Genomic DNA, 57,671 nt, shown 5'->3' with positions numbered 1-57,671 from the left:
CATCTACACGCTTTTTCTCCCCAAGAAGTGCAATTCATCGCAAGACAAGATGGACTTGAGTATGCTGATGTCATTATAGCTTTGCGAGATGCTGGTGTTGACTCTATGCCAGGAACAGCAGCTGAAGTGTTAGATGATGAAGTGCGGCGTATTCTTTGTCCTGAAAAAATCGACACAGCAACTTGGCTTTCAATTGTGAGTACAGCTCATAGACTAGGTTTGCACACTACTAGCACAATGCTATCAGGGCATATTGAAACGCCAGAACAACAAATAAACCATTTGGAAAAATTACGAAGTCTCCAACAAACTGCCACCCATCGGGAGTATCCTGCCCGTATAACTGAGTTTATTTTATTACCCTTTGTTGGCAAAGAAGCACCCAAACCTTTACGTCGTCGTGTGGGACACGACCAACCTATTTTGACAGACGCACTGCTACTAACCGCAGTAGCACGGATTTTCTTAGGAAATTGCATTCCTAACCATCAACCGAGTTGGGTAAAACTGGGCCTTTTGGGTGCAACAGAAGCTTTATTGTCGGGTTGTAACGATATCGGTGGCACATTAATGGAAGAACATATCACGACAATGGCAGGCGCTCAAGGTGGTACCAATATGTCAGTCGAAACTTTGCAGGCTGCTATCACCAACCTAGGACGTCCCTACCAACAACGTGATACTTTATATCGAAAAGTGGAACGTTAGGTTATAGGTTATGGGTTATGGGTTATGGGAGGGGCAATATTTCCCCGAACATAATTTTGAGGCTCCCTTACCATTACCCCAATCCCTAATCCCCAATCCCCAGTCCCCTTTACTTCTGCTGTATCTTATACCCTGTCCCCCTATAAGATGATCCCCATGATACCAATCCAAGATACGATGGACATTGATTTAGGTATTGTTTCACTTGATGCTTGTCAACAACCCAGGTCTGAAGACACGCTTGCTTAAGCGCCTAGGTTTACAGACCATAGTTGACCAGACGCGCGTACCTTGAGTGCTACGTTATTGGCAAGAGTTAAAGTCCTACCAAGCAAGGAGAGTGCTAGTTCCTTGCTCTAGAACCAAAGGATTAAACAGATTTATTGGGTTAAGTCAGTGTCTTTTGGAAAGTACCGACCAATAACATTGTCGTTGCAAGAGCGTCTCCCCTTGGGAGAAGCTAACTTTACTCCCGAAAGGGAAGGCTCGAATAAGCAAAACCGTTATGCGTACAGGGGAGCCAGTACTGCAGGAGGGTTTCCCGACTTAGGTATCTGGCGTTAAACGATTTGAAATGGTAACTGTCCCATTGAAAGTACATTACAAAAGTACACCGAATCGAGTAACCCCAAGGCGGTAATGGAACAAGGCGACTAAAGTCGCTTGAGTTGTATTTCCTCTCAGGTCTAAAGACACTGAGTTTCCATACTTCCCACGAGGTTTTATGAAGCGCTATTGGTCACGTCTGCTTCCCCTGGTTTTGGTTGTCGTTATTGGTTTGATGGGCTGTAACAGCAGTCCAGGTGCTTTAACAGGGGATTATCGTCAAGATACCTTAGCTATAGTTACGACTTTGAGGACTGCTTTAGAGTTACCAGAAGATTCATCAAATAAAGCAGCATTGCAAGCAGAAGCGCGTAAGAAAATCAATGACTTTGCAGCTCGCTACCAGCGGGATAGCTCTCTTTTTGGTCTAGCTTCCTTCACAACCATGCGAACTGCTCTTAACTCCCTAGCGGGACATTATAGTTCTTATCCAAATCGTCCTGTGCCAAAAAAACTTAAAGACCGTTTAGAGCAGGAGTTTGCGCAGGTAGAAGCAGCGTTAAAGCGTGGTGCTTAAATATCACTGCTACGCACAGTCTAGAGTCAAAGTCTTGAGTCCAAAGTTTTGACTGTTGAGCTTTAACTCTAGACTCAGCAATGTTTTTGTGACATCATCAAGTCAAAAAAGTCAGACGCACTCCACCTGCGGGATGCGGTTTTCTTACCCTATTAAATAAAAGCTAATAAAAGCTTATGGATACCACAAAAATATTTCTGGCATTATAGCAAACAATGGGCGCATCGCAACATTGCATAAGAATTTCCTGTCACTGCTCTTTTGCCAGTTAAATATTACCTATAAATGAACCGCAACAGGACGCTCTAGAAAGCTAAGGAGTGTCGTAAATGTGGACACAAACACAATCGACTGAAATTAAAAGACCGTGTGTTTAATTGCCCCCAATGTGGACACATAGAGGATAGAGACTTGCACGCGGCAATCAATAAGAGCGAATGCACCGGATAATAAATGCAGTAGGGTCGGTTCGCCCCGAACTTAACGCTTGTGGACTGGAAGGAGCCGACTCCCCAGGTTGAAGCAAGAAATGTTGACCGATGTCCAAAGATGTCCAGTAAATATAGAACAGGATACCAGTAAGCTGAATAACAAACAAAATTCGGCAACAGAAATAGGGGTTTAGGAGTCGATACAATGTAGGCTTCAAAGCCCCTATTTCTAAATCATAGAATTCGATACACGTCACCGTAAGTAATTAAATTTAGGGTTGATGGTTGTTTTGTCTTTGTACTTGTACGTATGTCCAACTGTCCTTTGAATGTTGCAAAATCAATGTTCTTTTGGCAACGCCTGCTTGCTGCTGCCATTTTTAGCAGTAGTTTGTTGATTCCCTTTTTGAGGAATCAGCCAGCAGCGGCGCAACTCACAGAGTATTGCCATTTATCACCTCCTCAAGCGCAAGAAAAAGAAAACTTACGTTTGTCAGCACTCAAAGGCAATCAAGAGCAAAAAGTTCGTTACCAGCAACTTTTGCAACAACACGCACAAGCTTTGCAGGAATGCCGCAATCGTAATTGGCCTAAGCTGCAAGCGATCTGGTTACGTTTGTATCCGTGTGATGTTCAGCCAGGACTGGTTGACCAAATTATGGATCGGATTGTCAACCGAGGTTATAACGAAGTTTACTTGGAAGTTTTTTATGATGGGCAAGTTCTACTACCGACAGGGGCTAACCCCACAGTTTGGCCTTCTGTAATTCGCACGCCAGGAACAGAAAAGACTGATTTGCTGGCTACAGCAATTCAAAAAGGGCGGGAACGGGGTTTGAAGGTATATGCTTGGATGTTCACAGCAAATTTTGGCTATACTTACGCCCAGCGTTCAGATCGAGAAGGGGCGATCGCCCGTAATGGTAAGGGTCAAACCAGCCTCTACGTCGTAGATAACGGTTCTCAGGTATTTATCGACCCGTACAACTTGCAAGCCAAACGAGATTACTACCAAATGTTACAGGAAGTGCTGCGTCGTCGCCCAGATGGGGTACTCTTCGACTACGTGCGCTATCCACGACAGGCTGGCAGTGATTCCATTGCCACGAAAATCACAGATTTATGGCTGTACAGTGACGCGACCCAACAGGCTTTATTTCGACGGGCGCTCAACTATAAAGGATTGGAATTCATTAGACGCTTTTTAAGTAAGGGATATATCACAGCAGGAGATGTAGGAGAGGTCGATAAACTCTATCCTCAAGAAGCAGAACCTTTGTGGCAAGGTCGCACTCTACCCGCAGAGCAAAAGTCAATCCTTCCCCCAACCCAAAGGCAACCGAAACTACAATTTGAGTTATGGCAGTTAGCAGTCGCCCACGCAATGCAAGGCATCCTCGATTTTGTTGCCCTAGCTGCTTATCCAGCACAGCAACAAGGCATTCCAGTAGGGGCAGTATTTTTTCCTGATGGCAACCAAATGGTCGGTCAAGGGTATGATTCCCGCTTGCAACCTTGGGATAAGTTCCCGAATACCCTAGAGTGGCATCCTATGGCTTATGCGAATTGTGCCGGTGCCGACTGTATAGTGGCGCAGGTACAGCGCGTTGTGAACATGGCAAAACCAGGTACCCAGGTGATTCCAGCTTTAGCTGGTAAATGGGGAGAATCAATAAGCAATCGTCCTCCGCTAGAAGTGCAAATGCAGGCGCTGCGCCAACTTGCACCTCAACTTGCAGGAGTCAGTCATTTTGCTTATTCTTGGCAAGACCCACAGCATGATAACCAGCGTAAGTTCTGTCGCGTGCAGTAATTGCAGGAGTTAGGAGTTAAGGATCAAAATTTATAACTCTTAACTCTTTTAAGCAAAGCCATTACATCAAAATGTCCATTCGTAGTCTGGGTTATCTAGTGCGGCGCGGACAGAACCTAAGTTAGCTAGTTCTTTGAATGGGCTGGCTTTAGCTATTTCTGTAATGGAATTCAAAGTAAGGGCTAGTTGTTGGTTATTATCAGATGCGATCGCACTATCAACTAGAGCAAATAAAGCGCGAAAATTTTCTGCACGTTCATCAAACGAGCGATCAAGATACGCCATCAACAGTTCTCGTTGGACGTTTATCTTGGCGATTGTTGCTTTCTCCCAAGCATCAATTTCGCGTCGCTTCGTTTTTTCCTGCTCTGCTATCTTCAGATAGTCGGTATATGCTGAAACCATTTGCTGCAGGCATTCAATAGGATTGATAAATTCGTTGAAAGCAACTTTCTTGAAAGACATCCCTAATTGCCTCCCAAAGTACGGTACTTAGCTTGGATCGTCGCAGTAGCTGGGTTTAGCTGCCCTTCACTATCTAAAACAGGGGTTTTCATGATTTCTGCAAGTGCTTTCACTAGAAGTGCTACCTGTTGAAACTTGTTGGCATCACGGTTACGCTCAAATGGTCGAGATTCCAAATCGTTGAGAGCTAAAACTGCACGAGTATTCAAATCTTCCACCAAACTGCTTAACTCAGTAATTCGCCGTCGAACCTGTCCCAGAAAATCTCTAGCTGCTTCAAGTTTGGCAACTTCGGTGTTGACCTTAGCTTCATATTCTCGTGCTTTTGTCAAAGCCTCTTCACCTTTACCAGCAAGCATAAAGCCACCAACTGCTAAGGCGGGTCCAACCGTAATACCTCCCAGAACAAGAGTACCAAGTGCCATTCCACCCCCACCAGCAGCTAGTGAGCCACCACCAAGCCATGCTAAAGTGGCATTCGTAGCTGCAGCTCCACTAAGTCCTGAGATAGCTGCTCCCGTACTTGCCACTCCCACAGATGTAGCAACACCTGTTGCAGTCTGACCAGCCGCCACTCCTGCAAAAACTGCCTTAACTCCACCTTTAAAAAATTGCTCAGCTTCTGTAGCCGCAGCTTTATACTCTTGTAGCTTTTGAACTGATATTTCCAATCCTTCTAAAAACTGCATATCACTTTGAGAGGCACGTTGACCAATGCGCTCAATGAACGCTACGAACCGACCAATGGTAAGCATTTTGACGTTCATCTGGAGTTGACCATAATCTTCTGCTAGCTTGTTGCTCGCTTCCCAGTCTGCTTGAAGCTTGCTGATAGCATTCTCGTGACGCTTTTGAGCACGCTTGCCAATTTCGTTTGCCTCATTCATATTGTTAACGCCTTCAGCACCTTTTAGCGCTCCATAGGCAGCACTCCCTAAAGCAACAGCACCCAAGATAAGTGGAATCATGAAATACTCCTGATTGTAATTAGCGGTGAAAGATAAGCTTCTACAGATTTTCCAAGCTACCGTTGAGTAGCCTTATACAAATAGTTCCCTAATGTACGAATTAATCACCATTTGTTAGGTACCAAAAATTAAAACTTATATGAATTTAGTTGCAGCTTTACTTAAGTATTTCAATTTTTGACTGTAATAATTATTGCTATTAATTTTGTTTGCATAGCCTGTGAAGGTGGGCTTTGTTTGTGTGCCCACCTTCGCGCCTTCCAGTCGTCGGGCTAAACGCCACAGCCCACCGGAACCTCTTGACCACACCATTTAGTACAATCAAACTAGGCATGAGTTAATCCGGAAATTCTAGTTCAATTTTTTTGAATGAGAACCACAGATGGACACAGATGGACACAGATAATTTATCTGTATTTATCTGAGTTCGTCTGCTACAGGCTGCGGTTCCAAATAGCCCGTGATATCAAGTCCGGTTAATCATTACCCGAATAACCCCACCCCGGTAAAGCTGCGCTTCACCTCCCCTCCCCTTAACAAGGGGAGGGGATTGAGGGGTGGGGTGCAGTTAACGCGGAAATCATAACTAATTAGCCGGGCATGATATGACCGGATTTTTGCAAGAAATTTCATCAAGAAACGCCGCCATAAAAAAGGGCAGGTATAAAACCCACCCTCAAAGTAATATCAATTAGAAATCAACTACCTAATTGCCAATCTCCGGCGCACTAAACGAAACCGCAGGCGCTTTTTGATCCGCCAAAGCGGGTACAGAATCTCGTAACCTCTCTGTTAGCTGTACAGTTGTCGCATCGTACACCTGAGTCAGCATCTTGGGATACAAACCAATACCAATGATTGGTATCAACAAGCAGGCGATGATAAAGATTTCGCGGGGTTCGGCATCTATTAAATTCTGGTGAGAAACTAATTCTTTGTTCTCTTCACCGTAGAAAATCTCCCGCAGCATTGATAGCAAATAAATCGGAGTTAGAATTATCCCAATTGCCATCAAGAACACCACAATAATTTTGAAGGTGGGGTTATAGGCATCGCTGCTAGAAAAGCCAACGAACACCATCAACTCGGCAACGAAACCGCTCATTCCTGGCAAGGCTAAGGATGCCATAGAACATGTTGTCCACATGGCAAACATCTTGCTCATTTTCTTACCAACACCCCCCATTTCATCCAGCATGAGGGTGTGAGTACGGTCATAAGTTGCCCCTACTAGGAAGAACAAACTTGCCCGAATCAAACCGTGGGAAACCATTTGCAGCATTGCCCCATTCAAGCCTAAGTCGGTGAAGGAAGCAATACCTATTGCCACAAAGCCCATGTGAGAAATTGAGGAGTAGGCAATTTTCCGCTTCAGGTTTCTCTGGGCAAAAGATGTGAGGGCAGCGTAGATGATATTCACGACCCCCAAAACCACCAGCACTGGGGCAAAATAAGCGTGGGCATCGGGAAGCATTTGGGCATTCATGCGAATAAGCGCGTAACCGCCCATTTTCAGGAGAACACCTGCCAGCAACATATGCACCGGGGCTGTGGCTTCACCGTGAGCATCTGGTAGCCAAGTATGCAATGGGAAGATGGGAAGTTTGACGGCGTAGGCAATCAAGAAGGCAGCGTACAGCCAAAGTTGGAGATTCAGGCTGAAGCCTTTGGCTGCAAGCGTTTGCATATCAAAAGTGACGGTATCACCATGAAACGCCATCGTTAAGCCAGCTAGCAAAATAAACAGCGAACCGCCAGCAGTATACAAAATAAACTTGGTTGCTGCGTATTGCCGCTTTTTGCCTCCCCAAATCGAAAGCAGAATGTATATCGGCACCAGTTCCAGTTCCCACACCAGGAAAAACAACAGCATATCCTGGACGGCGAAAACGGCAATCTGACCGCCATACATTGCCAGCATCAAAAAGTAAAACAGCCTGGGCTTGAGGGTTACGGGCCAAGCTGCTAACATCGCCAGCGTGGTAATGAATCCAGTCAAAATAATGAGGGGCATGGACAAGCCATCTGCCCCTACCGACCAATTCAAACCAATTTCTGGAAGCCAGCTATAACTCTCAAACAGTTGCAAATCCGGGTTAGAGAAATCGTACCCAGTATAAAAAGCAGTGACAATCAGTGCAAAATCTAACAGCCCTACGATCAGGGCATACCAGCGCACTGTTTTGCCATCTTTATCTGGAATGAAGGGAGTAAGCAGTGACGCCGCTATCGGAAACAGAATAATCGTCGTCAGCCACGGGAAATTTGCTGTATTCATCGGAATGTGTTAGTCAGCAATATATAGTGTTCGGCTATCAACTACTAGCTATTTACTAGCAGTTTTTGCAGGGCTTGGTCTTCATTCTTAGGTTTATTTAATAAAAGTAAAGAAAGATGAAGGCAGGTAAATTCATTCTCCTGCCTTCATGTTCTGGCATAATTAGCCAGAAAACTAAAAAACCATAGATGAACACTGATGTCTTTTTTTATCTGTGTGCATCTGTGGTTCCATTTTTATCAAGTCACACCGAAAACAATCACTAAGCCCAACACAGCCCCAAAGATAATCAAGGCATAAAATTGAGCGCGACCGTTTTCCAGGTATTTCAGACCTTCGCCACTAACAAGAGTGAAAAAGCCTGTGAGGTTTACAGCACCATCGACAACGCGGAAGTCAACTTCCATGACTTGTCTTGCTAGACGACGCAAGCCGAGGACAAAAACACGATGGTAAATGTCATCAAAGTACCATTTGTTCAGGGAAAGCTCATAAAGCGGCTGGATTTTTTGAGCGATCGCCACCGGGTTGATTTTACCCCAGACATACATTAAGGAAGCTATGGTAATCCCAATCAAGGAAATTCCAACTGAAGCGCCCGCCATGATGTAGAATTCTGTCGGGTCGAATTCTGCTGCTTTTTCCACGACTTCCGCTAAGGTTTCGTTGGGTGAGAAAATAAACTCCTCAAAGTAGTTGGCAAAAGGTGTCCCTACCAAACCAATCAGCATCGAAGGAATTGCCAAAAGCGCTAATGGTAGGGTCATTGTCCAAGGCGACTCGTGAGGATATTCGCTGTGACCGTGACCGTGACTGTGGTCATCATGGTGTTCCTCTGTTGCCTCCAGTTCTCCTTTGGTCATGGCACCAGGACCAAAAGCAGGGGCAGTATCAAAACCTGAGACAATTGCCATCCCTGCTGGAGACTTGAGTTTTTGCCACAATTGGCTTTGATTGCCCCGGAATTTTCCTTCAAAGGTGACGAAATACATCCGGAACATGTAGAAAGCGGTAATTCCAGCAGTTAACCAGCCGATACCCCAGAGAAATGGGTTCGCATTAAATGCCTTCCCTAGAATTTCATCTTTTGACCAGAAACCAGCAAAGGGCGGGATACCAGAAATTGCCACACAACCAATGAAGAAGGTAATTGCCGTCACTGGCATATACTTCCGCAGTCCACCCATCAACCGCATATCCTGCGCCAAATTAGGATCGTGACCGACAACTCCTTCCATGCCGTGAATCACAGAACCAGAACCAAGGAACAGCATCGCCTTAAAGTAGGCGTGGGTCATGAGGTGGAAAAGTCCTGCGCTGTATGCGCCGACTCCCATAGCCATCACCATGTAACCGAGTTGGGAAATGGTGGAGTAAGCTAAGCCCTTTTTGATGTCGTTTTGCGTAATCGCAATTGTCGCGCCCAAAAAGGCGGTGAATGCCCCAGTAAAGGCAATCGTGTTCATTGCTGCTGGGATGTGTTCAAAAACTGGGTACATCCGGGCAATCAGGAAAACTCCCGCTGCCACCATCGTTGCCGCGTGGATCAGGGCAGAGATGGGGGTGGGACCTTCCATTGCATCTGGTAGCCAGACGTGCAGGGGGAATTGGGCAGATTTGGCAACTGGACCGAGGAACACTAAAATCGCAAACAGAACGGCAAGGACATTGCTTATAGAACCTGTTTGCACGAGTTGTGTCAGGCGATCGCCCATGACATCAAAATCAAAGCTTCCCGTTGCCCAGAATAGCCCGAGAATGCCCAAAAGCAATCCAAAGTCGCCCACTCGGTTGGTGACAAATGCTTTTTGACAAGCATCTGCTGCTGCCTTGCGATCGTACCAGAAGCCGACCAGCAAGTACGAACACATCCCGACCAGCTCCCAAAAGATATAAACCTGTATTAAGTTGGGGCTAACCACCAGACCCAACATTGAGGAGCCGAACAAGCTGAGATAGGCGTAAAACCGGACATAGCCTGGATCGTGAGCCATGTAGCCATCCGTATAAACCATGACCAAGAAAGCTACTGTTGTCACAATCACCAGCATCAGGGCTGTCAGGTGGTCAATAGTGTAGCCCATGCTCAGGTGAAAATTTCCTGCCGCTGCCCATTCCAAGGTGCGGGTGTAAGTGGCGTGTCCTTGAATTTGACTCCACAGCAGTGCCCCCGACAACGCCATCGCGGCTCCCATTAAGGAGATAATCAATGCCGCGTTTAGCTGTCGCAGGCGGTTTGTCACCTGATTCAACGAGATTAACCCTAGACCGACCAGCATTGCCCCAAGAAGAGGTAATACCGGAATCAGCCAGGCATACTGATAGATTACTTCCATCACTGACGCCTACTTTTAGAATTATTGACTAATTTGTCGGAACTGTTAATAATTGTGACACAGACCCTTTAGGATAAAATACCCCACCCGACGGTAGTTGGGTGGGGTTGTTAAGTTTGGTTTTAGATTTAATCATTCAGTCATGAGTCGTTAGCGATTAGCCAAGATTATAGAGTTAGCTGTTGGGAGCAGAGCCATCCAGACTTAAAATCTTTAGTTTTGGGTGAAGTACCCACCACGCTCAACGGAGTAAGGTTTATAGTGGGGGCTAAACGCTAAGGCGCACGTGTTCGCGTCTCATTCGCCCTTAGGGTATGCCTGCGGCACGCCTGACGGCGTTAGCGAACGCGAGTGCGTGTGCATGATTGCACTCAGCTCCTCCGTTTGCCGTAGGCGTGGCGAAGCCATAGGAGGCACAGCAGTCGCCTGCACTGGCTTCTCCGTCTTCAGCGCTGCTTCACCGTTGCTGTGTTAGGAACATTGTTTGCTGAATGTTCGTCACCGAAGACGATCCAAGTCTTACACAGCGTCTGCGGGTCTTGCGATGAGTACTTTCTCGGTGATAATTTTTGAACGAAACTATCGTGAGTTAATGAGTTAATGACTGATAACTAATGACTCATGAATGAGCCTTCATGCAGAACGACAGCCTAAATCCGCTGTTTTTTGGCTATGGTAAGTTATGGGGCGGTCGGTGTAGCAGACTTTAATTTCTTCCAAAGCTAAGAGTAAATCTTCTCTTCCACGAAAACTTTCCAAACGCACCCGTACTATGCCATTTTCAATCAACAGTAAAGTTGGCAGTGACTTAAGCTTGTATTTTGTCGCTAGTTTAAAATTGTCATCGGCGTTCACTCCCACTAATTTAATTTGATCGCCGCATTGAGCTTTAAATTGCAACAACAAGGGGTGAATAATTCGACACAACCCACACCAAGGTGCTCCAAAATTTACTAAAACAGGAGTTGGAGATTCTAAAACTTCTTGAGAAAAAGTCCGCTCACTAACCGACAACACCATGACGCCTCTGAAATTATATGGTTTTGATATCAAAACTAACTGTCAGCAGAAGAAAGTGCGTTGTCAGAATGAATGCAAACATTTCAGTATTGGTTGCTACGCTGACAAACAAGCCAGTACGACATTCAAGACGGTAACTCTCTCAAACTTTTAGCTTTTCATAGCCGTTACTAAAGAGATATTTTTCACCAACCAATTTGGTAGCGACCTTTGCACAGAGCTTACCCACAGATGCCCATTCACATTTACAGGTATCCTTCTCCTGCTTCTGTCAAGGGATAAGGCTGTCTTTTATGAGGCAGTGCGCCCTTGGAGGTTACTCCGAGTGTGCGCTCCTGCCATCCCACAGGCACGCCTTGTGGGAGCTAGACGCTCTTACACTATTGAGTACTTTCTCAAGTATTGGTCGCAGTTGCTTAGCTTGCTTTTCGCCAATTTTAATCAACTACAGTTGATTATAGAAAAGGGAATGGCGAATGATCAAGTCTCTCCCTAGTCTGGCGGTTGACTAGCAACTACCAAATGTCAAATCTCAAAACGACTAAGCGCACCCCCACTGACAGCTACTTCCATTCATCCTACATTGATTTGGTAGCAGTTGATAAGATGAAACGAATATTTCATCCTATCAATCCCTGTTAATCATTGTGATTATGTTAAAATCATTATTATATCTTACTTGTGAATTCTAGCAATAGGGGGTGTGACCACCAAAGTAGTAGCACAAAAACGGCAACCCCCAAATAAGCAGGACGGAAAAATTCCTGCCATACGATACATTGACGACCGTCAAGAACAGCTGCAAAAGGCATGATAGAAGTGCGCTGTTTGACTTGAACAAAAGCTTCCCCATAGCGATCGCTCAAACGGCGATCGCCATGCCAAACGCCAAATAAATGGTGTAACACTAACCCGATTGAAGTGACAAGGGTAAAACTCGTACCCAGCCAAAGGGTATGAGCAATACACCAAATAATCTGTCCTACCATTTGTGGATGGCGGGTGATGCGAATAATTCCTGTTTCGTAGAGATGGACTTCGGGCTTTTGGATAGCAGCAATTTCTAGTAGATTGAAAGTAGCAGGATACAAAAACAAAAACGAAATAGCCGACAGCACCCAAACGAATTGCTGCACTCCCGGTACATTTTGGACATACCAAAGTTGCAAACCATCGTAGCGGTGGTTAAAAAAGTAAATAATTAAGTAAACAGCCACGGGCAGGCTGGTTAGTGCAAAGAAAATGCGGTAAAGCCTAGAACCAATATGTTTTTCTGCCCAAGGGCGCAGAAAAGCACCTCCACTATGGACAATTGCAAAACCAAATAGTAGTCCCAGCATGACAAAATGACTAAGGGTTAACCAAGCCGGCTGCATCATATACGCAAATGAAGTAATTTAAAGGAAACTTAATTTAGTACAACGAATACCACAAACTATGTAAAAAAATCTCTGGCAGGATATCCTGTTCCCAAGCAGTCTGTGCGTTAGATGAACACCAGTTGCTCATCTTTATCAGCATTATCAGCACCATAAAATAATATCACCTGATGAAAAAGCTACCGTCTGATGTGAAGCAAGTTCTCAGTGCTAAAGAGAAGTTGATTGCGACTTCAAAAAAGCAAAATTGGTTACAGGAAGTCCAGCGTGCTAACCAAATTTGTCTCAATGAGACTTCGTGGCTGGCATGTCAGAACAGTAAACTGTCCTGGGATATTAGGTTACAAAAATCCCTAGAACTTATCAAATAACAATTGGAGGTAAGTCAGTGGGTGAAATTAAACATAAAATGCGCTCTTGGTTTGTAGGTAGCGCTAAAGCGCTCAAGGCAATCATTTTAAGGGCTAAAGCCCTTACTACAAACTTTCGTTTATTTACACCTACCTACTTATCATACAAAACAAGCCGTGCTGCTAAAAAAACGCTGCAGCAAAAAGGGACTCCCTATGTTCAACTCAGATTAATGGCGCTTTCCCCAAGAGGTAAACAATTTACTGCTGATATCAATGACCATATCACGAAACAAATTGTAACTTTCAACAACCTGAACCAACTGGAATTGACTTTATATTTGCGTATTTTCCCTTATTATATCAGTCAAAAAATATATAATAACAGGGTGCAGAGGATAGGGAACAGGGGACAGCACTGTCATCTGTTCCCTGTTCTCTATCACCTGAAGCGGCGAAAAGCAAATGTCTCTCAGTCCAAATGGTCGTATGCTGAATTAGATGGCTTCATCCACTCTGTTGTCATGAATAATTCTTCAGTCATAAGAGTAGATGCTGACGCATTAGGCGAAGAAAAAAACAGCAAAGCTGAGGTGTTGATCGTCAAGCCCCCTCGTTTACACGTGGTAAAACGCTCGTGCTGTTTTTCTAAGCCGGAACCTCGTGACTATTGCAATCAGTTGCATCCCTGTTGCGGACATACAAATAAACACAACTGTCCAAACCAAGGATTGACGATTGGCTGTAGTAGAAGTCGTGGATTTGAGTTATATGCAGATTTGGTTGGAGGGCGAAATGTCGCAATGAGAACGTTGTTACTCCGGCAAGACGGTCGTAATACGGGGCTTCTTGTAACAGCCTACCCCCCTAAATCCCTAATTCAGGGGAACAACACCATTGTCTCTCCTTTTAGGGCAGACAAGAGCGGGGTGCGTCGGATGCGTGAAACCAGAACCCAAAAGCTTTCAAGCTTTTTAAAACCAAGGTGGAATTTAAACACAATTCCCCTCAAAATTCACTCACGATGGCTGGAAAGTAGAAAAGAAGACTTTAGTCAAGATGATATGCTAGTGTCTTTTTCGAGTAAAGCCTCCAAATTTAACAAGCAATAAATCACGATCTGCCAGAAGGCTCATTACGCTGGTTTGTTCAAGACTGCCGCTCCTCTCAAAGTTTGTGGGTTTAGCCTTATGTCTGACCTTCCTTTCACTTTAGATCAGTTACGTATTCTCAAAGCGATCGCCCAAGAAGGGAGCTTCAAGCGCGCCGCTGATAGCCTGTACGTTTCGCAACCTGCCGTTAGCTTGCAAGTGCAAAACCTAGAACGGCAACTAGATGTCCCGTTATTTGACCGAGGAGGACGTCGTGCCCAATTAACCGAAGCCGGACATCTACTTCTGAGCTACGGTGAAAAAATCCTCAGTCTGTGTCAGGAAACCTGTCGCGCGATTGAGGATCTACAAAATCTCCAAGGCGGGACTTTGATTGTTGGCGCTTCTCAAACCACCGGCACTTATCTTTTACCCCGGATGATTGGGATGTTCCGACAAAAATATCCAGATGTGGCGGTGCAATTGCACGTCCACTCTACCCGCAGAACCGCTTGGAGTGTCGCTAACGGACAGGTGGATTTGGCAATAATTGGCGGCGAAATTCCCGGTGATCTGGTGGAATCTTTGGAAATTGTTCCATACGCCGAGGATGAACTGGCACTGATTGTACCTGTAGCTCATCCCTTTGCCAAACTTGAAACGATTCACAGAGAAGACCTATATAAATTACAATTCATAGCTCTCGATTCTCAATCTACTATCCGCAAGGTCATTGACCAAGTGCTATCACGCTGTGACATTGATACGCGACGTTTTAAAATCGAAATGGAACTAAATTCCATAGAAGCCATTAAAAATGCCGTACAATCCGGTTTGGGGGCAGCCTTTGTCTCGACCTCGGCAATTGCTAAAGAGTTACAAATGGGGGTGCTGCACTGTTCTCCGATTGAAGGTGTCATAGTCAAGCGGATGCTGAGGCTGATTTTTAATCCTAATCGCTACAGATCCAAGGCAGCAGAAGCATTTAGTCGGGAAATTCTACCCCAGTTTGCTACACCTGGATGGAGTATAGAAGTGTTAAAAACGTCACACAAACCCATAGCGGTCAGTGCATTCGATCTAGGAGCGCATAATTCTCACGATGATTAAGATGTAGTCATTAGTCATTAGTGAGTCCAGTGAGTCATCGGAGGGTTTCCCTCCGCAGGCAACTGGCGTTCACCGTTCGGCAAAGCCGTGGCGTTAGCCATAGGTGTGCCTAAGGCATACCCGTAAGGGTCATTAGTCATTGGTCAAGGGCTATTGACTATTGACCATTGACTATAGACTATGGACTAGGAACTCTTGACGAATCATGGAAGTTTATTGCACTCGTCCACATTGCCCTCGCCCGCAAAACAATTTTCCAGATTTAGATGATCATGCGACCTTGAGAACGGTGCAGCAAAAATACTGCACAACTTGTGGAATGCCGCTGATTTTGGTGGGACGCTATCTACCAACAAGGCTACTGGGACGAGGCGGATTTGGAGCAGCGTTTTTGGCACGCGATCGCTATACCCCAGGAATGCGCCAATGCGTGGTTAAGCAATTTCAACCAGCAGGCAATTTAAGTCCTACTCAACTGCAACTGGCACAAGATTTATTTGAGCGAGAAGCAGTCGTTCTAGAGGAGATAGGGCACCTACACGAGCAAATCCCCGACTTGTTTGCTTACTTTCCCGTGATCGTTCCTAGCTTCCAAGCGGTACAGCAAGACCAGTTTTTTTATTTAGTACAGGAATATATTGACGGACAAGATCTAGAGCAAGAGTTAGCCCAAAAGGGCAAGTATTCAGAACAAGAAGTTTTGGAAATCTTGCGAGAAATTCTCAAGCTCCTCAAGTTTGTTCACGAAAAAGGCATTATCCACAGAGACATCAAACCTTCTAACATTATGCGCCATCGTAACGGCAAACTTTACTTGCTAGATTTTGGCGCAGTCAAACAAGTTACAAACGCTCCCATTGGTGCATCTGGTGCTTCTACTGGTATATATTCTATGGGATTTGCTCCGCCCGAACAAATGTCCGGAGGTCAAGTCTTCCCATCTACAGACTTGTACGCTTTGGCTGTCACAACCCTGATGTTACTAACGGGCGAAACACAGATAACTCAACTGTTCGATGGGTATAGTAACCAATGGAAGTGGCGGGCTCATGTGACTGTCAGCACGCACCTTGCTGGTATTCTAGACAAAATGCTCCTAAGCGCAGCCAATCAACGTTATCAGTCAGCGCAGGAAGTTTTAGAGGCAATCGAGGCACCTCAAAAACCTGTACCTTCTACAAAAATTAATCGTCGTCAACCTGCTGTCACTCCACAGCCACAGCAAATACAGACTCAACCGCAAGTTCAAAAACCATCTCCTCCCACTGCGCCTGCAAATCAATATTCTCTTATAAAAGTATTAACGAGAGCAGGATTTAGTGGGTTTGAAGGAGCATTGATTGCGATTGGTCTTTTGACTTTGCTGAAATCGCCAATCATTACCCTGGCTGCTTCTTCTGTCATTTTATTAGGGTTGATTATTGCCCAATGGAAGCACTGGATTGGAGGATCTGATTTGTTCATTTTTCCTGCAATCACATTGCCGATTGTCCTATTCTTTTTACGTGGCAGTCTTAGCATCCAAGAAGTCGTTATTTTGTCTATTGCAGCTGCTTTAGTGGCGATCGCAGTCACAGCACTGTTTCGTCTGATTTACAAATTGTTATCCTTGATACTTTAAACAGAGGAACTCACGGTTAGTGACTGGGAATATTCCAATCTCAAAGCCTTGACTACCAGCGCTGTGCAACTTGATATTTATTTTTGCCAACATATTTTTTTAAATAATTATTGTAAAAAAAAGCTTAACCAGGCTACCAAGCACAGGCAAGCTTAGATAAATTGCTGACCGCTACTTTAACGCAAGGTTAATAAATTTAACTGAAGGTTAAAGGCAGTAATGACACAAGCATCGAGTGGTTTGCAAATATATTTAGTACATAATCCGAAATACTGCCACTTGAGTTTGTAGTTTAAGTTTGTTGCATTTGTACTAAACGCAGATGCATTCAAAGAAAAGCTTATAAGTTGAAGCAAGACTTATGGAAATTTGGTAGTATCTCTAGAAGAGAAAAAATTTTTTCCTCTACAAGCAATGCTGGCATAATTCAATTTTGACCATCGAAAGTAAGCTAGCTTATCCAGAAACAACGCTTTTGTATAATCAATAGTTCGTAACTAATTACAAATTACTTTGTTCAAGCAAGCAAATATATTTCTGGAATCAAACATGAATAATTATAATTTTGAAATAACTTTTACTTTCTAATAGTATTAATACAAATAATAAAAAAAGTAACAAAATATGAAATTCTCAAAAATATAAATAGCCAGAATTAATTTATTTTAATAAAAAAATAGCTATGATGTCACAAAAAAACGAAACTGCAGTTTTGGTTCTAACTCTGGTGATTACACTGGGATTAGTAGGTGCTGTTTATTGGTGGCTGAATCGTTCTGGTATTAACATAAGTTCTTTTAGCAACAATCAATCACAACAAGTTGGATCGAATCTTGAAAACTTTGCCCAAGTACCAGATATCCCCTCTGGCTTATTTAGCTATGGTGGTAGCACCACTTGGGCTCCAATCCGCAGAGAAGTTGATTCAGCTATTCAAACTGTCTTTCCTCAATTTCAACTACGCTACACTAACCCCACTTCCGGCGCACCTGGTTCAGGTAGTGGCATCAAAATGCTGTTAAAAAACCAATTGGCTTTTTCTCAGTCGTCGCGCTCAATTAAAGATGAGGAATACCAACAAGCGCAACAACGGGGCTTTACACTTAAAGAAATACCTGTAGCAATTGATGGTATTGCGATCGCGGTGAACCCCAGTCTCAACATCCCTGGTTTAACAGTTGCTCAAGTCAAAGAAATATACACAGGTAAAATTACTAACTGGCAGCAAGTAGGCGGTCCCAATCTACCGATAATACCTTACTCTCGCCGTATAGAAGAAGGTGGCACCGTCGAATTTTTCGAGGATAACATTTTGGGGGGGTGAAAAGTTTGGGGAAAATGTGCAGTATATTCCTACGACAACCGAAGCGTTGAGAGAAGTAGCGAAAAATACTGCTGGTATGTACTATGCCTCTGCTCCTGAAGTTGTCGGACAATGTAGTGTTAAATCCCTACCATTGGGAAAAACAGCCGAGAAACTGGTTCCACCCTATCAGGAACCATTCGTTCCTCTTTCTGAGTGTTCGCAAAAGCGTAACCAACTCAATGCAGCTGCTTTCCAAAGTGATCAATACCCCATCACTCGACGGTTATTTGTGATTGTGAAACAAAATGGTCAAACAGACCAGCAAGCAGGAGAAGCTTACGCTAGGTTACTGCTGACAAATCAAGGTCAGGAATTAATTTCTAAAGCTGGATTTGTTAGAATTCGCTGATTGAGGAGAACTCAGCTTGGGCTAAAGTCGCCGCGTCGTTTCCCTAGGAAGGGCTGAAGTCTCTGAGTTTCCCACATCCCGCGTATTCCTATGAGTTCTGACGTAGATTGCACAAGTTGTTTCTTGGTCAAACAATTTGTGCAAGACATCTTGGGTGGTCAAGTTTTGCTTGCCTAACGTGGAAGCAAGTTCAACTACCACCCAAGCGTCGCAAAAAAGTGGCTGGTCGTCCTAGTAGCATCTACTACACTTTTGCCCCAGAGATTATTCCTCAATGTTCAATCCAGCCCTTGCCGTTGGGGCACAAACAAGGGCAATTCGTTGCTCCCTACCAAGAAGCTCTTGTCCTCCCTTATGAATTTCCTGGTAAACGAAACAAATTGAACATTAAGGCTTTCCAATCGGGAAAGTTGCCAATTATGTGCAATCTGTTTGTGGTGGTCAAACAGATTGGTTAAATCAAGCAGCAAGTAGGTGTCGGTGTCGTCAACTTACTGCGTTATCAGCAGGGATACCGAACTCATGACCCAAGTAGGGTTTATCAAAATTCGCTCTCCACTGCATCTGGTCTTGCTTTAGCTGACTCTGTTAATGGACTCTGCTGGCAAGCAAATGAGATTGTCGCCTTGAGTGAGGATTAATCCGCGTTGACGCAGTTTGCCCATCAAGCGGGTGACGGTGACACGGGTCGAACCGATCGCACTGCCAATTTGGGCATGGGTGAGGGGGAACGGCAGGCAATAACCGCGAATCACATCTGGATCGGTATCGCTCATTGCCGGCTCTCCATATTCCTCAATCAATAAGGTGAGGAATCCTAAGAGTCGGTCAATTGTGCGCCGTTGTCCTAAGGCGCTCAGCCACAGCAGCTTGCGCTGGTGCTGATACCTAAAGGCATCCATAACTTCGCGGCGGAAGTGAGGCCAGTTATCCAAATCGTGCCAGTACATCCACAGCACCGCAGTTTGATCAACGTGGGCGTAAGCCTGGAGTGTGAACGGTGACTGAGCAACAATTTCAAACGGTTGTCCCGCACCAACAAACCCTAAGAAAGCTTCTTCTGGAGTTCTGTTGATACGTCGAGATGTTAGCTGACTGGCAGTTGCACTAACCTGGGCGGTTCCCACCATGCGGATCGCACCCCTTTGCACCAAGTACAGCAATCCAGGTCGGGCTGGAATGCGCTCATCTTTGCTAAAGGTGCGGCAGCGGTAGTGTTCCTGAGCCCAATCAAGAATTCGTTGCCAAGTCAAAAAAGGACGTGATGCCTCAGAAAAGGAGGATGGAGATTGCATAGGTAACTAAGAGCGTTCGGCTGAAGACAAAGACGTCATAAAAAGGTGCAAGGAGTGCCTTTTTGTTGGCACTTCAGGCATTAAACCTAGCCGTGCCAGTCATCCAAAAGGTAGAAAGTTATGTTCTACTCTTTTGTTATACTTCTTACTGTACAATGATGGTAGTAAAATTTACCCCTTATTAATTAAATTTTGCACAATTCTAATTTTTCTTTTTGTAAATTAAACTTATATCCTAAGACAGATGACATAAAACCAACACCTTCAGACAACAGTGAGTTTACCTGAAAAGTCTCGGCATCAAAATTTACTGGTTAGTAAATACACCGCAATCAAGCAGTTAATATACAGCATTTTAGATACCAGTTTAAGTAATTATACTAAAAACAAACTGATAAGATGTACAAAATATAAAAATATTCCTCTATCTCAGGGTAGAGATGAGAAGAAAATTATTTATATTTCAGGCATAGCTTTGCAGCTGTCAAAATCTGAGAAATTTCCCGCGATGGAGATTGCCAATGGCATTGTTTCTCATATTTCAGCAAACTATGACCAAGATTTCAAAATTCAAGTCGTTTCCCCTGGCTGGATTCATTTGGAAGTGAGTCACCCGCTGTTGGCTGCTTGGCTGCAAAGCCTCGTTATTGAGGAAGCTGTTGAAGCTCTTGAAGCACGGGAAGCAGGGGGAGAAATTACTCCCATCACCCCCTCATCCTCCTTATTCACTGCTCAATACGCTCATGCACGCTGCTGCTCATTAGTGCGGTTGGCGATTCTTGAGGGATTGATCCAACAGGGGGAACCAAATCAAGACGATAGTGAAAGTTCTAAGCAAAGGCTTTTGTCAAGCATTCTTACCCCTAATCCTATTCCTTGGCTGAACTGTGATCAAAAACTCCGCTTCCATCACCCTGCTTCCTATCGCCTCATTAACGAGTTAGTACGAGTGGTAGACTCTTTGGCGTTTCCTAATTTGGGTGGCTCACTCAACTGGGAAAAAGCTGCGACCCCTTTAAGTCGAGCTTTTGAAACTTTCTGGTGTAAATGCCGGATTTTTGGCGAGGTGAAAACTGCCTCCCCAGAACTCGCTCAAGCCAGAATCGGTTTAGTCTTGGCTACACAGTCAGTCTTAAAATTTCTGCTGGAAGAAAAATTAGGTATTATTGCGCCTTATGAAGTATAAACAATAAAACCTACAAAAAATAAACTTTTTTTAACAACTATTGACTCGTCTAATTCAGCAATGTATATTATCTGGTGTGTGAGGAGCGAACCAGCAAGAGCACCGAGACGAAACACGGCCAGTCGTCGGTGCTCTTTCTGATTTTGTTAGCGCCATCAGGCGTGTATAGATTTGTTAGAGACGCGACGCCCTTCGGGTATGCCTGCGGCACGCCAAGGGCGAACGCCAGTTCCCTGGGCGCGGGAAACCCTCATTCGCCCTGCGGGCAGGCTACGCCAACAGGACGCTTACTCACCAGTCGCTGTGAGTTCGGGAGACCCTCCAAAGGGCGCTGGCTTGCCATCGCGCGTCTGTACATTTGTTCCTTGTTAAAAAGAACTACCAACCATTCAGGAAAGCAAGAATTTTTCAATAGCTGCTGCGGCTCCGTCTTGCTCAACGTCAGGAGCCACCCACTCGGCGATCGCTTGCACTGCTTCTGGTGCATTACCCATAGCGACACCAATGCCAGCATACTCTAACATTTCCACATCGTTGAAGTTATCGCCAATCGTCATGACGTTGGCTCTTTGCAGTCCCAGTAATTCTTCCGCTAAATAACGAACTCCAGCACCTTTGTTGACACTCGGGTTAGTCGCTTCAAAAAATGTGGCAACAGATGTGGTGAGATACAGTTCAGCAGGAGTGTATTGGCGGCGTAAATTTCCCAGCAACTGTTGAATAACATTTGTGTCGTCGCACAAAGCCAAAACTTTTGTGGGTTCGTTGCTGGTGACTTGGCGTAAGTCTCCCACAGCAATAGGGGTAATACCACTACGTTCTGCGTAAAGTGCAGTTTCTCTGGTTATCTCACGTACGTAGAGTTCGTCATTAATGTAAAAATGAACAGATAAGAGGGAACGCAATTCTGGTTGTTCAAAATAGTCTAGAAGCTTGTGTGCTAATTCTCGAGAAACCGGCAAATGGCGATGAATTTTTTGGTTGGCAGGGTCTTGAATCCAAGCTCCCTGGTAGGCTAACAATGGTAGATTAGAGGCAATTTCTTGATGAAAGGGCAAAGCTGAGCGATACATACGACCAGTGGCGATCGCCACCTGAACACCCCGGGAACGCGCCGCAGCAATTGCCTGCTTAACGGCTGTGGTGATAGTGTTAGATTTTCCGGCGATCGTCCCATCGATATCTACAACCAGCAGTTGAATATCAAGAGTAGATATATTCCCAATACCAGGTGATGCCAATTCTGTGGTAGACACTTTATGCATAACTGATGAGTGAATATTAAAGTCCCAGTAAGAGATTAACAGTCTATTAATCTGTTGAAAGTGGTAAGGGCGAAGACAGTTGACGAGTTAATGCTACCAAACGTATTAAACCATAGTTATATAGATATACAGCTTACAGTAGTGAAAGTGTGGGTAATAGCTCGTAGATCTTAGATAGTAAGAAAATCTTACCTACGAACTATTACTTACTACCGACTTACAAATTCTTTAAAACTATAAGATAAATAATTTTTATATTTATATTTTTTATAGAAAGAGAAAATGTGGGGTGTGATTTAGATCATTGATGTTGCAACGATTGTGCAATTCACTTAATGACAATGGGGAAATAGCTTTTTTCGGAAAACAGCATTATAAAAAGCTCAAATTTCATAATTTTGAAATAAAGAATCGGAAAATATAAAAATTCAACAAATTATGCTTTTAGATATAGTTACTTAATACAATACCAGGATATAACTTAGTTAATCAGCAAAATCACGCAATTTCAAATAGGTGATTGAGCTTATGGATCAGAGTATTTTACAATTTAAGACTAAAAAATAAAGGGTTTTAAGGTTTTTATGATCAAGAAAAAATTAACAGGACTCTTTGCTGCTGCGGCAGCTATCACAAGTGTATTTTCCGCTGTTGCTCCTGCAAGCGCCGCCACATTTAGCTGGGAGAATTTACAAACCTATGACGTCAAAGACAAATCGACTGATGATTCAGGGTTCCAATCTCGAATTCCCCAGTTCCAGCAATATGTACAACAAGAACGAATTGCAATTCCTGAAGACAAATTAAATAGACTAGATCCCTCGAGGCTGAGCCTGAAAAACGACAATAATATTCGCGTTTGGTTCCTAAATGAGGGTGCAGGCTACAAAAACCAGTTGGCTTTTGAAGCCATCAAAGGCTCTGAATACCAAAAAGGATTGGTTTTTGATAACATTTCCTGTAATAGCTCTGATAGCGCAAATTCAGCTTGTCAGCTTGGGGAAAATTCCGGTGTTTTAGATATTGGGGATTACGTTGATTTAGGTAGGATATCAGGTGGTTCACAACTCAATTTCTTCCTAAAAGCAGATGGATTTAATAATCCGAATGGCAATGTGTATGGCGGAGATCCAACTCAAAATCCAGACCAATTGGATCATATAGTGGCTTATGAAGTAGATGATTACCTGTTGTTGGGTTTTGAAGATTTATATGGACCAGAAGGTACGACAGGAGGTGTAAATGGGATTCAAGTCGCTGATCGCGACTTTAACGACGTAGTTTTCCTGGTTGATTTTGGTAGAGACAATATAACTACAGTTCCAGAACCAGCAAATGCGATCGCTCTTTTGGGTGTAGGAGCAGTTGGTATGCTGAAGCTGCGTCGCCGTCGCCAAAACCAAGGTAAAGAAACAGCTTAATTCTTTCTACAGGTCAGATTCGTAGTGGAAGTCCCTGGCTAAAATAGGTTTATGTCCCAAACAATACCTGTAAACCAGTTGGCTTCCGATTCCTTGACGACAACACGCCCCACATTCATCCTAGTAGATGGTCACTCCCTGGCATTTCGTTCGTACTTCGCTTTTGCAAAAGGAAGAGACGGCGGACTACGAACAAAGACGGGGATTCCTACAAGTGTGTGTTTTGGTTTTCTCAAATCCCTATTGGAAGTTATGGGAAGCCAACAGCCACAAGCAATGGCGATCGCCTTTGATTTAGGTTTGCCAACTTTCCGCCACGAAGCAGACGATACATATAAAGCAGATCGTCCAGGGACACCAGAAGACTTTGTTCCAGATTTGAAAAATCTGCAAGAGTTACTCGATGCTTTGAATCTGAAAATTGTCACTGCTCCTGGTTACGAAGCAGACGATGTGTTGGGAACTTTAGCACAAACTGCGACGGCTGCTGGATATCAAGTCAAAATTCTCACAGGCGATCGCGATTTATTTCAACTTGTTGACCCCGAAAAAGAAATCAGCGTTTTATATTTTAGTCCGGAAGCCCTAAAGGGTTCAAGAGCAAGCATTACCGAATTTGGACCAGAACAAGTTAAAGAAAAGCTTGGTGTTGCACCATCCCAAGTTGTTGACTACAAAGCTCTCTGCGGCGATAAGTCAGATAATATTCCTGGTGTCAAAGGAATTGGCGACAAAACAGCTGTACAGTTGCTCAATACTTATGGTTCGCTTGAGAAAATTTATGCTGCGTTGAGTGAAATCAAAGGCGCAACTCAGAAAAAATTAGAAGGTGGAAAAGAAGATGCACAAAAATCTCGTTACTTAGCGGCGATCGTCGTTGATGTTCCCCTAGAAGTTGATTTAAAAAATTGCATTCTCCAAGGCTTTGACACAAACAACCTCACACCCATTTTAGAAAAGCTAGAATTTAAGTCTTTTTTGGGCAAAATTAACGAACTTCAGCAACAGTTCGGTGGTACTGAGGAAACAGCACAAACTCAAACATCAGAACCACTTCCCACTCCCCACTTCCCACTCCCAAATAATAATGAGGATAATGATTTGTGGTTTTTTACTGCTGATGATACAGCAGCCCAACAGCAACCCGCTGCTTCTGCTATTAAACCACGCATCATTAATACCCCAGAACAACTCAGCGACTTGGTGAACCTGCTGCAAAAATTTACAAACCCACAAACGCCCGTTGCTTGGGATACTGAAACCAGCGATTTAGAACCACGGGACGCTTCGTTAGTGGGAATTGGCTGCTGCTGGGGAACAGAACCAGATGAAGTCGCTTACATACCCATTGGTCACAAACTAGGGGAAAATTTAAACAAAGACCTTGCACTACAAGCACTACGCCCAATTTTAGAAAGTGCTGATTATCCTAAGGCTTTGCAAAATGCCAAATTTGACCGCTTAGTTCTACGGTGTCAAGGAATCAAGCTGGCGGGAGTCGTATTTGATCCGATGCTAGCAAGTTATGTCCTTAATCCAGATAGTAACCATAATCTCAGCGACTTGGCTCTGCGTTACTTGGGTTTGACAGCGAAAAGTTATGCCGAATTAGTTCCAAAAGGCAAAACGATTGGCGATTTGGACATTCCCACCGTAGCAGATTACTGCGGCATGGATGCTTATAGCACATTCAAACTGGTGCCAAAATTGCGGGAGGAACTGGAGAAAAATCCAGTTTTGTATAAGCTAGTGCTGGAAGTGGAACAGCCGCTAGAACCAGTTTTAGCTCAAATGGAGTATACAGGCGTCCGCATAAATACAGCTTATCTGCAAGAACTGTCGCAGCAGTTAGAAGTAGATTTAGCCAAGTATGAACAGCAAGTTTACGGCATTGCTGGGGAGAAATTCAACTTGGGTTCCCCCAAACAATTGAGCCAGATATTGTTTGAAAAATTAAAATTAAGCACTAAGTCTTCCCGTAAAATTCAAACCGGTTATTCTACAGATGCTGCGACATTGGAAAAACTGCAAGAAGTCGATACAACTGGCGTTATTGATGCCATTATCGAGTATCGTACTCTTTCTAAATTGAAGTCCACTTATGTAGATTCTTTACCAAAGTTGGTGCGTCCCGATACTCAAAGAGTGCATACCGATTTTAACCAAACGGCGACATCCACAGGTAGGTTGTCTTCTTCCAATCCAAATTTACAAAATATCCCGATTCGCACTGCTTTTAGCCGCCAAATTCGTAAAGCATTTGTACCAGAACCAGGTTGGCTGTTAATCGCTGCTGATTATTCACAAGTTGAATTGCGGATTTTGGCTCATTTGAGTCAAGAGCCTGTTTTAGTAGAAGCTTATCAACAAAATGAAGACATTCATACCGTAACGGCGCGGTTAATTTTTGAAAAAGAAAATGTGACATCAGACGAGCGACGGTTAGCAAAAACCATCAACTTTGGTGTAATTTATGGAATGGGTTCCGTTAGGTTTTCACGCTCAACTGGTGTGGATAAAGCCGACGCCAGCGAGTTTATCAAGCGCTTTAACAACCGTTATCCCAAAGTATTTGAATATTTGGAGAAAGTGAAAAAGCAAGCGATCGCCCAAGGTTATGTAGAAACAATATTAGGGCGTCGTCGTTATTTCGAGTTTACTAGTAACAGCATACGCAAGTACAAAGGCAACAAACCAGAAGATGTTGATCTGAAAAAACTTGGTAATTTAGGTGCTTACGATGCAGGCTTATTGCGTGCTGCAGCCAATGCACCGATTCAAGGCTCCAGCGCTGATATTATCAAAATTGCCATGGTGAGGCTGCATGAAATTTTGCAGAATTACCAAGCGCGTCTTTTGTTACAAGTACATGACGAGTTGGTGTTTGAAGTTCCACCAAAAGAATGGGAAGAATTACAACCGCAAATTAAGTCAGTAATGGAAAGTGCGGTATCGTTGAGTGTACCGTTAGTTGTAGATGTGCGTGCAGGCGACAATTGGATGGAGACGAAGTAGGAAAGTCACAATAGGAATAACTAAAAGGATCTGAGCCGCCCAACTCCGTTATGGAAAGAAGAAAAAGACGAGTTTAGGAGACATAGTGCGATGAAAGAAGGCGTCCTTATTTAAATCCCCTAACGTTTCGGCTTCGCGAGGGCGTTAGCCCCGAGCGTAGCCGAGGGGCTAAATTTATTTATGGAGATGTATTCTGAGTTCTGCGTTCTGACAACTGAGTTCTTCTTACTTTTCTACTTCTTCTTATTTCAAATAAAAATTAAATACGTGCCTATCTGATTTATCTGTCAAATGCCTGTATTCTAAAGTTGAGAGAGGAGGGAAAAAGTAGGATTGGAATTGACTTAAGCTTTCACAAGTTTCTAGGGGAAATGGTTTTTTCTCAGGAACATCATCCCACCCTACGACAAGAACACCACCTTGACGTAAAGACTCGTAGCATCCCGAAAATGCTTCTTCTACGTCTTTTCTATCATTCAATCCCCAACCAAAAACTCCATTACAGAGAATTAAATCTAAATCGTTATCTTTGAAATGAAGCTTTAAATCACTCATAGAGCCAGTAATATGGTTTTTGGCTCCATAAATTTTTTTCATTGGATTAATATCAATTGTCCAGTATTCTTTTTTTTCAAACCATTTTTCATAGTGTTTTGTATAAGAACCACATCCTACAAATAGGACTTTAGCAAATTCTTTTCGCTCAACAAAATAGGGAATAATTTTTTGTTCCAATATGTAGCGATCGTGAGTTATGAGCGGCATTTCTCGACCTAAAACTGTGTAGGCAACGACTTTTAAGCCTCGCAAAATCATTTTCGGGTTAGTGACCATATGTAATTTTTAACACATATCTTTTTGCCAATACGTGTATTAAACAGGACAAACTTAAAGTTTAAGTTAATAAAAATTTAAATATGAGTAAAAACATGATTCTGCAAGTATGTCTTTACTAGTGGATGTATGTGCTGGTAAAAATAATTATTAAACCTCTTACACTTATTCATGAATCAATAGAGAAAAACGTACCAACGCAGTATTTCTCCTGATTTGTGAGTTTTGTGTTCTGTGTTCTCTCCCCTCACAAAAAATCGTTTTTTTCAAGAAGCCTATTAATCAAGACCGCACCAATTATTTCAGCGCCTTTGGTGAAACTGTACCCTCAAAACTCTTCATCAACAAAAAATTCGGTGTCGTCTGATTCAGAATTCCTTTCGTTGGAACCAGCAAGACCCCAAAGGGGTTGCAGCAGCGCCACGCCAATTATCCCTACGCCAGCACTGAAAGCTAGCACTAAACCTACTGGGATTTGAATCGACTGGAAGGTAAGAAATCTTAAAGATACTGGTTCAGCGTTTTGGACTGCGAGAATGGCTGTTCCCACCACCCATAAAGCCACAACTATCGATATCAGTAGATTAGCAACAGTTTTCATAAACGAGTTATTCTCCCTTGGGTTCTGGTATTCCTTCAAAAATAACACCACCTTAGGTGTGGAAAGTTTCTAACCTCAAGCCTTCCTGTTGCAAAACTTCATACAAGGAGACACTAGAGGTAGAACACACCTAATCCTTTCTATATGTAGCAAGGTATAGATAAATTCACGTTTTCTGGTTTCGGGTGAAACAAAGGTAGAAATTCAGCAACCAGAACTGCTTAATCAAAAAAGCGGATCTGATGCACTTTCATTAATTTGTCACAATAGTATCAGTCATTTATCGACTGGCTGAACCAGCATAGTCGGGGATATATTTAATCCCACAATATAGTGCTGGATTATGGTTTGGGGTGAACTTCAGCGCAGCAGCCTTCTTTAGGAGGTGATGGACGTTGTCAACAATAACTGGTGTGGGGTATCTGGGTTAGTAATTTTTACCGTCCAACCCAAGTCAGCTAGGACTTGGGCTACTGTGCGGGCAAACTGCAACGAGAAAGCGAGTATCGTAGACAACAAGAACTGCTTGCTGTTTTGTGTAAACTGTTTCAAGGTAATTTACAATCGCTCGTGTCACTTTTCGCTCCTTGGGGAAAGTGAGTTCATCAGCAATCATCCCTAGCCATTCATCGGTACTAAATTTCATTTTACCGGAATCCCTACTGACGCCGATTTTTGCCAATTTCTCTCCTAATCACCTAAACACTCCAAGCAAGTAGCTTTGCGCCAACTGAGTATAGAGATAATTATCCCCATCGTACTTTTTCTCACCGATTCTGAGCAATGTCAACCCCTCAGCAGCCCTTCGCCAGTTATCACCTTTGGTCTTTAGTTGCCCCAACCGCATGGCAACAACGCTGCCATTGCCAGATGAGAAGAGGTTTCATTAAAGCACGACAACACGAACCACAAGTCAAAGCGCTTTTGGCAAAAGCTACAGCATCACAGCGCATTGGTTTACTCGCACAAAAAGGCGTTTATGAATTTCATCACCACATCCATCTATTGAACCAATCCGATGGTGTAGAAAAAGTTGCACAGCTTTTAAAATTAAGCAACTCAACTGATGAAGTTAAGCAGCGCGTCCTGCAAATTTTGAAAAAATATCACGATGATCCCTTACTTTTAGGCAAACGCATCATTCTGTTAACTCGTGGGGATGAAGGTTTTCCCAAACCGATTTTGATTTCACAGCGACATTATTGCTTTCGCTTGTATGCCGTTATGGACTGTGTATTGATTGAGTCCGATAGCACTTTGCATATTATAGATTTTAAAACTGGTAAATCTGATTTTGACCGACGACAAGCATTAGTTTATTTGCTTGCCGCTCGTTATCTTTATCCTAGACATCAAGCGATCGCCTCATTTTATAATTTAGAAGTTTGTAAAAAATCCGAGATAATTAGCGTTACTCAGAGTGAATTAGACTCAATAGAATTTGAATTAGCTGAAATTGCCAGAAAGCATCAGGAAGATTTGCACAAATATCAAGAAAATAACAGTGAGTTTCACGAAATTTTTCGCCCCAATCCTGGTTCTCACTGCCGCTTTTGCCCATTTCACTCAATCTGTGAATTTTCTACTTTAAAAGTTTTTCCACCACAGCAAAATGAGAGAAAAAGATTATAACAATACAAAAAAAATGTAAACAAAAACATTTTTTTTATAAGTTTAGGTGAGATAGGGGTTTAGGGATGCGGGTTCGGGACTTAGGAGTCGTTTTCCTAATTCCCTACTCCTCTACACCCCGTCTTTACAAAGGCGGTAGTTCTTCGAGAATCGTAAACCGGATGTGATTAATTGCTAACTCCCCAATTGAGACATCTTCTTTGGTCAGCCGTAAACCCTTACTCGTCAAAGTTTCAAAGGTAATTCCTTTGCCAATTTCAATGTGATACCAGCATAAGCCCATAAAAAACCGTGTAGGATAAGGTCCATCATTGCCTATATCATCAGGATTTGATTCCATAGGCAACCAGCCAAAACCAGGTACGTAGAACTCCAACCAAACATGATTAAAGTCCGGTTGCAGGGGAACGTGCTGGTATTCGGCATACGGGGGACATTTGTAGCGACCTACCGTACGACAGGGAATGCCATTCAAACGGCATAAGGCAAGCAAAACGCCGACATACTCGCCACAGGAACCAACGCCCCGTTCTAAAACGATATCTGGGGTGTCAATGTGGGGTTTAATGCCATAGGACAACTCGTCGTAAGCATAATTACGGATGCTATACATTTTCCGCAGCAAATTGCTTTCAGTACCAACTGCTTCACGAGCAGCGCGACGGACAATGGTCGTATCCATTGCCAAATCGTCATCATCTACTAAGTAGCGGTCTTGAAATTCTGGTGATGGTTCGGAAATATTTTCCACATCTGCTGGGGTGAGGCGATACTTAATTCCCCGGACTTCCAAAACTGCTTTCCAACCAAAAATATGCCGTTCGCCTGGGGTAAGGGCATCAAATTTAAATACGGCAACACGTTGCCCTTCTATCACTTCTTCTATAAAAGGTAGACCAATGGATTCAACGTGTTTTACCTTTTGGCGATCAGTTTCGGATGGCAGGGCGATACGCCATTCTACCTCTGGTAAATACACCTCTTCTAATGGAGAAATTTCCTCTACATAAGACATTTCAATCAGATAGCCATTAGAGAGGGCGTAGCGTTTATCTGGATTGTAATGGTAATGTAGCGGGTGAATAAAAGTGCGATCGCGGTAAGATAGCTGATGACTCGGGTCAGCATTTGGGTTATCCCGGACATACGGCTCTTCTGAGGCATAGGCGATGTAAAGATTTTTCTCGCCCGTCTGGCTATTTTGATGTATTGCTATCCCCGAGGGAGAATCAAACGGCGTCAGCACGCTGAATTCAACTTGCCCAGTCGCCCTGTCAATGCTGTAGACAGTTTGCTCGGTGCGATCGCACACCCAAAGCGTCTCCTCGTCCACTGCCAAACTTTCCACCCCGACCCCAGGGGCATAAAATTTAGTAATTTGTTTTCGCGTATCGCGGTCAAAAATCAGAATGTCCCCCTGCTTTTCACAACTGACGTAGACAGTTGATTCCCAAACAGCAATGCCATCAGCCGGATAAGGCAAGGTGACAAAATGTTCTAAACCTAACGAACTCAGCTTGGACAAATAAACACTATTACCCCGAGTCACCCAAAGAGTATCCTCCCACACCGAAAGACCCGTTACATCCATAAATTCTCTGACTTGATGGGGATTGAGAATTTTGACGTTGTCAGAGTCAGGGTCAATTTCCAGCAGATGCCCTTTAACAGTATCAATAGCAATCAGTGTATCGTTGATGAAGGCAATGCCACAGAGGGCGGCAGCACTAAGGGGTCGAATTGTCCTTTTGCCAAACATTTGGCTGGTGGATGGAAAACTGGGGAGTGCAAAAGTCATATTAAACTTATTTAGTCAACGGTGTAGCACGCCTAGAATCGAATGCGGAATGTCTTGTGTGACAAAGTTCCTTACTTCTATTACTCATAATTATCAATATTTTGTGTGATGAACTTCCTCTTCAGTCGTAAGGACATCCATGTTATCCTCAGGAGGAAATTGGCAACCGTTAAGAATAACACCTGTACTGTACAGCTTATAGTTCAACCTAATGTAACTTGGTATTGATGGTTTTCTAGCCATTGCTAAATTATGATCGAATTTTGTAACCATTCCCTGTGACTTACACGATGTCTGCTCATTCTCTGCCTGAAAAAGCCGCCGCCGTTTGGCATAGTTTGGAAGTTGATAAATCACTGGAACTGCTCAAGACAAATGCAGAGACTGGCTTAACGCCCCAAGAAGTACAACAGCGGTTGCAAAAATATGGCCCCAACGAACTAGAAGAAACTGCTGGACGCAGCGCTTGGGAAATTTTGGTGGATCAGTTCAAGAACATTATGTTGTTGATGCTGATTGCCGTAGCCATAATTTCTGGGGTTTTAGACCTGTTAGCTTGGCAACAAGGCTCGTTGAAACCTGGGGAGTTGCCATTTAAAGACACAATCGCCATTTTAGCGATTGTTGTCCTCAACGGCATACTCGGTTATGTCCAAGAAAGCCGTGCCGAAAAAGCCTTGGCAGCCCTGAAAAAACTCTCCTCTCCCAACGTGCGCGTCATTCGCGACGGCAAACCAGTGGAGGTCGTAGCCAAGGATCTGGTGCCAGGAGATGTGATGCTGGTGGAAGCTGGGGTGCAGTTCGCCGCAGACGGACGCCTAATAGAAGAGTCTAACCTGCAAGTGCGAGAATCAGCACTGACTGGTGAAGCCGAAGCGGTTAACAAACGGGCAAAACTTATCTTGCCTGAAGAGACATCATTGGGCGATCGCATCAATTTGGTATTTCAAGGCACTGAAGTCGTCCAAGGACGAGCCAAGATTCTGGTAACCAATACTGGTATGCAAACAGAACTTGGCAAAATTGCCGCGATGTTGCAGGCGGTGGAAAGTGAACCCACTCCCTTGCAACAACGAATGAGCCAACTAGGCAACGTCCTAGTAACGGGTTCTTTGATTTTGGTGGCGATCGTCGTCGCGGGCGGTCTTTTGCGTGGCGGTAACTTACAAGAACTCTTGGAAGTTTCCTTAAGTATGGCGGTAGCTGTGGTGCCAGAAGGTTTACCCGCCGTAATTACCGTTACGCTGGCATTGGGAACCCAGCGGATGGTGCGTCAGAATGCCTTGATTCGCAAACTGCCAGCTGTGGAAACCCTCGGTTCTGTAACCACCATTTGTTCCGATAAAACCGGCACCTTAACTCAAAACAAGATGGTGGTGCAGTCAGTTTACACGAACAACAGCGCTTTTCGTGTGACTGGAGAAGGTTACGCCCCTAAAGGGGATTTTCAGTTGGATAGTCAAACAATTTCCATAGACCAGTATCCAGAAATCCAAACTTTATTAGTTGCCTGTGCTTTGTGTAATGACTCGTTTTTACAACAGCAACAGGGGCAATGGACGATTTTGGGCGACCCGACAGAAGGCGCACTAGTGACGCTAGCGGCGAAAGGAGGAATAGAAAAAGACCAGTGGGACAGCAAGCTGCCCCGCGTCAGCGAGTTCCCGTTCTCCTCGGAACGCAAGCGGATGAGCGTAATTTGTAAGGTTGAGCAAGTCCAGACAGGTGTATCGCCGTTGACATCGGTAGACCCTGTGATTAGCAACTTACTGCAATCTGAAAGTTACTTAATGTTCACCAAAGGATCGCCAGAGCTAACTTTGGAACGTTGTACTCACAATTACGTAGGCACGAACTCAGTGCCGTTGAAGGATGAGCAACGCCGTCAAATTTTAGCAGAAAATGAAAGAATGGCGAGTAAAGGTTTGCGGGTACTGGGTTTTGCCTACAAACCCCTCAGCGAAATCCCAGCGGAAGGGTCAGATGAGGCATCCGAGCAAGGATTGGTATGGCTGGGGTTGGTAGGAATGCTCGATGCACCCCGCCCAGAGGTGAGAGCAGCAGTGCAAGAATGTCGAGACGCGGGAATTCGACCAGTCATGATCACTGGTGACCACCAACTAACAGCACGAGCGATCGCTACCGATTTAGGAATTGCTAAAGAAGATGACCGTGTCCTTATAGGTCAAGAATTGCAGCGGATGAGCGATCAAGACCTAGAGCAACAGGTTGACTTGGTGAGCATCTACGCTAGGGTTGCCCCGGAACATAAACTGCGAATTGTTCAAGCACTGCAACGCCGAGGTAGATTTGTCGCCATGACAGGTGACGGCGTCAACGATGCCCCCGCCCTCAAACAAGCTGACATTGGCATCGCAATGGGTATCACAGGCACCGATGTGAGCAAGGAAGCCAGTGACATGGTGTTACTTGATGACAACTTTGCTACTATTGTCTCTGCCACCAAGGAAGGTAGAGTTGTTTTCACCAACATCCGCCGCTTTATCAAATACATTCTTGGTAGTAATATTGGCGAAGTTATCACAATTGCCGCTGCACCAATTATCGGGCTGGGAGGCGTTCCCCTTAGCCCCTTGCAAATTCTTTGGATGAACTTGGTGACAGACGGTTTACCAGCGCTGGCATTAGCTGTAGAACCTCCTGAACCCGACGTGATGAAACGTCCGCCCTTTAGCCCTCGCGAAAGTATTTTTGCTAGGGGATTGGGTTCTTATATGATTCGCATTGGCATTGTCTTTGCGATTATCTCAATTGCTTTGATGTGGTGGGCTTATAACTATACCAATGCACCTGGGTATCAGGGCGATCGCGAAGCTTGGAAGACAATGGTATTTACTACCCTATGTCTCGCCCAAATGGGGCATGCTATAGCCATTCGCTCGAATACCCGATTGACTATAGAAATGAATCCCTTCTCAAATCCCTATGTACTGGGAGCTGTGGTCGTTACGACAATCTTACAGTTGATGCTCGTTTACGTGCCGCCTTTGCGTGCTTTCTTTGGTACCCACTGGCTGAGTCCAACTGAGTTGGGTATTTGCTTTGGCTTTAGTGCCTTGATGTTTGTGTGGATTGAAATGGAGAAGTTATTCTTACGGTTGATGGGTAAAAAACCTGTATAAAGCGGGAATTTTCACTTGTATTAAAGACATTTCTTGTGGAGTGGGCATCTTGCCCGCCCTTATTACAAGAAAATTAAGGGTAGCAGCCTACTCATCCCCTTATGTACCTGAAAACCCTTGACCTCCGACAATTTCGCAACTACAAAGAGCAGCAAGTTGAGTTTACTGCTCCTAAAACAATATTGGTGGGCAATAATGCTCAAGGAAAGTCCAATTTGTTGGAGGCGGTGGAATTGCTAGCGACATTGCGATCGCATAGAATGGCACGCGATCGCGATTTAGTTCGGGAAGGGGAAGCGACATCTCAAATTCATGCCACTTTAGAACGGCAAACTGGCATCAGCGATCTCACCTTAACTCTCCGTCGAAATGGTCGCCGCACTGTTGCTTTAAATAGTGAAACTTTGCGGCGTCAGATGGACTTTCTCGGTGTCCTCAATGCCGTGCAGTTTTCCAGCTTGGATTTGGATTTGGTGCGCGGTGGTCCTGAAGGTCGCCGCAACTGGCTAGATACTCTGTTAATCCAACTCGAACCCGTATATGCTCACATATTACAGCAGTATCACCAGGTTTTACGACAGCGCAATGCTTTTTTGAAACACAATGTAGAGACGCGCCACCTCTCGTCTCTACAATCTGAACTGGCTGTGTGGGATGCACAATTGGCTAGCACGGGTACACGAGTGATTAGACGACGTGATCGCGCTATACAACGACTAGCCCCTATTGCCAGTGCTTGGCACGCTAGTATTAGTGGCAGTACAGAAATTCTAGAACTCAAGTACTCCCCCAATATCTCTTTAGAGTATAATCATCCAGAACAAATACAGCAGGCTTTTTTAGACAAAATACAGCTGCGTGCTGTTGCCGAGTTACACCAAGGAACGACGCTTGTCGGTCCCCATCGCGACGAAATAGAATTGACGATTAATCAAACACCTGCTCGTCAATACGGTTCTCAAGGTCAGCAGCGAACTTTAGTACTAGCGTTAAAATTAGCAGAATTGCAACTCATAGAAGAAGTTGTTGGAGAACCACCCCTGCTACTGCTTGATGATGTCTTAGCTGAACTAGATCCATCCCGACAAAATCAGTTGCTTGATACAATTCAAGACCGCTTTCAAACCTTAATTACTACCACACATTTGGGTTCTTTTGATTCCCAATGGCTGAATTCCTCTCAAATTCTTTTTGTTAAAGCTGGAGAAATCTCGCTCATGAGTTATTAGTTATTGAACAAGGCAGAAGGCAGAACACCATTGCTGTATCTATGGTTCCTAGCTGCCGAGTACTTTTTTAGCTTTGAAATCGTTTAAAAACATTTAGAACTAAAAAAGACAACAACGCACCTATTAATCCTAGCTGCCACCAACCACATCCAGCAGCAATTCCCAAAGCAGCACAAACCCAAATGGCTGCAGCCGAGGTGAGTCCGTGAATTTTAGTTCGCGCTGATTCTTGGGAAGATTCACGTAGAATTTCCCCTGCACCAAGAAATCCCACACCAGCTGCAATGCCCTGAATCACTCGTGAGATAGCATCGGCATTCGGTTGGTCTGTACCTGCTGCTAGGGATATGAGAGTGAACAAGGCTGCACCAAAACTCACGAGCATATGAGTTCTCAAACCAGCGGGTTTGTGTCTAATTTCGCGTTCTATGCCAATAATTGCGCCAATGAGCAAAGCAAGGCACAATCTAAAAGTGATGTTCAACCAATCATTCGGCGCAATGTAGTAAATGCTAGGCAATGCTTGATCCTTGTCAATTCCTGATCGAGATATAATATACAATCACTGGTGTTTCTAATGGTAATATCCTGATAGGTATCTTTTGCATTGAAAACTCCTTTATTACCATCGTTGTATTTTCTCTGAACTCTAATCACCATAACCAGTTTACTTTTCACTTTTATCTGGAAAATCTCGCTTCCATTCATCTCTCCTGCTTTTGAGAGGCTTTTACCTTAGCCCCTTCCCTACTAAGGTTGGGAACTGGAGGGTTAGGTTCCTTTGTTGGTTTTTCCACATAATGTGAAAAGTCAGCCATAACCACAGGCTAAATCAGCATAATTAAACATAAATGGTGGAAAAATGGTGGAAGCTCGTTGTGGTAGTTTTCTAGTAGATGACAACTGACTACCTGCCATTTGTGAAGCCGTAGTGTACTTTAGGCTACTTTACGGACACAGTCATTCCGTGTTCGTCGCAATTAGACAATAGACAACAAATTAATTGAGTGGACAAACTCTACTGGCTTGATCAAATTAAACTGCAAGACCGCGCCAAAGTTGGTGATAAAGCATATTATTTAAGCAGAATCATGCAGCGTGGTTATCCGGTGGTGCCTGGTTTTGTGGTTTCAGCGGAAGTTTTGCGAGAATTTTTAGAAACTCTCAACAGTTCGGAGGCGTTAGTCGCTGACTTGCCGCATTCTTCGTTACACCTAGATGTTAATAATTGGCGTCAACTTCAGCAGGTTGCTGGGCGCTTACGTCAAGAAATTAGTACTGCTGTTTTGCCACCGCACCTGTTAAGTACAATCGTGGATGCAGCTAAAGAATTGGAATCTGCATACCTGATTTTTCGACCAAGTTTTGTCGTGCCAACTGCCAGACATGGGATAGGGAATACATCTGGATTACTCGAATCCCAAGTATGTCGATGTGATGAACAAGCGATCGCCCTAGCATTGAAGCGCACTTGGAGCCAGATGTTTCGTGCCAAGAGTTTATTGTACTGGCAATGGGCAGGCATAAAAGTGCAACAAATTAATTTGGGCGTTTTGGTACAACCTTTAAAGAATGCGATCGCTAGTGGCTCACTGTATGCCAACTCTTCTGAATGGGAAATCCTAGCTACATCCGGATTAGGACTAGCAATAACTCAAGGTCATGTCTTACCAGATGTTTACTACATCCATCCGGTAACTGGTGCCGTCAGAGAGCAGCAACTAGGCAATAAAATGCTATCCTACTGTCTTAATGATACAGCAGCTGTAGCTACTTTACAAACCGTGCCAGCTTCGCCGCTTACCTCAGATGACTCAAGTCTTGTTACTTACCTATTGGACGAAGACCAGCAAAAACAGTACGCTTTACCAGAAGAATATCTGCAACCACTGATTCAACTGGCAAATCAGCTGGTCAAAGAAATAGGTAAATATTTTACCTTTGAGTGGACTCTCTGTTGTGACCCAATAAAGACGTTATACCTGACCCAAGTTAGCACCCCTCAAGCGACGATTTCTAATTTCCACTTGCTTAAGGGATTGGCAGTAGCACCGGGACGTGTGACGGCAACGGCTCATGTGATTATTAATTCACAGCAAAAACCAGAACCACCACCCAAGCAAGTGATTTTAGTCGCACCGACAATAGCACCTGACTGGTTACCGCTACTACAAAATGCTGCTGGTATTATTACTGATCAAGGAGGATTAACTAGCCACGCTGCTATTCTTGCCAGAGAATTAGGAATACCAGCAGTTGTACGAGTAGAGCATGCTACAAAAATTATTCAGACTGGCGAAAGATTACTGATTGATGGCGACAAGGGAGAAGTTTATCGTCTCACAAGAGAAGTTGGGGAAGGTGGGGAGATAGGAAAAGAGGACAAGGGGACAAATCAATTCAAAATTCAAAATTCAAAATTCAAAATTTGGAATTTCTCCTCATCTCCCTCATCTCCCTCATCTCCCTCATCTCCCTCATCGCCCTCATCGCCGATAAGGGCGATGATTGGAACTCAACTGCTGGTTAACTTGAGCCAGCCCAGTTTGATAGAGCAAGTGCAAAGCTTACCTGTAGATGGTGTGGGATTATTACGAAGTGAGCTGATGGCTCTGAATATACTGGAAGGGCAAGACCCTCATACTTGGGTACGGGAAGGACACCAGACAGAATTGCTTGAGCGTTTGCGTGAGCAAATTATGCAGTTTGCTCGCGCCTTTGCACCAAGACCTGTTTTTTATCGGTCTTTGGATTGGCGTTCTCATGAACTGTTATCTTTTAACGATAGTCTACAATCTTCAACCCAGTCTATGCTGGGGGAACGTGGCACCTTCAGCTATTTGCAAAATCCCGCCGTTTTCGAGTTAGAATTGGCTGCTTTGGCAGCTGTACAGAAAGCAGGATACAACAATGTTCACCTGTTGTTACCTTTTGTACGCACAGTGGAAGAGTTTTCCTTTTGCCGTCAAAAAGTTGAGCAAGCAAAGTTAACTCAAGTACCGCAATTTCAATTGTGGATTATGGCAGAAGTGCCAAGCGTGTTATTTTTACTACCAGAATATGTAAAAGCAGGTGTAACAGGAATTTCAATTGGTACAAATGACCTAACTCAACTCTTGCTAGGAGTGGATAGAGAGCAAGGACAACTGGCAAAAGCGTTTAATGAACGTCATCCGGTCGTGATGGGTGCTGTTGCTCAACTCATTCAAACGGCAAAAAGTGCAGGGATTCCTTGTTCGATCTGTGGTCAAGCACCAGTGCTGTATCCTGAAATCATTGAGCAACTGGTGCAGTGGGGCATCACTTCCATTTCTGTGGAACCAGAAGCTGTTGAACGGACATATTTGGCGATCGCTCGTGCTGAGCAAAGGATACTTTTAGAAGCAGCGCGGCGTCAACTCAATCAATCAACATAGCCTACAGACTTTGTAATATGACACCGAACTATTCCTTGTCTTTTCAAAACTCAATCTTTTTCAATCGCCTACCGTAAATTATTTATTAGAATTGGAAAAATGATAGATTTTTATACTTATTCACGTTTGATATTGAAAATAGCTTGTACCAATACTCATGATGCACCATATTGCTATCGTTAAACCTGCTATGACAGAAGAAATTTGTCATTGACCAAGAACTCAGAACTTTTCTAGTAGCAACCCAGAAGAGTTCTATACCTGAGGGGCAAGTATTGGTTTAAGCAGAAAGAATTATTCGTAAGCCGCCAGAATATGGCTGACGCCACGCTGCTTTGTAAGCTCTGCAGAGGCTTGTGCCAACACGTAGTATGCGCTTGCGCTTACAGATGAAGGTTAACCGACGCTTGTGATGAGTAATGGCGAAACACCACACCAAATCTAGGATTTTGGTGGTCAACTATTGGTTGCAAGTTTGAATCCCCAACCAATGGATTCTGAATTATGAATTCTGTCTTGTACAAGAACGTAATGAACAACAAGAATGCCTCATTAATGCTAGGTTCGCTACCCCCTAATCTGCATTAAATAGAGGCATTCTCAAAAGTTACTGTATAAATTCTGCAAGGTCTACTGCTGCGCTTTAATCTCGTTCAATAACGCCTCATCAGAGTAAGCAGTTTCCCATTCGTCTTGTAACTTTAGGCGGACAGACTGAGCACCGCCGCTTGGGGTGCAGACAACCCAGTAAGTACCTGGTTCTCCTTTGACTTGAGCCGCATCTTTGGTTTCTGCGTTATCGGAAAGACCCGAAAATGCCTGAACACATGACCAGGTGGTTCCATCTGTATCTGTGACTTCTCGCTGCATATTTGATACCCGGTTACTATACATCTGCAAGTTGAGAGATGAGCGCCTGATGTTGCTCAATCCAATGGGCTGCCTATTGAAACTGCACCCCGGCACGACGGACGGCAGTTTCATCTTCGGGGCCTTGGCGCAGCCTCTTTGAAGGAAATTCGCCTACATAGCGTGTATTTTCCGGAGTCTAGTCTTAAAGCATTTGAAGACCACCACTAACAGGCAAATACGCCCCTGAGATAAATCTCGCTTCCTCGGACGCTAACAGCAGAATTGCACCTGCAATATCTTCCGGTAGTCCATTTCGTTTCAATGGAACCATTTGAGCAGAAGCGTCTTTGTCTTCCTGCGGTACCTGAGCTGTTGCATCGGTCAGTACCAATCCGGGTGCTACAACATTGGCACGAATTCCGTGGGGACCCAGTTCCAATGCGAGGCTCTTTATAAAAGCATTTAATCCAGATTTTGCCGTGCTATGGGCAGAGAATCCCTGACTAGGAGAGCGAGACACGCTACTGCTCACTGCAATGATGCAGCCGCGTTTGTGTTCAATCATGGATGGAACAACTGCCTTGCAAGGAAAAAAAGCACCTTTGAGTTCTCCAACCAGTTTTGCTTCAAAATCTTCCCAGCGATACTCTATGAAGGGAGCAATAGGAAACCCAGCATTGGCATTGATCACCAGCGTATCAATTGGACCAAACGCCTCTGCAACCTGTTGTACCATTGCGTCTACTTGCTGAGGATCTCTCACATCTGCCTTGACGGCTAGCGCTTGACCCCCTTCTGATGTAATCGCTTCCACCACCTGCCCAGCAGCTTCTTCGCTGCCATAATAATTAACACCAACGGCTGCTCCGTGCCGTGCCAGTAGTTTAGCAGTGGCTGCACCAATCCCGCGACTCGCTCCTGTAATGAGAACGACGCGATCGCTCATCAATTTGTCATTGCCTAAAATTTGATTTCTTTGAGGCTGTGTAGCAACCATAGGTAATTTCCTTTCACGCTGTTGAGTATTTAATGGCTCTTGACGAGTGGTGAGGGTTGGTTCCACGTGCCGGAAAACACAAATTCTTCTAAGGGCTTGCGCTTTCGGGGCTAACTCTCGTTGCAGCAGCCTTTCAGATAAAGTTTGTGGATCTCCTAAATAACCCAGCGCAATTGCGGCAACTGGCTCGTAGCCTTCACCAATGCTGTAGAGTTCTCGCACTTTGGGTACGTCAAACCCTGCCATTTGATGGATAAATAAACCCAATGCAGTTGCTTGGATTGCCAAGTTGGCTTCTGCCGCCCCAACATCGTGAAATGCGTGTCGGTTCTCCACACCATTGCGCTCAAAGTAAAGCTTTGCTACAGAAATCATTAACACCGGAGCGTTCTTCGCCCACTCTTGATTCCCTTCTGCCAAGCAGCTCAATAGACGATCAAACTCAGCTTGGTTGTCTTTAGTGGCAATAATAAAGCTCCATGGCTGCTCATTGAAAGAAGAAGCTGCCCATCGTGCCGCTTCTAAGACACTGCATAATTTTTCCGGCTCAACTGGTTGATCGTTGAAAGCCAGAGGACTCCAGCGTTGGCGCAGCAAATCTTCGATTGGATATTGGGTATCAGATGTTTTGTCTATCGGCGGTTCATTTCTAGTAGCATTGGTTGTCATGGGTGTACCTTAATGAAGCTCAAATTGTAGTAACGGGTTGAGGATTTACTAGACCGAGGTGAAATAGAGCATCCTGTACAATTAATTCTGGCAAAACATCCTTGAACATTTGCACCGTCTGCTGAATCTGCTCAAAATCTTCGGGATTGTCCAACAGATCGCGCACTTCCCGCTCACCGATCGCAACAGCAGGACACAGACGACTAGCAGCGTCTCCTGCTTTTTGCACAATATCCTGCTTGAGAAGTTGATATTCCGGTCGCTCCCGCCAAAGCTTGATGTCTTCCCATGCTGCTAGGAAAAATGCAGACCATCGGGCTAATGGCTGGTAATCAGAGTTGACAATCGGTACGCCCGCTCCAAAGCGATCGCGCACCTGCTGCACCATCTGCTCAACCTGGGTTTGATCCGTCACATTACAAGGGAGAGCCAGAACCTCTCCACCTCGTTGCTCTAGCTCAGTCTGCGCCTGTTCCAGTTCTGTTGTGTCACGCGCACAGATTGCTAAACGTGCGCCTGCCTCAATCAACTGACGCGTCATGACTAGACCTAACCCGCGTGAACCTCCTGTCATCAGTATGGTCTTGCCGTTCAGGTCGTATGTACGTTCCCGCCACCAGCGATCCAACAAAAGTGAACTCAGCAATGTACCAATGATGCCTCCTGTAAAATGATCTCCTTGGGGTGGCTCCTTTGAAGCATTACCCACTAACTACACTTGGTTCTATTGCCAGTTGGGTCAAAATATGCTATTATTAGTAATGCTATTTATGCATATAGCACTTGTGCCAAAAGTGACACAGTGCTTTACATTTATTTACCGAAGAAAACCGAAGAAAAATTCAGAATTCAGGAACCAGAATCCAGCTTGGGGATTCTTTAGACTGGATGTCCAAGGGAGATTTAGAGCAAGCGATTTTACAGTTTTGTGAATAAAGAAAAATATCCACGCTTGAAACCCCTGACTTGATTGCTGGGGTATTCTGAACGGCAGTTGCTACAACGGAGGGAACCTCAACGCCAGATACCTAGGTCGGGAAACCCCTTCGGGTATGCGTAAAGCGCACGCAATCATGCGTTAGCGCAGCTCCTCCGTTAGGAGGCACGGCAGTCGCCTGGCTGTCGGGAAACCGTTCGGAGTTCGGCGAGGCTCACTCGAGCCGCTGAGCGCTCACGGCGAAGCCCTCCTGCAGTACTGGCTCCGCAACGCACTGCCTCGTCCTGATTCCTTTTCATCCCTAGTAGTCGTTCATCCTCCGACATGGATGGCAGGACGCCGCTCAGGATCTTTCTCAGCTTTACGAAGAACTTCACGCGTAACCACAGCAATATCCCCCTCACCAAACAAGATAAAGCGGAGCAAGTATTGTATCGGGTTTCCCTCAACCCAACCAAAATAAGCATGCGGAATCTTACCCGTTTGGTCGCGAATGTAGAGAAGTAAAGCGGCGATCGCGTTAGGGACGGCTGCACTCTCAGCACGCAGGATGCGGTACTGACCGACCTCTACCCCTTTAACTCTGATGATGTTTGCGAATTCTGAAGCATCGGATACCCGAATCTCTAGAAACAGGATCGGATCGCTGAGCGGAATATGGTTGTCCTCGCGCACCTCTTGCTCCTTTAAAGCATACTCTCGCACATCACCCTCAGTCAATCGGTTAGCAATCAGTCGTATCGCACCTCGGCTCTGTTGATCAATGAAGCGACGGGCATTTTCGTCAATCTCAATCCGCTCCACTCGTAGTTCGACCGATCGCCACACACGTGAAACCAGCGAACTGAGGATGATAGTACCGATGAAGAACCCAGCGATCCTAATCCCCTCAGGTCTCTCGATGATATTGACAACAGTGGTATAGATAAACAGCAGCGTGATGGTTCCAAAGGCGAGCCTTCCTAGCTTGGCTCTGTGGCGATGGGCTGACAAGGTCACAGCAAACGCAGCCGAGGTGATCAACACAAGCACGCCAGTTGCGTAAGCCCCACCTTGAGCTTCCACATCAGCTTTGAAGAGAATTGTGACAACAAAAGCAATAGCTGTATAGACTAACACCAGAGGTCGCGCTGTGCGTGCCCAATTCGGTGCCATGCCATAGCGCGGCAGGTAGCGGGGTACGATGTTGAGAAGCCCTGCCATTGCGGATGCACCTGCAAACCAGAGAATGGTGATGGTACTTATATCGTAAATTGTGCCAAAGCCATTGCCTAGATACTGATGTGCTAAATAGGCGAGGGCACGCCCACTTGCCTTGCCGCCGGTTTTAAATTCTGCTGCTGGAATCAGTAGAGTCGTTACAAAGCTACTGGTGAGCAAAAAGAAGCTCATGATCCCAGCAGCAACAGTGAGCAGCTTGTGGGTATTGCGAATGCGCCCTTTGGGCTGTCGGGAAGTGTCGTTGCTACTGCCCTGCACCAGAGGCATAACCGTCACCCCAGTCTCAAAGCCTGACAATCCCAAAGCAAGCTTTGGGAATATCAGGAGGGCTACGCCAATCATGATCAAAGGGTTGTGATGCGTTGCAAAAAGAGTAGTCTGCCAATCAGTGATCACAGAAGGTTGATTCAGAATCTGATACAAACCGACGCTGACGACAACGAAATTCAACAGTAGATAAAATCCAACCAAAAAGACTGCAATACTGATCGCTTCTCGGAAACCTCTAAGGAAAACTGCGGCTAGTAATGCCACGAGTACCAGCGTAATACCGACCTGCTGACTGTGAAGCCAAGTTGGCACGAGCGGATTTTCGATGATATGGGCAGTAGCATCAGCAGCCGAAAGGGTAATGGTAATGATGAAGTCGGTTCCTACAAAGCCGAGTAGGCAGAGTACGAATAGCTTGCCTTGCCACCAAGGAAGCAAGTGTTCGAGCATAGCAATTGACCCTTCGCCATGAGGACTTTTGGCAGCAACGCGCCTATAAATCGGCAATGCCCCAAACAGCGTCAGCAAAACCAGAATCAGGGTCGCTACAGGAGAGAGAGAGCCTGCTGCCAATGCTGCAATACCAGGTTGATAGCCAAGGGTCGAGAAATAATCTACGCCTGTCAAGCACATAACCTGCCACCAAGGATGGCAGCGGTGTTCTTCTTTGCGGTAGGGTCCTTCCTTCTCATTTCGGTCTTCTTCGAGCAACCAGTTGATGAACTTTGTGCCGATCCTTTTTGATGGAACGATTGATTTAGCCATCAAACGCTACTCCTGCTGTACAGCTACATTTATATAATTTGGCGCTACGATACATAGCTCTCATAATTATCTCTTTCTAAGAACTAAACTTCTTGAGTAGAGATAACGCACCCGCTTTGAGAAGGATTTTCCTGGTGTCCCAATTTTAACGAATTCGCGGAAGTCCCCACCCTCAACCACAGCTTTGGTGGGGATGGACACCGGAGGATGACGTATGCCTAACGGCACCGAAGGCATATGCATCTTCGGCCAATAATAGTAGCCGTAAGCTGCTGAGGAAGATGTATCAGCAATCCTCAAACTTGTCTGATTTTTTTATCATTAATTATATATTTTGATAAAATTAAGAGATGCTGCGTAGGTGATATTGAGTGCTACACAAAGTCCTGCAAGTCCGTTTATACCCATCTAAAGAGCAACAAATACTATTAGCTCAAACATTTGGTTCTGCTCGTTGGTGGTGGAACTATGCGCTATCACAGTCTATCGAAGCTTACAAAGAAACGGGTAAAGGACTTGGACGTTCAGCACTCAATGCACTTCTGCCTGCTCTTAAAAAAGCGAAGGAAACCGAGTGGTTGAGTGAATGTTATAGCCAGGTTTTACAAGCTACGACGCTCAACTTAACCACAGCGTACAAAAACTTTTTTGATAAACGTGCAGGGTTTCCTAAGTTCAAATCTAAGCACGGTAAACAGTCTATTCAGTATCCTCAAAACGTCAAAATTGTAGAGGGCAATGTCAAACTTCCAGGCAATATCGGAGTAGTCAAAGCCAAAATTCATAGATCAATTTCGGGGAAAATCAAGACTTGTACAGTAGTCAAGACTCCATCAGGGAAATATTTTGCATCTATACTGACTGAGATTGAGGGCGAAAATCCGTCAGGCGCAGAAGGTAAGGTCTACGGCATTGACTTAGGATTGAAGCACTTTGCTGTTGTCACAGACGGCAGTAAGGTTCATAAGTACGACAATCCTAAGCATCTTGCTAAGCATCAAAAGAATCTCAAACGCAAACAACAAAAGTTAGCGCGTAAACAAAAGGGGAGTAATTCACGGTATAAGTATAGAAAAGTTGTTGCCAAAGTGTACGAACGAGTTAGCAACTCGCGGCAAGATTTTCTACACAAACTTAGTTACAAGTTAGTCAGCGATAGCCAAGCTGTTATAGTAGAGGATCTTCATGTCAAGGGCATGCTTCGTAATCACAATTTAGCAAAGGTAATATCTGATGTCGGGTGGGGAACATTCACCAATTTCTTAGCCTACAAGCTACAACGTAAAGGAGCAAAGTTGGTTGAGATAGATAGGTGGTTCCCCAGTTCTAAGCTCTGCTCTAATTGTTTCTATCAGATGAGTGAAATGTCATTAGATGTGAGGGAATGGACTTGTCCCCATTGTGGCACTCACCATGACCGAGATGGCAATGCAGCCATCAATATTAGAGCAGAAGGCATCAGAGTGCTAAAGGCGGAAGGTTCAGCCGTCTCTGCTGTAGGAGGCGAGGTAAGACCAAGGCTTGGACGAAAGTCTGTTCTTCGGCACTCGCCTATGAGTACAGAAGCTCAGCCTATGTCTTCGACACGGGCTTTGCCCGAATAGCCGAAGGCAAGACTGGGTAGTTCACAAGCCCAAATCATCAGTCCACAATGTTGATTTTCCCGAGGACTTTCTCTCTTGAGCTATAACAACCAATGCAGAGGCGCATTTATGTTTGGAAGTAGGAGTATCTAAAATGAGAACCTATGATTAACAAAAAGGTCGCGCTGGTTACAGGAGCATCATCCGGGTTTGGACAGTTAACCGCTCATCTACTTGCTCAAGAGGGTTACTGTGTTTTCGGCACCAGTCGCAAGCAACATTCCGCCTCCCAGGGTGTAGAAATGCTGACGCTGGATGTGAAATCTGACGAGTCAGTACAATCGTGTATAAAACAGTTGCTCGCGCAAACTAACCGTATTGATTTGTTGATCAATAATGCCGGACAAATACACGCTAGCGTGATTGAGGAAACAAGCTTAGAACAAGCCAAGGATATTTTTGAAACAAATTTCTGGGGTGTTGTCCGTCTCACCAATGCCGTTTTGCCAACGATGAGACAGCAGCGTAGCGGGCATGTTATCAATATGAGTTCGCTAGCGGGATTGGTAGGGGCAGTCGGTCAAGGTTTTTACTCAGCAAGTAAGTTTGCACTGGAGGGTTATAGTGAAGCACTGAGTGTGGAATTAGACCCTTTCAATATCAAAGTGTCTTTAATTGAGCCTGGTTATTTCAAGACCAACTTTAATCACGACATGTCGCAAGCGACCTCCACTTATGCCGATTACGACACTGTACGTGAGGTGCTGCCCTCATCAATCAGTCAGGTAATTGCACATGGTGATAATCCCGAAAAAGTTGCACGGATGATTCTTAGGGTGGCACAAAGCCAGTCACCGCGATTGCGGTATCGTGTTGGCAATCAGGCATGGCTGCCTGCCTTGAGAGCTATCCTACCAGATAGCCTGTTCCGACTAAGTGCGCGCAAGTTCTTGAACCTGCCGTAATTAAGCGGACTTGATATTAGACACCAGAGGGAAATGTCTCCGGCGGTTCTATCGTCTGGGAATGGGGGCTGCGATCCAGAGGTTCTACGCCTGTTGTGTCATCAATGTGAATCACTGCATCAAACTGTTCGGGGAGTCGTGCATAGAAGTAGTGGCTAATACGCTCGGATTTGGGCAGGTAAATCACACCAATTGCCCGCTCTAATCGAGGTTCTCGCAGTCCTGTGACTGCTTGATTGTCTTGTCGGAAATTCAGTAAAAACCGAGGTAAACCTGTATCGTGAAACAAAGCTTCATAACTACCTGACAATGCCGGACGAACTTGTTTGAGTTCTGTCACACCACCCCAACGAGAAGCAGCCGTGACCGTGCCCGTGTAGGTGCTAAAGCCTACAAGTACAGCATCACGACCATATTTTTCGCGCACAAGTTGCCCCACGTTCAGTTCACCTGCATCTGCCATGTCGGTTGCTCGCGCATCGCCTAGGTGGGAGTTATGCTCCCAAACCACAACCTTTGTCCGGTTCCGTTGTGTATCTAAATGGGCAACGAGATGATCTAAGGTTTCTGCCATGTGGCGAATGCGCAAAGCGCACGCTACGCGAACGCGCACATTCCATGACGATACCCGCCCCTGAAACATCGAGCGGTAGTATTCTTCAGCATCCTTCACCAGTCGGGCGTTCTGTTCTGCGTAGAAAAACTCGTCTTGTGCAACCCGACCATCCTGTTTTGCATACTCCGCAGTCTTACGTTGTAACTCGATCAATTGATTAACGGCTTGTTTCTCACAAGACTCACTCATACCAAAACTAGCAGCATACCCGTAAGCCTGAGAGTCTTCCCCAAAGTGTTCCAAGCACGAGTAGCGATAGCGTGCCCGTTCTGCGGCTTCTGGGTCAACTTTATTATGGCATTATTATACCAGCCAAGGTGAAGGGTGCTAGTGTATCGCAAAGTTCTTAATACCCTTCCCATCGTTAACTTCTAGACAGCCCGGAAACTAATTTCCGGGCTTACATCTTAAGTGTTGGGCATAAACTGAATCCAGAGTATACCTTGTTTAAGGTTATACAACACCAACAAAATTAATATCGGAAAATTGCCGCAACAGGTGTGCTAAACGGCACTTGTTCTGGGGGAACGGCGTAGACCGTACCACCGTTTAACAAGGTATGAGCAGCAACAAGATCCAACAAATCTTCATCGCCAGCTTCTTCTTCTTGGTGCAAATAAACGGTTTCTGAGGTAGGGTCAAACAATCCCCATTGCTGCTGACCAACTGCAACCAATAAAGAATCAATTCTTTGGTAATAAGCTGCCGGCAGAATTTCCTTGAGTTCGTTGGATGCTTTGCCAGTATTACCACCAAACAATTCGTTAAATCGCTCTACAACCTCTTGTTGCGATTTATGGTAGTACGGCTCAACAATCGGCCAAGCTCGTTCGTGCAGTTCTTGTGCGCTAAGAATCTCTTGATTTCCACTGATACCTTCTTCGATTAAATGCTGGTAAGTATTTGCATCTCTGTAAAGAGGCAACAAGTACTCTACCCCAGCCAGTATCAAAGGCGCTGTTTGGTTTCGCAATTTCTCTTGTAATGGGCCATTAACAGCGTGAAAGAATTGCAGGATGGCTTCCTGATGCTTATCCCTGTCGGGGCTACCCTGACCGTGAAACGCACCCGGCTGTGCGCCTGAGAAAGAATTGGCGGTTCCGCCTTTGGATGTAGCAATGCGGAACTGACCATCTTGGGCAGTCTCATCATAGTTGAGAGCTTCATCCAGACTTTTAGGCATATTTTCCACCTCTACCTCTTGGATGCTGTAGCGTGTTCCCTCAAAAAACCGCACATCCTTTTGGCTAAGAACCAGTAAGTAGAAACGGCCATCGCCATTTAAAATCGGCAGTAGTGGCTTAATGTGAAATCGGTCTGTCACCACAACTAACTCGTCAAAATTGTGAGGCAGGGTATAGTAGCGAAAAATATCTTTAGAAATAAAGACTGCCAGTCCTTGCTCTCCGATTTGTTCCCAGAAATCCGAACGATCCAGTCCATGGGCTTTTGCTAGCAATGCAACCGCATCGTTATGCTCAACACCTGCATCCATTAAGCGAGCCTCAGCCTCTTTAATCAAATTCTTAAAGCGAACAGGGTCTTGCCGAACTTCTGGTCCGGCTGGGTGCATAGGCATATAAATTGAAACAGAATTTTGTCTTGGCTGTTCTAGTAGTGTTTTTATTTCCTCTCTAGAAATTAATGTCATGCCATATCCCTCGTATTAACGTGAGTAGAAATTCCAAACAAAACCGCTGATATATTTAACGGTTCTATGGGAAATTTCTCCTTTGACTATTTGATCTGGATTTATTTCACGTTAACCAAGATTAAGTTTCATCTTTCTTATGGCAGGAAATCTAGGTATGATTTTTGTTCATATAGAGTGTAGGGCTGAAAAAAATTCAAAATTAGGAGTTTGAATTAACTATTCGTTAACAACCTTACACTCTTGTAGCTTATTTCCATCGAAGACTGGTTATTCAACATTGGGCGTGTTTGGGTTAATACGTTTTGACTTCCTGGTTATGTTGTTTTCTCCTTGGTTAACAAAACCTAAAGTCACTCGTTTCATAATCCAATGCAGAGCGACAAGTATGCCAAAGGTAATAGCAATAATCACGAGAGGCTGTTTGCCAAGAATGTCCTCTACTCCTTTAGTCAGCACAGCATCTGGTTGAGTCACAAAATCCCAGCTGTTAAAACGTAAGAAACGTCCCCAATAAACACCAACGGCACACAGAGCGTGGGTAATTAACTCAACCCACAAAATCCATTGACTCTTACCGATGCGATGTAAATAATAACCTAGATTAATTAAGGATATAACGTAAGCTTCAAATCCAGCAAAGATAACTAGCACATACAACGGGATAAGTACAAGAGTTATCATCCACACAGATTGAATTGTACGGATATCTTGTATAAGGTGAATGATATCAGTCAGCAGGTAAGGTGCATTCGGTAAAAAAGCATAGAACACTATAAATCCCAACCACCAAACCCAAGATCGCCCGCGCCTGTTGCGAAACAACCAAACGCTTAAAGCCAAAGGTATAAAAGCGAGAAATAAGTTCCAAGTCATCCAACGCATGTTGATTTGCAAGACTTGCACGACTCTAGGTATCAATTCAATGAGTTCTGCTTTCATAGCTGCTTCCTTGAAGATGTGTAAATGATTATGGTTCCCTGTATAGTTATAAGCTACCTGATTGACAGTCAAAACTCCATTGAGTGGTAAAAATGGCTACTAGCCAAATGGTCAATCAAACACGCTAACTCACTAGTATAGCCAATGTGTAAATCACAGCTTTACCATAGAGACTCTCACCTGGAATGGTGCTGTTGTGCTGGCTGTGATTATAGATTTCATCTTGCCCTGATTCAGTTCCAGAAATAGACTTTTTGCAATCCATCATGTATTTTTCCCTCCGGGCGAACTTCAGAAGGTTCCCCCCGTTGTGGCGACTAACGTGCAGATGAAAAACAATACATCTTTTTAAAGATTGTCAACTGTCTAAAGAAGTAACTGCATTTATTAGGGAGTTTCAGCGATGTCATTTTTGGCTACAGTACTTATTCACCTGAGATGCCAGATCATCAGACTGTTTAGCAGTATTTGCCGCTGCTGTCAAAGCCGTATCGATTTCTCCTCTAGCCTTTTGAATTTTTGCCCTACCCTCTGATGAGTCTTGTGCGTTCTTAGCTGAACCAAGAGCCCTACCCGCCTTGGCGATCGCTTGACTGAAAGTCTCAAATCCCTGCACAAAACGGCTCTGAAATTCTTGAAGCTTGGGATCTTTTAACTTCAGCTCCTTGATTTGTTTGGTCACAGCTTCCAAATCCTTGGATAGTTGCAAGCTTGTTGTCACCTGCAGCCCTTTATTGTTATCAATCAGTTCACTTCCTTTGTTTACGACATCAATCAGTCGCTGACATTGAGAGGCTTTGCTGTCACTACAAGCAGTAACCAAAAGGGCGATGCTCAAGCTAAGAGGAACAATAACAGTGTATTTACGTAAAATAGACATTAACACCCAACCATCAATAAAACCCAAATAATACTAACTAATGACTCACTCGTTTTGGTTGGTGTTTCGATAATTCAATTCTTCCACTGAGTTTGGTAGTACTCCGGGACAGCGCAGGTTTAGGGACTGCAAGCTTGAGGCGGATGCGGTAGTGACTTGTGCTTGCTGTTATGTAAAGCGTTTTGTGGTCCCAATCGCCCCAAGCTAGATAAATTTGTTATCACTTCAGGCACGATCAAACAAACAGCACACAGGTATTTATTTGAAAATGCCCCCCATCGCATTGAATTATGGAAAAATTCCTAGTTTAATTATAAATTTCCCTAGATTGCATAATCTGGCTAAAAAAGTCTTTAAATTACGGGTATAATCGTGTTTCCTTTGATTCCATACTCAAGCTGGCTACATAGGGTCATTCAGCCTTATTTAGCCATGCACATCCCAGATGGCTTTCTGAATTTACCTGTTATCGTTATTACTTGGGTAATTGCCATCGGTTTAATTGCACTCGCACTTTCGCGATCGCAGGCAGAATACCAGGAAAAAGCCGTACCCCTGATGGGAGTGTGTGCCGCTTTTATCTTTGCTGCTCAAATGATTAATTTCCCGATTCCTGGCGGCACTTCCGGGCACCTTTTGGGTGGAACCCTAGCGGGAGCTTTATTAGGTCCGTGGGCTGGCTCTCTGGTGATGGTAGCGGTGTTTATCGTTCAAGCTGTTTTGTTTCAAGATGGCGGTCTGACGGTATTAGGAGCCAACATCTTTAATATGGGATTGGTTGGCACATTTGCTGGTTATTACTTATACAAAGCAATCCGGTTTGCCATCGGTCGCAATAAATTGTCAGGAATGGTCATTGGCGCAGCCGTTGCTGCCTGGACAAGTGTAATGGTTGGCTCACTTTTGTGTGCGATCGAGCTGGCAATATCTGGAACAGTTCCCTTAACCGTGGCGTTGGCGGCAATGGCAACTTGGCACGTAATTATCGGTATTGGTGAGGCAGTGATTACCGTAATAGCACTGACGTTTATTTGGCGGACTCGCCCGGATATGTTCTACGATCCGCCGCGCAAGGCTGTTGCCTCTCGTCCTCTCTCTCGGCATCAATAGGGATAATGCATATGAGTAATAATCTCTCGCGATCGCGCAATCGTGCTTTTGTCATAGCTGGCTTGGGTGTAGCCCTGCTCATTGCGGTTTTCCTCTCTCCTTTTGCCAGCAAAGATCCTGATGGCTTGGATCGAGTCTCCCAGGATCTTAAATTTGAAGATAAAGCCGCTGAAGATGCACCAGCGAAAAAGCTGCCCTTCTACGCTGTTTTTGAGGAATACGCCCTTAGAGGTGTACCAGAAGCCGTTGCCACTCCTATAGCTGGGTTAGTGGGGACTTTAGCAGTTTTTGGCTTGGCTTGGGGAATTGGCAAACTGGTTGTGCGTGGACGTAGTTCATCTCACCCTGAGTTAGATGAATCCGAGTACACTGATGATTCAAAATAAACCAGGAAACTTAATAAAATTTTAACTAGATGCTGCTGCATATTGGGGCGCTAGCTTTTGATGTTGATAGTAAACAGGTCACTCCTTGGCACAAACTCGCCCCTCGTACTCGGATACTGTGTACATTGCTACTGGTGTTTGCCATTGTCCTCACACCCAATGGACATTGGTGGACTTGGGCAATTTATGGCTTAGCTGTGGCAAGCGTTTTATTACTCAGTAAAGTCACCCTCACCGTGCTACTGAAACGCTTAGCAGTTGAGTTTGGTTTTGTTGGTGTTGTACTTTTTGGTACTTTGTTTCGCGGAGGTGGCACGGTTCTTTGGGCTTGGGGTCCGTTGCAGATTACCACAGTGGGGCTAACTGTCTTAGGTAGTGTCACGCTCAAGACGCTGCTGTCGCTGCTGATGTTGAATTTGCTAACTTTAACAACTTCAGTATCGGCGCTACTCAATGCCTTGATTGAATTGCGAACCCCGCCGCTTTTGGTAGCAATTTTAGCATCAATGTATCGTTATATTGGTGTGTTGATGAACGAATTTAACACCATGCGACGAGCCGCAGCCTCTCGCAATTTGATGAACAGCAACCGTACTATCCGCCTCGTTGTTGGCAACATGCTCGGAGCGCTGTTTATCCGCACTTACGAGCGAGGTAACCGCGTTCATCAGGCGATGCTGTCACGGGGTTATCAAGGACTCCCACCGATAGAAAAAGTACCACAGGCCGGACGGCAAGATGTTATAGCTCTGACTTTGACGGTCATTTTGGCACTACTTGGACAAGCAGTTTACTTAATTAAGTGACAGCACTCTTCGATGCATCATAATCCGATAAAAATCAAAAATCTGACTTATACCTACCCTGATGGGACTCTGGCTCTCGAGGGAATTAATTTATCTATCGAAGCTGGGGAACGGGTTGCATTAATTGGGGCGAATGGTTCAGGAAAATCCACTTTGCAGTTTCACCTCAATGGAATTATTCTGCCTCAGGAAGGAGAGGTGATTATTGGCAAGTGGTCTGTAACGCCGGAAAATTTGCGAGAAATTCGGAATTTTGTCGGGCTGGTGTTTCAAAATCCAGATAATCAGCTATTTATGCCCACGGTGTGGGAAGATGTTGCTTTTGGTCCGATGAATTTGGGATTACGAGACAAGGAACTCAAAGAGCAAGTTCTTCAAGCGCTAGCAGCAGTTGATATTGATCCAGAATGGTATGGGCAACGCAATACTGATAATTTGTCTGGTGGTGAAAAGAAACGCATTGCGATCGCAGGTGTTTTAGCTATGAACCCGCAGGTTTTGGTATTAGATGAACCTTCTGCCCAGTTAGATCCGCGATCGCGTCGCCAGTTAATTGATTTGTTGCAAACTTTGCCTCTCACTCAACTGATTGCCACTCATGATTTAGACTTAGCTTTAGAACTTTGTTCTCGCACCATTGTGCTAAGCAGAGGACAAATTGTGTTTGATGGTGAGACTGAACGGGTGATGAATGATTCAGAATTTTTGCAGGCTCACGCTTTAGAACCTCCTTTGAGCTACAGTCGCCCTTACTGTCTCATTGAACATGCACCTGTCAATCAAGTCAGTGTCCTTATGCAAGCGTAATCCAATATCTACGGTTTGCAACCCGAAGTAAGGTATAGAAAGAAATAATCAACCACAGATGGACACAGATGGACACAGATAAATTTGTACTTCATTCAATTGAGTTGCGCTATAAACCTGGTTAACGACCTTGCTTTAAAAGTAGCGAAATAAATTCAATATTCTTTGCCGTAAGCGTTCCAAAACAGGTCCCTCTTCAGCGACTCCGTCAGCAAATAACATTTCATATATGAGTGGTACTCCTAACTGTAACTCTTCTAAAATATCGCGTTGAGTAAACACATCCTGTGGCTTTCCCTCCAAAACAAGTCGTCCTTTATCCATGACAAATATCCAATCTGCCCAGCGGTAAACTAAATCAAGGTCATGAGTTGCCATCAAGATTGTTGTCCCAGCTGCATGAATCTTTTTCAGGGTTGCCATGAGGTTACGAGTATGTAACTTATCCAGATAAGCTGTAGGTTCATCTAATAGCAGTAGTTCAGGTCGTAGCACCATCACATCTGCTATGGAAACTCGCTTTTTTTGTCCCAAACTCAGATGATGAACTGGTCTTTGAGCTAGTTCAGTTAAACCAAATTCTACTAAAGCTTGCTCGACTCGCTGTTGAATTTCTACTTCTGGCAACCCCAAATTACACAAGCCGTAAGAAATATCTTCTTCAACAGTAGAAGCTACCAGTTGTTGCTCTGGATCTTGAAAAATTAACCCAACTTTTTGACGTAACTTCATCAAGGAGTTACGGTCATATTTGAGTGAGCTACCTTGCCAATGCACACTACCTTTATTTGGTTTGTATAGACCATTTGCTAATAAAAATAGTGTCGTTTTTCCACAACCATTCTGACCAATTAATGCACATCTTTTGTGAGCAGGAATCCGTAGTGTTAAACCATTCAGAGCCGATTGTTGCGCACCTAAATAGGTATAATGTACCTGCTCAAATTCAAGTAACCATTCCTGCATACTTCCACAATTCTAATCCTATTAATACTGCACAGCCGACAATTGCTTCTATGGTATGGCGCTTCGATTGATGATAGCGATGAGGATGCCAAACCCGCAATTCTCCACTAAAACCCCGTGCTGCTAAACTTAACGAGACTTGACGATAGTTTTCTATGGTTCGCTTTAGTAGTTGTCCAATCAACAGTGCTAAACTTTTCATCCCAGTACTAAAAGTTCGATAGCCTCCACGAGATTGTTGAGCAGTCCATAACTCGGCAGTAGTATTTAAAAGGACAAAGATAAAGCGGTACATCAGCAATAAAAGCTCAGTTAAAAGCACTGGAATGCCGATACGACGCAATGTTTGCAAAAGTTCGGAAAAAGGGATGGTTAACATGACAAAATATAGGCAGGATAAAGAGGCGATCGCTCGTGTTAAAATTGTCAATCCCTGCTCAATACCTTGATGACTGATATATACATAATAATGACCAAAAGTCAATCCTATAATTGAGTCATGTTGCACAAAATCTAGATGAGATACCTCTATGCCATTGATTGCTAAAGCCGGCAAACTCGTTAACCAGAATAGAGTGGCAACGTAGACTAATTTCAAATAAGTTTTAGCAGGAATGCCTGCATAAATAACTGTCCAAAGACTCATCCAAAAGAATATCAAAACTTGAACTTGCGGATGAGCAAAGGCAGTAATTATCAGCAGGGCAGTGGCAAACAGTAATTTCTGCTCTGGCGCTAACCACCGTAAGCGATTAGTGTAAGCAAGTGTGTCAATCTGAATTTTCATTTTGTTTCTTGCTTTGTTCGGAGCGCCCTTTGTACAAACCAATCACGTAGCCAATCACACCAGCACCCGTCGCTGCTTGCACACTAAACAATAAGCTTTCAACTTCCCCACTCGGCAACTCAATTAATGATTTAAACCAAGGTTTATATTGGGGCTGTATCTCTTTAATTGCTGATTCTGCTTGGTCATCAGAACCACTAAATTCTGCGCCTTTGATAAATACTAGTGGTGCTACTGCCAATACCACCACTGCTAACAGCAACAGCCAGTTATTCCATTTTTGATTTTGCTGAGTCATGAATCCAGAGTGAGTTGTTATTTGTTATTTGTTAATAGCTTAGTTGTTAGTTGTCAAAAAATCTCACTAACAACTAAGCAATCTCTACCAACTCTTAGCTGTTTGGTTTAACTAGGTTTAACATTTCCAGTTCTTGATGACCATAGTTGGAAAGCCAATTCCATACCAAGACTGTTAAAAACCCTTCGCTAATTGCCAAGGGTACCTGCGTTACCGCAAAAATTCCGGCAAATTTAATAAATGATGCCATAAAACCACCCGTAGCTGCGGGAAAGGCAAGAGCCAGTTGCACGGAGGTCACAAGATAGGTGGTTAAATCTGCAACAGCAGATGCGAGAAATATCGCCAACCTTTGCTTGCCAGTTTGCATAATCAAGCGGTATAACCAGAAGGCAACAAATGGTCCGACAATTGCCATCGAAAAAGCATTTGCTCCTAGTGTTGTCAAACCGCCATGCGCTAGCAGCAATGCTTGAAATAGCAACACTAAACTACCCAGCACCGACATTGCTAAAGGTCCAAATAACACTGCTCCTAATCCTGTGCCTGTCGGATGGGAACAACTTCCTGTCACTGAAGGCATTTTCAATGCTGACAGTACGAATGTAAACGCTCCTGCCAATGCTAGCAGTAATTTTAATTCAGGAGTGGCTTGAGTGATGCGAGTCAGGGAGCGCAGCCCCAAAATAAAAAACGGTAATGCTACAACCCACCAAAAAATTGCCCAGCCTGGTGGTAAAAAACCTTCCATAATATGCATAGCATACGCTGGTTTGGGTAGGCACACAATGAAGTAAAAACTTACCACTGCCATCAAGGTAAGACTCACTAACCTTGATTTGCGTTTTGATTTAAGAATAATTTTTGACACGATAAGTACCTAGAGATGCATCTAAAGCTTTTAGTTTAAATCGGCGGGC

The 57,671-nt window shown here is 44.4% G+C and carries 48 protein-coding genes and 4 pseudogenes (1 of these 52 running past the window's edge); 25 read left to right on the top strand and 27 right to left on the bottom strand.

All coding sequences use genetic code 11. The features are described from left to right. From cofH to V5G28_RS20850, 4 genes and pseudogenes are all read left to right on the top strand, one after another. A protein-coding gene (gene cofH / locus V5G28_RS20860; RefSeq protein ID WP_332988071.1) for a 7,8-didemethyl-8-hydroxy-5-deazariboflavin synthase subunit CofH crosses the window boundary here: on the top strand, window positions 1–708 show its 3' portion. 435 nt of this gene lie to the left of the window's left edge; 708 of the gene's 1,143 nt are visible here — the last part of the coding sequence; its start codon lies off the left edge, out of view; its stop codon occupies window positions 706–708. Window positions 709–1,432: 724 nt separating this feature from the next. Further along, complete coding sequence (gene psb27, locus V5G28_RS20855; protein WP_096567480.1) at window positions 1,433–1,831, top strand: photosystem II protein Psb27; 399 nt, start codon at window positions 1,433–1,435, stop codon at window positions 1,829–1,831. Window positions 1,832–2,158: 327 nt separating this feature from the next. Next, window positions 2,159–2,281, top strand: a pseudogene (locus V5G28_RS36805) (zinc ribbon domain-containing protein); the annotation flags it as partial. Window positions 2,282–2,572: 291 nt separating this feature from the next. After that, the gene (locus V5G28_RS20850; protein WP_332988070.1) at window positions 2,573–4,075 is read left to right on the top strand and encodes a family 10 glycosylhydrolase; all 1,503 of its coding nucleotides are present in this window, start codon (window positions 2,573–2,575) and stop codon (window positions 4,073–4,075) included. A 66-nt stretch (window positions 4,076–4,141) separates the two neighbouring features. Here V5G28_RS20850 and V5G28_RS20845 read toward each other — a convergent pair whose 3' ends face one another. The 4 genes from V5G28_RS20845 to V5G28_RS20830 all read right to left on the bottom strand — a co-directional run bounded on the left by V5G28_RS20845 (window position 4,142) and on the right by V5G28_RS20830 (window position 10,122). After that, entirely contained in the window at window positions 4,142–4,540 is a 399-nt protein-coding gene (locus V5G28_RS20845) for a hypothetical protein (RefSeq protein WP_332988068.1), read from the bottom strand. Between the two features lie 2 nt (window positions 4,541–4,542). Next, on the bottom strand, window positions 4,543–5,508 hold the full coding sequence (locus V5G28_RS20840) for a hypothetical protein (RefSeq protein ID WP_332988067.1): 966 nt from the start codon (window positions 5,506–5,508) through the stop codon (window positions 4,543–4,545). Between the two features lie 706 nt (window positions 5,509–6,214). Further along, window positions 6,215–7,786: an NAD(P)H-quinone oxidoreductase subunit 4 gene (locus V5G28_RS20835; RefSeq protein ID WP_336231276.1), complete on the bottom strand. Its 1,572-nt coding sequence runs from the start codon at window positions 7,784–7,786 to the stop codon at window positions 6,215–6,217. A 239-nt stretch (window positions 7,787–8,025) separates the two neighbouring features. Further along, window positions 8,026–10,122, bottom strand: coding sequence for an NAD(P)H-quinone oxidoreductase subunit 5 (locus V5G28_RS20830; RefSeq protein ID WP_332988065.1), 2,097 nt, complete (start codon window positions 10,120–10,122; stop codon window positions 8,026–8,028). Between the two features lie 286 nt (window positions 10,123–10,408). Here V5G28_RS20830 and V5G28_RS20825 point away from each other — a divergent pair, with 286 nt between their 5' ends. Further along, the gene (locus V5G28_RS20825) at window positions 10,409–10,597 is read left to right on the top strand and encodes a hypothetical protein (RefSeq protein WP_336231275.1); all 189 of its coding nucleotides are present in this window, start codon (window positions 10,409–10,411) and stop codon (window positions 10,595–10,597) included. A gap of 158 nt (window positions 10,598–10,755) precedes the next feature. Here the strand turns inward: V5G28_RS20825 and V5G28_RS20820 are convergent, their stop codons facing one another. Further along, window positions 10,756–11,142: a thioredoxin family protein gene (locus tag V5G28_RS20820; protein WP_332988064.1), complete on the bottom strand. Its 387-nt coding sequence runs from the start codon at window positions 11,140–11,142 to the stop codon at window positions 10,756–10,758. Window positions 11,143–11,810: 668 nt separating this feature from the next. Further along, window positions 11,811–12,521, bottom strand: coding sequence for an NnrU family protein (locus tag V5G28_RS20815; RefSeq protein WP_332988062.1), 711 nt, complete (start codon window positions 12,519–12,521; stop codon window positions 11,811–11,813). A 170-nt stretch (window positions 12,522–12,691) separates the two neighbouring features. Here V5G28_RS20815 and V5G28_RS20810 point away from each other — a divergent pair, with 170 nt between their 5' ends. The 3 genes from V5G28_RS20810 to V5G28_RS20800 all read left to right on the top strand — a co-directional run bounded on the left by V5G28_RS20810 (window position 12,692) and on the right by V5G28_RS20800 (window position 15,072). Then, entirely contained in the window at window positions 12,692–12,892 is a 201-nt protein-coding gene (locus V5G28_RS20810; protein WP_336231274.1) for a hypothetical protein, read from the top strand. A gap of 17 nt (window positions 12,893–12,909) precedes the next feature. Next, window positions 12,910–13,983 (top strand): hypothetical protein, encoded by a 1,074-nt coding sequence (locus V5G28_RS20805; RefSeq protein WP_332988061.1) that lies wholly within the window; start codon window positions 12,910–12,912, stop codon window positions 13,981–13,983. Between the two features lie 78 nt (window positions 13,984–14,061). Continuing rightward, window positions 14,062–15,072: a LysR family transcriptional regulator gene (locus V5G28_RS20800; protein ID WP_332988060.1), complete on the top strand. Its 1,011-nt coding sequence runs from the start codon at window positions 14,062–14,064 to the stop codon at window positions 15,070–15,072. 17 nt (window positions 15,073–15,089) lie between these two features. Here the strand turns inward: V5G28_RS20800 and V5G28_RS20795 are convergent, their stop codons facing one another. Further along, window positions 15,090–15,212, bottom strand: a complete 123-nt coding sequence (locus tag V5G28_RS20795; RefSeq protein WP_332988059.1) for a hypothetical protein — start codon at window positions 15,210–15,212, stop codon at window positions 15,090–15,092. Between the two features lie 65 nt (window positions 15,213–15,277). On the opposite strand from V5G28_RS20795, the gene V5G28_RS20790 reads away from it, so the two are divergent. The 3 genes and pseudogenes from V5G28_RS20790 to V5G28_RS20780 all read left to right on the top strand — a co-directional run. Then, window positions 15,278–16,693 (top strand): serine/threonine-protein kinase, encoded by a 1,416-nt coding sequence (locus tag V5G28_RS20790; protein WP_332988058.1) that lies wholly within the window; start codon window positions 15,278–15,280, stop codon window positions 16,691–16,693. 685 nt (window positions 16,694–17,378) lie between these two features. Further along, a pseudogene (locus tag V5G28_RS20785) lies at window positions 17,379–18,408 on the top strand (PstS family phosphate ABC transporter substrate-binding protein). Between the two features lie 126 nt (window positions 18,409–18,534). Beyond that, a pseudogene (locus tag V5G28_RS20780) lies at window positions 18,535–18,987 on the top strand (phosphate ABC transporter substrate-binding protein); the annotation flags it as partial. Here the strand turns inward: V5G28_RS20780 and V5G28_RS20775 are convergent. Continuing rightward, window positions 18,984–19,703 (bottom strand): Crp/Fnr family transcriptional regulator, encoded by a 720-nt coding sequence (locus V5G28_RS20775; RefSeq protein WP_073633008.1) that lies wholly within the window; start codon window positions 19,701–19,703, stop codon window positions 18,984–18,986. The pseudogene V5G28_RS20780 and the gene V5G28_RS20775 overlap by 4 nt on opposite strands. A 274-nt stretch (window positions 19,704–19,977) precedes the next feature. Between V5G28_RS20775 and V5G28_RS20770 the strand changes: the two genes are divergently transcribed. Continuing rightward, on the top strand, window positions 19,978–20,889 hold the full coding sequence (locus tag V5G28_RS20770) for a glutamate acetyltransferase (RefSeq protein WP_332988057.1): 912 nt from the start codon (window positions 19,978–19,980) through the stop codon (window positions 20,887–20,889). A 171-nt stretch (window positions 20,890–21,060) separates the two neighbouring features. Beyond that, the gene (locus V5G28_RS20765) at window positions 21,061–21,261 is read left to right on the top strand and encodes a hypothetical protein (protein ID WP_332988056.1); all 201 of its coding nucleotides are present in this window, start codon (window positions 21,061–21,063) and stop codon (window positions 21,259–21,261) included. A 17-nt stretch (window positions 21,262–21,278) separates the two neighbouring features. On the opposite strand, the gene V5G28_RS20760 is transcribed toward V5G28_RS20765, so the two are convergent. After that, on the bottom strand, window positions 21,279–22,154 hold the full coding sequence (locus V5G28_RS20760) for a Cof-type HAD-IIB family hydrolase (protein WP_332988054.1): 876 nt from the start codon (window positions 22,152–22,154) through the stop codon (window positions 21,279–21,281). A gap of 584 nt (window positions 22,155–22,738) precedes the next feature. On the opposite strand from V5G28_RS20760, the gene V5G28_RS20755 reads away from it, so the two are divergent. Both V5G28_RS20755 and polA read left to right on the top strand, forming a co-directional pair. Continuing rightward, window positions 22,739–23,575 carry a DUF4114 domain-containing protein gene (locus V5G28_RS20755; RefSeq protein WP_332988053.1) on the top strand — a complete coding sequence of 279 codons (837 nt, stop codon included), beginning with the start codon at window positions 22,739–22,741 and terminating at the stop codon, window positions 23,573–23,575. A gap of 51 nt (window positions 23,576–23,626) precedes the next feature. Then, entirely contained in the window at window positions 23,627–26,590 is a 2,964-nt protein-coding gene (polA, locus tag V5G28_RS20750; protein ID WP_332988052.1) for a DNA polymerase I, read from the top strand. A gap of 243 nt (window positions 26,591–26,833) precedes the next feature. Here polA and V5G28_RS20745 read toward each other — a convergent pair whose 3' ends face one another. The 3 genes from V5G28_RS20745 to V5G28_RS20735 all read right to left on the bottom strand — a co-directional run bounded on the left by V5G28_RS20745 (window position 26,834) and on the right by V5G28_RS20735 (window position 28,671). Then, the gene (locus tag V5G28_RS20745) at window positions 26,834–27,424 is read right to left on the bottom strand and encodes a class I SAM-dependent methyltransferase (RefSeq protein ID WP_332988051.1); all 591 of its coding nucleotides are present in this window, start codon (window positions 27,422–27,424) and stop codon (window positions 26,834–26,836) included. 328 nt (window positions 27,425–27,752) lie between these two features. Continuing rightward, window positions 27,753–28,025, bottom strand: a complete 273-nt coding sequence (locus tag V5G28_RS20740) for a lipopolysaccharide assembly protein LapA domain-containing protein (RefSeq protein WP_096567443.1) — start codon at window positions 28,023–28,025, stop codon at window positions 27,753–27,755. Between the two features lie 454 nt (window positions 28,026–28,479). Continuing rightward, window positions 28,480–28,671: a hypothetical protein gene (locus V5G28_RS20735; RefSeq protein WP_332988050.1), complete on the bottom strand. Its 192-nt coding sequence runs from the start codon at window positions 28,669–28,671 to the stop codon at window positions 28,480–28,482. Window positions 28,672–28,808: 137 nt separating this feature from the next. Here V5G28_RS20735 and V5G28_RS20730 point away from each other — a divergent pair, with 137 nt between their 5' ends. Continuing rightward, window positions 28,809–29,657, top strand: coding sequence for a PD-(D/E)XK nuclease family protein (locus V5G28_RS20730; RefSeq protein WP_332988049.1), 849 nt, complete (start codon window positions 28,809–28,811; stop codon window positions 29,655–29,657). A gap of 124 nt (window positions 29,658–29,781) precedes the next feature. Here V5G28_RS20730 and V5G28_RS20725 read toward each other — a convergent pair whose 3' ends face one another. After that, on the bottom strand, window positions 29,782–31,455 hold the full coding sequence (locus tag V5G28_RS20725; protein ID WP_332988048.1) for a transglutaminase domain-containing protein: 1,674 nt from the start codon (window positions 31,453–31,455) through the stop codon (window positions 29,782–29,784). A gap of 290 nt (window positions 31,456–31,745) precedes the next feature. Here V5G28_RS20725 and V5G28_RS20720 point away from each other — a divergent pair, with 290 nt between their 5' ends. Further along, window positions 31,746–34,598: a cation-translocating P-type ATPase gene (locus V5G28_RS20720; protein WP_332988144.1), complete on the top strand. Its 2,853-nt coding sequence runs from the start codon at window positions 31,746–31,748 to the stop codon at window positions 34,596–34,598. A gap of 101 nt (window positions 34,599–34,699) precedes the next feature. Next, window positions 34,700–35,827 (top strand): DNA replication/repair protein RecF, encoded by a 1,128-nt coding sequence (recF, locus tag V5G28_RS20715; RefSeq protein ID WP_332988047.1) that lies wholly within the window; start codon window positions 34,700–34,702, stop codon window positions 35,825–35,827. A gap of 67 nt (window positions 35,828–35,894) precedes the next feature. On the opposite strand, the gene V5G28_RS20710 is transcribed toward recF, so the two are convergent. After that, complete coding sequence (locus V5G28_RS20710) at window positions 35,895–36,347, bottom strand: MgtC/SapB family protein (protein WP_332988045.1); 453 nt, start codon at window positions 36,345–36,347, stop codon at window positions 35,895–35,897. A gap of 487 nt (window positions 36,348–36,834) precedes the next feature. Between V5G28_RS20710 and V5G28_RS20705 the strand changes: the two genes are divergently transcribed. Next, entirely contained in the window at window positions 36,835–39,243 is a 2,409-nt protein-coding gene (locus V5G28_RS20705) for a putative PEP-binding protein (protein ID WP_332988044.1), read from the top strand. Window positions 39,244–39,873: 630 nt separating this feature from the next. On the opposite strand, the gene V5G28_RS20700 is transcribed toward V5G28_RS20705, so the two are convergent. The 5 genes from V5G28_RS20700 to V5G28_RS20675 form a co-directional block, all read right to left on the bottom strand. Further along, on the bottom strand, window positions 39,874–40,227 hold the full coding sequence (locus V5G28_RS20700; RefSeq protein WP_332988043.1) for a hypothetical protein: 354 nt from the start codon (window positions 40,225–40,227) through the stop codon (window positions 39,874–39,876). Window positions 40,228–40,297: 70 nt separating this feature from the next. Then, a complete protein-coding gene (locus V5G28_RS36800) occupies window positions 40,298–41,761 on the bottom strand; it encodes an SDR family oxidoreductase (RefSeq protein ID WP_442994277.1) in 1,464 nt (487 codons plus the stop codon). A 19-nt stretch (window positions 41,762–41,780) separates the two neighbouring features. Next, complete coding sequence (locus V5G28_RS20685) at window positions 41,781–42,470, bottom strand: SDR family NAD(P)-dependent oxidoreductase (protein ID WP_332988041.1); 690 nt, start codon at window positions 42,468–42,470, stop codon at window positions 41,781–41,783. A 540-nt stretch (window positions 42,471–43,010) separates the two neighbouring features. Beyond that, window positions 43,011–44,954: an amino acid transporter gene (locus V5G28_RS20680; protein WP_332988040.1), complete on the bottom strand. Its 1,944-nt coding sequence runs from the start codon at window positions 44,952–44,954 to the stop codon at window positions 43,011–43,013. Between the two features lie 66 nt (window positions 44,955–45,020). Next, complete coding sequence (locus tag V5G28_RS20675; protein ID WP_332988039.1) at window positions 45,021–45,254, bottom strand: hypothetical protein; 234 nt, start codon at window positions 45,252–45,254, stop codon at window positions 45,021–45,023. Window positions 45,255–45,325: 71 nt separating this feature from the next. Here V5G28_RS20675 and V5G28_RS20670 point away from each other — a divergent pair, with 71 nt between their 5' ends. Continuing rightward, entirely contained in the window at window positions 45,326–46,558 is a 1,233-nt protein-coding gene (locus V5G28_RS20670; protein WP_332988038.1) for an RNA-guided endonuclease TnpB family protein, read from the top strand. A 143-nt stretch (window positions 46,559–46,701) separates the two neighbouring features. Next, window positions 46,702–47,502, top strand: coding sequence for an SDR family NAD(P)-dependent oxidoreductase (locus tag V5G28_RS20665; protein WP_332988037.1), 801 nt, complete (start codon window positions 46,702–46,704; stop codon window positions 47,500–47,502). Window positions 47,503–47,518: 16 nt separating this feature from the next. On the opposite strand, the pseudogene V5G28_RS20660 reads toward V5G28_RS20665, so the two are convergent. The 4 genes and pseudogenes from V5G28_RS20660 to V5G28_RS20645 form a co-directional block, all read right to left on the bottom strand. Then, window positions 47,519–48,400, bottom strand: a pseudogene (locus V5G28_RS20660) (erythromycin esterase family protein); the annotation flags it as partial. A gap of 190 nt (window positions 48,401–48,590) precedes the next feature. Further along, window positions 48,591–49,769 carry a baeRF7 domain-containing protein gene (locus V5G28_RS20655; RefSeq protein ID WP_332988036.1) on the bottom strand — a complete coding sequence of 393 codons (1,179 nt, stop codon included), beginning with the start codon at window positions 49,767–49,769 and terminating at the stop codon, window positions 48,591–48,593. A 270-nt stretch (window positions 49,770–50,039) separates the two neighbouring features. Then, the gene (locus tag V5G28_RS20650; RefSeq protein ID WP_332988035.1) at window positions 50,040–50,711 is read right to left on the bottom strand and encodes a DUF1361 domain-containing protein; all 672 of its coding nucleotides are present in this window, start codon (window positions 50,709–50,711) and stop codon (window positions 50,040–50,042) included. A gap of 406 nt (window positions 50,712–51,117) precedes the next feature. After that, window positions 51,118–51,591, bottom strand: a complete 474-nt coding sequence (locus V5G28_RS20645) for a hypothetical protein (RefSeq protein ID WP_332988034.1) — start codon at window positions 51,589–51,591, stop codon at window positions 51,118–51,120. 372 nt (window positions 51,592–51,963) lie between these two features. Between V5G28_RS20645 and cbiM the strand changes: the two genes are divergently transcribed. From cbiM to V5G28_RS20625, 4 genes are read left to right on the top strand one after another with little or no spacing between them, the layout of a single operon-like run. Next, window positions 51,964–52,701 carry a cobalt transporter CbiM gene (gene cbiM / locus V5G28_RS20640; RefSeq protein WP_332988033.1) on the top strand — a complete coding sequence of 246 codons (738 nt, stop codon included), beginning with the start codon at window positions 51,964–51,966 and terminating at the stop codon, window positions 52,699–52,701. An 11-nt stretch (window positions 52,702–52,712) separates the two neighbouring features. Continuing rightward, entirely contained in the window at window positions 52,713–53,087 is a 375-nt protein-coding gene (locus tag V5G28_RS20635; protein ID WP_332988032.1) for a PDGLE domain-containing protein, read from the top strand. Between the two features lie 29 nt (window positions 53,088–53,116). Next, on the top strand, window positions 53,117–53,893 hold the full coding sequence (gene cbiQ, locus V5G28_RS20630) for a cobalt ECF transporter T component CbiQ (protein ID WP_332988030.1): 777 nt from the start codon (window positions 53,117–53,119) through the stop codon (window positions 53,891–53,893). 12 nt (window positions 53,894–53,905) lie between these two features. Continuing rightward, window positions 53,906–54,700 (top strand): energy-coupling factor ABC transporter ATP-binding protein, encoded by a 795-nt coding sequence (locus V5G28_RS20625; RefSeq protein WP_332988029.1) that lies wholly within the window; start codon window positions 53,906–53,908, stop codon window positions 54,698–54,700. A gap of 135 nt (window positions 54,701–54,835) precedes the next feature. Here V5G28_RS20625 and V5G28_RS20620 read toward each other — a convergent pair whose 3' ends face one another. The 4 genes from V5G28_RS20620 to V5G28_RS20605 form a co-directional block, all read right to left on the bottom strand. Next, a complete protein-coding gene (locus V5G28_RS20620; RefSeq protein ID WP_332988028.1) occupies window positions 54,836–55,666 on the bottom strand; it encodes an energy-coupling factor ABC transporter ATP-binding protein in 831 nt (276 codons plus the stop codon). Further along, the gene (cbiQ, locus tag V5G28_RS20615; protein ID WP_332988027.1) at window positions 55,647–56,453 is read right to left on the bottom strand and encodes a cobalt ECF transporter T component CbiQ; all 807 of its coding nucleotides are present in this window, start codon (window positions 56,451–56,453) and stop codon (window positions 55,647–55,649) included. The genes V5G28_RS20620 and cbiQ (V5G28_RS20615) overlap by 20 nt, the downstream gene beginning before the upstream one ends. Then, entirely contained in the window at window positions 56,437–56,751 is a 315-nt protein-coding gene (locus V5G28_RS20610; RefSeq protein ID WP_332988026.1) for an energy-coupling factor ABC transporter substrate-binding protein, read from the bottom strand. Before V5G28_RS20610 ends, cbiQ (V5G28_RS20615) begins: the two co-directional genes overlap by 17 nt. A gap of 94 nt (window positions 56,752–56,845) precedes the next feature. Further along, window positions 56,846–57,565 (bottom strand): energy-coupling factor ABC transporter permease, encoded by a 720-nt coding sequence (locus tag V5G28_RS20605; protein WP_332988142.1) that lies wholly within the window; start codon window positions 57,563–57,565, stop codon window positions 56,846–56,848. Window positions 57,566–57,671 lie beyond the last annotated feature (106 nt).

The organism is Scytonema sp. PRP1 (assembly GCF_036697665.2).
In the GTDB taxonomy this organism is placed as follows: Bacteria; Cyanobacteriota; Cyanobacteriia; order Cyanobacteriales; family Nostocaceae; genus Kalymmatonema; species Kalymmatonema gypsitolerans.
Note: the sequence above shows the minus strand (reverse complement) of the source record. Positions and strands in the feature narration are given on the sequence as shown.

Coding starts and splice junctions, on each gene's coding strand:
- psb27 (WP_096567480.1), top strand. CDS start 1,433: ATGAAGCGCTATTGGTCACGTCTGCTTCCCCTGGTTTTGGTTGTCGTT.
- V5G28_RS20850 (WP_332988070.1), top strand. CDS start 2,573: ATGTCCAACTGTCCTTTGAATGTTGCAAAATCAATGTTCTTTTGGCAA.
- V5G28_RS20845 (WP_332988068.1), bottom strand. CDS start 4,540: ATGTCTTTCAAGAAAGTTGCTTTCAACGAATTTATCAATCCTATTGAA.
- V5G28_RS20840 (WP_332988067.1), bottom strand. CDS start 5,508: ATGATTCCACTTATCTTGGGTGCTGTTGCTTTAGGGAGTGCTGCCTAT.
- V5G28_RS20835 (WP_336231276.1), bottom strand. CDS start 7,786: ATGAATACAGCAAATTTCCCGTGGCTGACGACGATTATTCTGTTTCCG.
- V5G28_RS20830 (WP_332988065.1), bottom strand. CDS start 10,122: ATGGAAGTAATCTATCAGTATGCCTGGCTGATTCCGGTATTACCTCTT.
- V5G28_RS20820 (WP_332988064.1), bottom strand. CDS start 11,142: ATGGTGTTGTCGGTTAGTGAGCGGACTTTTTCTCAAGAAGTTTTAGAA.
- V5G28_RS20815 (WP_332988062.1), bottom strand. CDS start 12,521: ATGATGCAGCCGGCTTGGTTAACCCTTAGTCATTTTGTCATGCTGGGA.
- V5G28_RS20810 (WP_336231274.1), top strand. CDS start 12,692: ATGAAAAAGCTACCGTCTGATGTGAAGCAAGTTCTCAGTGCTAAAGAG.
- V5G28_RS20800 (WP_332988060.1), top strand. CDS start 14,062: ATGTCTGACCTTCCTTTCACTTTAGATCAGTTACGTATTCTCAAAGCG.
- V5G28_RS20795 (WP_332988059.1), bottom strand. CDS start 15,212: ATGACTAATGACCCTTACGGGTATGCCTTAGGCACACCTATGGCTAAC.
- V5G28_RS20790 (WP_332988058.1), top strand. CDS start 15,278: ATGGAAGTTTATTGCACTCGTCCACATTGCCCTCGCCCGCAAAACAAT.
- V5G28_RS20775 (WP_073633008.1), bottom strand. CDS start 19,703: ATGCAATCTCCATCCTCCTTTTCTGAGGCATCACGTCCTTTTTTGACT.
- V5G28_RS20760 (WP_332988054.1), bottom strand. CDS start 22,154: ATGCATAAAGTGTCTACCACAGAATTGGCATCACCTGGTATTGGGAAT.
- V5G28_RS20755 (WP_332988053.1), top strand. CDS start 22,739: ATGATCAAGAAAAAATTAACAGGACTCTTTGCTGCTGCGGCAGCTATC.
- polA (WP_332988052.1), top strand. CDS start 23,627: ATGTCCCAAACAATACCTGTAAACCAGTTGGCTTCCGATTCCTTGACG.
- V5G28_RS20745 (WP_332988051.1), bottom strand. CDS start 27,424: ATGGTCACTAACCCGAAAATGATTTTGCGAGGCTTAAAAGTCGTTGCC.
- V5G28_RS20740 (WP_096567443.1), bottom strand. CDS start 28,025: ATGAAAACTGTTGCTAATCTACTGATATCGATAGTTGTGGCTTTATGG.
- V5G28_RS20735 (WP_332988050.1), bottom strand. CDS start 28,671: ATGAAATTTAGTACCGATGAATGGCTAGGGATGATTGCTGATGAACTC.
- V5G28_RS20730 (WP_332988049.1), top strand. CDS start 28,809: ATGTCAACCCCTCAGCAGCCCTTCGCCAGTTATCACCTTTGGTCTTTA.
- V5G28_RS20725 (WP_332988048.1), bottom strand. CDS start 31,455: ATGACTTTTGCACTCCCCAGTTTTCCATCCACCAGCCAAATGTTTGGC.
- V5G28_RS20720 (WP_332988144.1), top strand. CDS start 31,746: ATGTCTGCTCATTCTCTGCCTGAAAAAGCCGCCGCCGTTTGGCATAGT.
- recF (WP_332988047.1), top strand. CDS start 34,700: ATGTACCTGAAAACCCTTGACCTCCGACAATTTCGCAACTACAAAGAG.
- V5G28_RS20700 (WP_332988043.1), bottom strand. CDS start 40,227: ATGAAACTGCCGTCCGTCGTGCCGGGGTGCAGTTTCAATAGGCAGCCC.
- V5G28_RS36800 (WP_442994277.1), bottom strand. CDS start 41,761: ATGACAACCAATGCTACTAGAAATGAACCGCCGATAGACAAAACATCT.
- V5G28_RS20680 (WP_332988040.1), bottom strand. CDS start 44,954: ATGGCTAAATCAATCGTTCCATCAAAAAGGATCGGCACAAAGTTCATC.
- V5G28_RS20665 (WP_332988037.1), top strand. CDS start 46,702: ATGATTAACAAAAAGGTCGCGCTGGTTACAGGAGCATCATCCGGGTTT.
- V5G28_RS20655 (WP_332988036.1), bottom strand. CDS start 49,769: ATGACATTAATTTCTAGAGAGGAAATAAAAACACTACTAGAACAGCCA.
- V5G28_RS20650 (WP_332988035.1), bottom strand. CDS start 50,711: ATGAAAGCAGAACTCATTGAATTGATACCTAGAGTCGTGCAAGTCTTG.
- V5G28_RS20645 (WP_332988034.1), bottom strand. CDS start 51,591: ATGTCTATTTTACGTAAATACACTGTTATTGTTCCTCTTAGCTTGAGC.
- V5G28_RS20635 (WP_332988032.1), top strand. CDS start 52,713: ATGAGTAATAATCTCTCGCGATCGCGCAATCGTGCTTTTGTCATAGCT.
- cbiQ (WP_332988030.1), top strand. CDS start 53,117: ATGCTGCTGCATATTGGGGCGCTAGCTTTTGATGTTGATAGTAAACAG.
- V5G28_RS20625 (WP_332988029.1), top strand. CDS start 53,906: ATGCATCATAATCCGATAAAAATCAAAAATCTGACTTATACCTACCCT.
- V5G28_RS20620 (WP_332988028.1), bottom strand. CDS start 55,666: ATGCAGGAATGGTTACTTGAATTTGAGCAGGTACATTATACCTATTTA.
- cbiQ (WP_332988027.1), bottom strand. CDS start 56,453: ATGAAAATTCAGATTGACACACTTGCTTACACTAATCGCTTACGGTGG.
- V5G28_RS20610 (WP_332988026.1), bottom strand. CDS start 56,751: ATGACTCAGCAAAATCAAAAATGGAATAACTGGCTGTTGCTGTTAGCA.
- V5G28_RS20605 (WP_332988142.1), bottom strand. CDS start 57,565: ATGGCAGTGGTAAGTTTTTACTTCATTGTGTGCCTACCCAAACCAGCG.